The organism is Saccharopolyspora sp. NPDC003752 (genome assembly GCF_053605825.1).
The window spans coordinates 1-56,571 of the sequence record NZ_JBSGJZ010000003.1; the positions used below are offsets into that span (position 1 = coordinate 1).

The following is a 56,571-nucleotide window of genomic DNA, read 5'->3' on the forward strand; positions in this document are numbered from 1 at the left end:
TCCATCGGCGTGTCGGGGCCCGACACGCCGTCGGCTGTGGACAACTTCCGCAATTTCAATGGAAATCAGAGCTCTGATTTCCATTGAAATTGCGTGCCTGCTCTGGGAGGGGGGCGTGCTTACTCTGGGGGAGTGGGGCCGTTTCCGGTGGATCGCTTCGTTCCCTACGGGCCGTCGCACTGGGTGCTCATGGCGCTGATCGTCGTCGGCTCCGTGGCGGTCGCCGCCTTCGGGCACCGGCAGCGCGGTTCGCGATCCGCCGCGGTCTTCACGCGCGGCTTCGCCCTGGTGGTCCTGGCGTTCGGCGCGGTGACGCTGACCTATCGCTTGTTGCCGGCGCAGTGGGACATCGGCGAATCGCTGCCGCTGCAGCTTTGCGATCTCGCATGGATCGTCGCGGTCTTCGCGTTGTGGACGCACCGGCCGCAGGCCTGCGCGCTGCTCTACTACTGGGGGCTGACGCTGACCCCGCAGGCGATGATCACTCCCGCGCTGGACGCGCCGGACTTCCCGTCCATCGACTTCGTCGAGTTCTGGGGCCAGCACCTGCTGGTCATCTGGGCGGCCGCCTACCTGACCTGGGGCGCCGGGGTGCGGCCGACCTGGCGGGGCTACTGGTTCGCGGCTGCGGTGACCGTTTCTTGGGGCGCGGCGATGCTGGTGTTCAACGCGTGGGCGGGCACCAACTACGGCTTCGTCACCGCGAAGCCGGACAACCCCTCCCTGCTCGACGTGATGGGCGGCTGGCCGTGGTACTTGGGCGTCGAGCTGGTCGTAGGCCTGGCCGCCTGGGCGTTGCTGACCTGGCCGTGGACCCGCGCGCCGCGCCGTGCCGTGCTGGCCTGAGCGGGCTCACGAGGGCATCGCGAAGCCCTGCTGGCGCCACGCCTCGTAGACCGCGACGGCCGCCGAGTTGGCCAGGTTCATCGAGCGGATGCCGGGCAGCATCGGGATCCGGACCCGCAGCGTCACGTCGGCGAGCACGTCCTCGGGCAGCCCGGTGGACTCGGGCCCGAACAGCAGCACATCGCCCGGCCGGTAGGCCACCGCCTCGTAGGAGTGCTCGGCCTTCGAGGTGAACGCGATGACCCGCTGCGGGTTCAGCGCCCGCCAGGCCGATTCGAGGTCCGGGTGGACGTGCAGGGCGGCCCGGTCGTGGTAGTCCAGCCCGGCTCGGCGCAGCTTCGCGTCCTCCACGGAGAAGCCGAGGGGCTCGATCAGGTGCAGTGCGCAGCCGGAACCGGCCGCCATCCGGATCGCGTTGCCGGCGTTGCCCGGGATCTCGGGCTGGTAGAAGACCACGTGAAACACCCGAAATCGTTTCACACCGGGTTCCGGATCGGCAGCGCGGGGAGTCCCCCGACCGGGCGATCACACCAGCCCGCCGGTGGCGCGGAGGTTCTGCCCGGTGATCCAGCGCGCGTCCGGGCCGACCAGGAAAGCCACGACGTCGGCGACGTCCGCCGGCCGCCCCAGCCTGCCCAGCGGGATCATCTGCGCGGTGGCGGCCAGGGCGTCGCCGCCGACGGCGCCGCGCAGCAGGTCGGTGTCGGTAGGGCCGGGGGAGACGGCGTTGACGGTGATGCCGCGCGGCCCGAGTTCCTTCGCCGCGACGCGGGTGAGCTGCTCGACGGCCGCTTTGCTCGCCGCATAAGCGGATTCGCCGGGGCTGGCCCACACCGTGCTCATCGTCGAGATGCTGACGATCCGCCCGCCGTCGCCCATCCGCCGCGCCGCGTGCTGCATCGCGAGGAAGGTTCCCTTCGCGTTGACCGCCATGACGCGGTCGTAGTCGGCCTCGGACATGTCGAGAAGCGGCGTGGTGGAGGGGATTCCGGCGTTGTTGACCAAGATGTCCAGCTCACCGGCGGTGTCGAAGAGCCGCTGGAGGTCTTCGGCCGCACCCATGTCGGCCCGCACCGCGCGGGCGCCGGTTGCGGCGGCGACCGCCCTCGCCGCGTCCGCGTCCTTCGCGTAGCTGAACAGGACTTCCGCGCCGTCTGCCGTCAACCGCCGCACGATCGCCCGGCCGATGCCGCGCGAGCCACCGGTGACGACTGCCGTCTTGCCTCGGAGATTCATGGCCACACCATCCCGCCGATCGCGGAAGACTTCCTTCCGCGATCGCGGCGACACTGGACGAATGTTGGAGACCTCGGCTCGCCTGCTCCGCCTCCTGTCGCTGCTGCAGGCGCGGCGCGACTGGCCGGGCGGAGACCTCGCCGAACGCCTCGGTGTGACCACCCGGACGGTCCGCGCGGACGTGGACCGCCTGCGCAGCCTCGGCTATCCCGTGCATTCGACGCCGGGCGTGGCGGGCGGCTACCGGCTCGGCGCGGGAGCGGCGCTGCCGCCGCTGTTGCTGGACGACGACGAAGCCGTCGCGGTGGCGATCGGGCTGCGCACGGCTGCGAGCGGCACGGTGTCGGGAATGGCCGAGACGTCGGTTCGCGCGCTGGCCAAGCTGGAGCAGGTGCTACCGGCGCGGCTGCGGCAGCGCGTCAACGCGCTGCAGACCTACACCGTGCCGGTGCCCGGCGGCGGGCCGGTGGTCGACGCCGACGTGCTGACGGCGATCGCGCGGGCGTGCCGGGACCGCGAGCAGCTGCGGTTCGACTACCGCGCGCACGACGACGTCGCGAGCCTGCGCACCGTCGAGCCGCATCGGCTCGTCAGCACCGGTCGTCGCTGGTACCTGGTCGGCTGGGACCGCGACCGCGAGGACTGGCGGAGCTTCCGCGTCGATCGCCTGTCGCCCCGCATTCCGGCAGGCCCCCGCTTCACACCGCGCGAGCCGCCGGAGGGCGGCTTCGCCGCGTACGTCGCGCGCGGTGTCACGGCGGTGTTGTGGGCGTATCGCGCCCAGGTGCGCGTGCACGCGCCCGCGGAGGTCGTCGTGCAGCGGGTGCCGCCGACGACGTGGATCGTCGCGCCGATCGACGACCGGACCTGCCTGCTGGACGCGGGCGCGGACACGCCGCAACTGCTCGCGGTCTACCTCGGCGCCCTCGATCTCGACTTCGACGTGCTCGACGCCCCCGAACTCGCCGCGGCGACCAGCCGCCTCGCCGACCGCTACGCCCGCGCGCTCACGGAGCCGTGAGCGCTTTTCGTTGCTATGGCGGCAAGAAGTGCTCACGGGTGCTTGAGCAGCAGGAACACGTCTTGGCCCAGCGGTTGGTCTTGACAGCGCCGGAGGGTGTCGCAAATACTCTCCCGCATCGATTGGCCAAATCGGTTTGGCCCTGGTGGTGGGCGTGGCGTTCACAGCGCCTCAAGCCTCCGGGGCAGTCCCGCGCCGACCGCCGGAGCGGTCGGCGAGCGCCCGGACTCAGCGCGAGGAGGCTCCGCAGTGTCCACACCGCATCCCGTCGATCAACGCCTACCGCTGGCCAAGCTGCTCCCGTTCGGCCTGCAGCACGTGCTCGTGATGGCCGCGACCCCCATCTCCAGCGTGTTCCTCGTCAGCAAGACGCTCGGCATGACGCCCGAGCTGACGATCAAGCTGCTGTCCGCGACGTTCGTGCTCGCCGGGCTGGGCACGCTCCTGCAGTCGTTCGGCCCGTGGCGCTTCGGCGTCCGGCTGCCGTTCGTGATGCTGCCCGGCGGCGCACCGGTCGTGCTCTTCCTGGCGATCGCCCAGGAGCACGGCCTGCCCACGGCTTCCGGCGCCGTGATCCTCACCGGCGTCTTCTACTTCGTCGCGCTGCCGCTGTTCACCCGGCTGCTGCGGTTCTTCCCGACCGTCGTCATCGGCACCATGATCGTGATCGTCGGGGTGAACCTGGTGAAGGTCGGCGGCCTGCTGGTCACCGGCAAGCCCGGCAGCCCGGACTTCGGCAACCCCCGCGACCTGCTGCTCGGCTTCGCCACCGTGGCGTTCACGGTGCTGTTCCTGCGTTTCCTCACCGGGATGCTGCGGCAGCTGGCGGTCGTGCTCGGGCTCGCGGCCGGTACCGGCATGGCGGTGCTGCTCGGCGCCACCAGCTTCGGCGAGGTGGGCGCGGGCGGCGTGTTCAACCTGCCCGACCCCCTTCCGTTCGGTGCGCCGGAGTTCAGCCTGTTCGCCGCCCTGCCGCTGATGGTCTTCGCGCTGGTGTCGATGGCCGAGGCGACCGGTCAGACCGTGCTCAACGGCGAGATCGTCGGCAAGGAGATCGACCCCCGCCGCGACGTGCCCAGGACGATCCGCGGCGACGCGCTGATCTCGCTGCTGGGCGGCTTCTTCGGCACCTCGCTGATGGTGACCAGCGGCGAGAACATCGGCATCGTCCGGATGACCGGGGTGCGCAGCCGCTACGTGACGGCGGTCGCCGGGGTGGTGCTGGTGGTCATCGGCGTGATCACCCCGATCGCCGAGGTGATCAACGGGATTCCGGCCGCCGTGGTCGGCGGCACCGCGATCGTCGTGTTCGCGGTCATCACCGTGCTCGGGATCCAGCTGCTGCGCCAGGTCGACCTCGCCGACCACGCGAACTCGGTGATCTGCGCGGTGGCGCTCGCCTTCGGGCTGCTGCCGATCCTCGTGCCGGGCGTGTACGACCGGTTGCCGTCGAGCCTGAGCACCTTCCTCGACAGCGGCGTCGCCGTCGGCGCCTTCGTGGCGGTGGGGCTGAACATCGCGTTCCACTACCTCCGCCGCCCGACCACTTCCACCACAACGGAAAAGTGAGATCGTGAACCGAGAACTGCTCGATGCCGCCGAAGTCCTGCTGCTGCCGGAGTTCCTCTTGCTGCCCGACGGGCCGGTCCGCGACCACGCCGTGGTCGTCGCCGACGGCGTGTTCCGCGCGGTCGGCCCCGCGGCGGAAGTCGTTGCGGCGCACCGGGAACTCGACCCGGTCCGGCTGGACGGCCGGTTGCTGATGCCGGGTTTCGTCGACGCCCACCACCACCTGACGCAGAGCTTCGGCAAGTCGCTGGCCTTCGGCGAGCCGTCGGAGATCTTCCGCCGGATCTGGGTGCCGCTGGAGGGCGCGCTGACCGAGGAGAACGCCTACGTCGCGGCGAAACTCGCTGCGCTGGAAGCACTTCGCGGCGGGTTCACCACCGTTGCCGAGGCGGGCACCCGAGCGCCGGTCGACGTCGGGGTGGTCGCCGCGGCGACCCAGGACGCCGGGATCCGCTGCGTGCTAGGGCGGGTGTGCGACGGTCCGGACGAGGAGCACCTCGCGCGCTGGGCGGATTCGCCGCTGGTCCACCCGTCGCTGGCGATCCCGATCCCGGAGGCCGCGCCCGACGGCGTGCTGCGGGACGTGTCGCGGCTGTGCGCCGAGGCGGGGGCGGTGTTCCAGATCCACGTCAACGAGCACCTGGCCTCCGTCGAGCGGTCGCTCGAAGCGCACGGGCGCCGGCCGCTGGAGCACCTGCACGAGATCGGAGCGCTGGGGCCGCAGGTCCTCGCGGCGCACGCCACGCTGCTGACCCCGACCGAGGTGCGGCTGCTCGCCGACACAGGCTCGGCGATCAGCTACAACCCGGTTGCGAGCGGGTGGAAGGGGAATGCGGTCGCGCCCGCCGAGCTGCTGTCGGTGTTCGGGGTGCGCTTCGGGCTCGGCACCGACGGCACCCGCGGCGACGCCTTCCGCCTGGTGGACGCCGCCGAGCTGGCGCAGCGGCTGGGATTCGGCCTGGCCAGCGGTGATTCCTCGTGCGGTGGCGGCTGGACCTGGCTGGAGCACGCGACGTCGCTCGGTGCCGACGCGGTGGGGCTGGGCGGATTCACCGGCGAGATCGCCGCCGGCCGGGCCGCGGACTTCCTCGTGATGGACCTGCGGGTCCCGGAGCTGTGCCCGTCCTGGGACCTGGTCTGGGAGCTGGTCCGGCTGGCCAACCGCGATCAGATCGCCGCCGTGTTCGTCGGCGGCAGGCTGCGGTTGTGGCGCGGCTGGCCGATCGACTGGGACGGACCGGAACTCGTTGCGCAGGCTGCGAAGATGGCGCGCGAGGTGGTGGAGCGGGCGCCGCTGCGCCGGATCCACCCAGCGTCAGTCAAGCACCGCTCGCGCGTCGGAGGGCGGGCATGAGCAGCCCTGTGTCGGCCCAGGTTCTGCTCAACCGCACCTCAGGGGAACGTGACGCGAACCAGCCACGAGAAACTGCGGAACGCGGGATTGATCCCGGACGCAACCACCACTGTGAGTCGCGGAGAGGCGGAACTGCCATGAGCAGCCCTGTGTCAGCTCCGGTTCTGCTCAGCCGCACCTCAGGGGAACGTGACGTAATCCAGCCACAGGAAACTGCGGAACGCGGGATTGATCCCGGACGCAACCACCACTGTGAAACGCGGAGAGGCGGAACTGTGAAGCGCGGAGAGGCGGAACTGCCATGAGCGTCGCGGTGCTGGCGCTGATGGCGCTCGCCGTCGCCGTGGCGGCGTTCGTGCAAGGCGCCACCGGAGTCGGGTTCGCGCTCATCGTCGCGCCGGTGGTCGGGCTGGTGGAGCCGTCGCTGTTGCCGGTCTTCCTGCTGGTGCTGATGATCCCGCTCAACCTCTACATCGCCGGGCGCGAACGCGGCAGCCTGGACAAGGTCGGCGCCGGGTGGATCACCGCCGGGCGGTTCGCCGGGACCTTCGGCGGGCTGTGGGTGCTGGTGGCGGTCCCGGTGGGCCAGCTGAACCTGCTCATCGGCGGTTCGACCGTGCTGGCGGCGGTGGTGACCCTGATCGCGCCGAAGTTCACGCCCGGCCGGGGCGCGTTCCTCGCCGCCGGGGCGATCACCGGCATCACCGAGACGGCCACCGGCGTGGGCGGACCGCCGCTGGCGCTCGTGTACCAGCACCGGCCGGCCGCGGTGCTGCGTTCGACGGTCGCGGTCTGCTTCATCGCAGGCGAGGTCATTTCGCTGGTGGTGCTGCTGGCCACCGGCAAGGTCGCACCCGAACAGCTGTGGCCCGCGCTGCTGTTGCTGCCGGCGCTGGCGGTCGGCGCGGCGCTGAGCCGGTTCGTGCACCACCGCCTCGACGGCCCGTTGATGCGGCTACTGGTGCAGCTGTTCGCGATCGTCTCCGGCGCCGTGCTGCTGTTCGCCGGGTGAGCGCATCGTCGAACGGCGCGCGATCAGGACGGGCTCCGGGTTGGTGATCACCTGCGGAGTGGTCTCCTGCTTGAGATTGGCCAGCAGGAGTTCGACGGCACCGGCTGCGGCCTGCCCGAGGTGCAGGTCGATGGCGGTGAGCGCGGGCGTGCAGGTTCGGGCGCGCAGACCGTCGTAGCGGGTCGCCACCATGACGTCCGCCGGGACGCGAAGCCCGTGGTCGGTGAGAGCCCGCACCACGCCCACGGCGAAAGCGTCGACGGTCGCGCAGATCGCGTCGACCTCCGGATGCTCCGCCATGAGCGCCGAGGCGGAATTGCACCCGGCCTCCTCGCCGCCGGATTCGTCGGCCGTGACGATCAGCGGCGCCATCCCGTGGCGGTCGGCGAACTCCCGGTAGGCGTCGATCGCGTCCACGTACGAGTTGCGGTGGCTGCTGCCGACGAGCAGGGCGATGTGGCGGGCGCCCTGCTCGCGCAGGTGGTCCAGCAGCAGCCGCCCCACCAGCCGGGCCCGCAGGTCGACGTGGGGGAGATCGGTGCCCGGCTGCCTGGCCAGCGTCACGATCGGCACGCCGCGGGACTGCAGGCGCTTGGTCGCCGGGTCGTCCTCGTCGGGTTCGACGACGATCGCGCCGTCGATGTCCAGGGAGTCCAGCGGCGTGCCGGACTCCACCGGCGGGACCAGCACCAGCGCATACCCGTGCAGCAGCGAGGTCTCGGCGGCGGCCGCGGCGACCTCCATGAAGAAGCCCAGCCGGGACGGGCCACCGGCCACCGCGACCGGCATCGACGACACCAGGCCGATGGTCCGGGACTGGCCGTGGCGCAGCCGCTGCGCGCGCAGGCTCGGGTGGTAGCCGAGCTCGGCGGCGACCTTCGCCACCCGCTCCCGCGTCCGCGGATCGACCTTGCCGATCCCGTTGAGCGCGTGGGACACCGTCGTCCGGGACACCCCGGCCGCCCGTGCCACGTCGGCGATCGTCGGCCGCGCCGCTCCCGGCATCACCATCTCCTCACGCTCGGGCACCCCGGCGGATCTTGCCCGACCGGGTCTACGTCCGGCCAGGTCAGGACCCGTGAGTATTTTCGGTCGCTATCGCACCCAAAAGTACTCACGGGTCCTGACCAGGGGAAACCCCAGCTCCCGTCGTTCCGGGCGTCAGGGCACGTCGCGGCTCAGGAGGTCCGCTTCGGTCTCGCGGCGGACCCACGGTTCGGCCGCGCCGTCGTCCACCGCGACCACCGGGGGCCGGCCCACCATGTTGTAGGTCGAGGCCATCGAGTGGTGGTAAGCGCCAGTGCACGGCACGGCCAGCAGATCGCCGGCGCGGATGTCGACGGGCAGCACCGCGTCCGGGATCAGCACGTCACCGGCCTCGCAGTGGCGGCCGACGACGCTCATCGCGCGCTCCCGCGCTTCGCCGACCCGGCCGATCAGCCGCGCGGCGTAGCGCGAGCCGTAGAGCTCCGGGCGCGGGTTATCGCTGAACCCGCCGTCCACCGCGACGAAGGTCCGGTTGCTGCCGTGCTTCACCGTCACGACCCGGTACAGCGTGATCCCGGCGCGCGCCACGATCGCCCGGCCCGGCTCCAGCGTCAGCCGCGGCACGACGAGACCGTGCTTGCGGCACTCGTAGTGCAGCACCCGCGGGATGCGGGCGGCGAAGCCGGGCAGGTCGAACTCGGCATCGCCGGGCCGGTACGCCACCGCGTGCCCGCCGCCGATGTTGAGCTGCGGCAACGTGATCCCGTGGCGCACCGCGATCTCGGCCAGGAACGCCGTCAGCCGCCGCACCGCCTCCTCGTAGCCGGCCACCTCGGAGATCTGCGAGCCCAGGTGGCAGTGCAGGCCCACCAGCCGCAGCTCGGGCCGCTGCAGGACCTTCGCCACCGCCGCCGCGGCCTGGCCACCGGCCAGCGAGAGCCCGAACTTCTGGTCCTCCACTCCGGTGGCGACCGCGCGGTGCGTGTGCCCGTCGATGCCCGGCGTGACCCGGACCAGGACGTCCTGCGCGCCGACGACCCGGTCGATCTCCGGCAGCGAGTCCACCACCACGCGCCCGACCCCGGCGTTCGCCGCGGTCCGCAGCTCCCGGTCGGTCTTCGCGTTTCCGTGCAACAAGATCCGCTCCGCCGGGAAGGCCGCGGCGAGCGCGGTGGCGAGCTCGCCCGCGGAGCAGACGTCCAGCGACATGCCTTCCTCGGCGAGCAGCCGGGCCATCCGGCGGCACAGGAACGCCTTGCCCGCGAAGGCGATCTCGGCGTCCATCGAGCGGTACGCGCGGCACCGGGCGCGGACCGCCTGCACGTCCAGCACGTAGCCGGGGGTGCCGAACCGTTCGGCGAGCTCGGTGAGCGAGACGCCACCGACCGTCACGTCGCCGGAGGGCAGCGCCACGGCGCCCTCCGGCCAGATCGAACCGGGCAGCTTCTTGGGCAGGCTGTGGCGGAAGGTGGGCAGGAGTTCGGCAAGAGTCACGGCGACTTCCTCAGCGCTCGGCGGTGGATGTCATGGCAGTCCCGCCTCTCCGCGTTTCACAGTTGTGGTTGCGTCCAGCTCGATCCCGCGTTTCGCAGTTTCTCGTGGCTGGTTCGCGTCACGTTCCCCTGAGGTGCGGTTGAGGAGGACTCGGGTTGACACAGGGCTACTCATGCCTACGCCCGGTCGGCCGGGGTCGAGGTGGTTCCGGGCGCGGTCCTGACGCCCGGCTCGCCCGTTCTGACGCGCTGTTGACAGGCGCGTCCGGGTGCTCTGGTAGAGAAGAGGCATGGCAGGTGCACAACCCCGGAAGCGGAAGGGGGCGACGGCAGAGCGGACCGCGGCGGAGACCCGCCCGGTGGCCCGCGTGCTCGTCGACGTTCCGCTGCCGGTGCACCTGGACCGGCCGTTCGACTACCTGGTGCCCGACCGGCTGGACGCCGACGCGGTCCCGGGCTGCCGGGTGCGGGTGCGCTTCCGGGGCAAGTTGGTCGACGGCTACCTGCTGGAACGCAACGAGACCACCGACTTCCAGGGCACCCTGTCCTGGGTCGAGCGGGTCCCGTCGCCGGAACCGGTGCTGACCCCGGAGCTGCTGGAGGTGGCCCGCGCGGTGGCCACCCGCTACGGCGGCATGCTCGCGGACGTGGTGCGCCTGGCGATCCCGCCCCGGCACGCCGGTGCCGAGAAATCGGCGCCCCGCGAACCCGGCCCGCCGCCGCCGCGGCCCGAGGCCGGGGCGTGGGCCCGTTACCAGCACGGACCGTCCTTTTTGGACGCGGTGCACGCGGGGCGGTCGGCCCGCGCGGTCTGGCAGGCGCTGCCCGGCGAGGACTGGCCCGCCCGGCTGGCCGAAGCGGCCGCCACGGCAGCGGCGGCCGGGCGCGGCGCGCTGATCGTCGTCCCCGACCACCGGGACCTCCAGCGGCTGGAGGACGCCTGCACCGCGCTGCTCGGCGAGGACGGCGTCGTCGCCCTCGCCGCCGACCTCGCCCCGTCGAAGCGCTACCGCCGCTGGCTGGCGGTGCTGCGCGGCGCGGCGCGCGTCGTGATCGGCACCCGCGCGGCGATGTTCGCGCCCGTCCACGACCTGGGCTTCGCGGCGGTGTGGGACGACGGCGACGACCTGCACAGCTACCCGCAGGTGCCCTACCCGCACACCCGCGACGTGCTGAACCAGCGCGCGCACGCGGCGGGCGCGGCGCTGATTGTCGGAGCCTTCGCCCGCACCGCCGAAGCGGCGCTGCTGGCCGAATCGGGCTGGGCGCACGAACTCGTCGCGCACCGCACGGACGTGCGGGCAGCGGCGCCGCGGGTGACCGCGATCGGCGAAGACGACACCCAGCTGGCGCGGGACCCGGCGGCCCGCGCAGCGCGGCTGCCCTCGGTGGCGTTCGAAGCGGCGCGAGCCGCGCTCGGCGCGGGAGCGCCGGTGCTGGTGCAGGTGCCGCGGCGCGGCTACGTGCCGGCGCTCGCGTGCGGCGACTGCCGCGAGCGGGCGAGGTGCCGGCGGTGCGCGGGGCCGCTGGCGCTGCCGGGAGGCAGCGAAGGCGGAGCGCCGAAGCCGGCGGCGTGCAGCTGGTGCGGAGCCGCGGAAGCGGCGTTCAAGTGCGGCTCGTGCGGCTCGCGGCGGCTGCGTGCCGTAGCGGTCGGCGCCAGCCGCACCGCGGAGGAGCTCGGGCGGGCGTTCAGCAACGTGCCGGTGCGGACCTCCGGAGCCGGCGAGATCCTGGCCGCGGTGCCCGCGAAGCCCGCGCTGGTCGTGTGCACTCCCGGCGCCGAGCCGGTCGCCGAAGGCGGCTACGGCGCCGCGCTGCTGCTGGACGGCCGGACCCTGCTGGGCCGCCCCGAGCTCCGCTCCGCCGAGACGGCGCTTCGGTTGTGGTTCGCGGCCGCCGCGCTGGTCCGGCCCGCCCGCGACGGTGGGCGAGTGGTGGTCATGGCCGACTCGTCGCTGCAGCCGGTGCAGGCGCTGGTGCGCTGGGATCCGGCGTGGTACGCCTCGCTGGAACTCGCCGAGCGCGCCGAGCTCGGCTTCCCCCCGACACGCCGGGTCGCGGCCGTCGACGGCACCCCGGAGGCCATCGAGGCGCTGCTGGACTCGGCGGATCTGCCGATGTCGGCGGAGATCCTCGGCCCGGTGCCGCTCGGCGCGGTCGACGAGGACGGCAATTCCGAGCGGGAACGCCTGATCGTCCGCGTCGACCGGTCCGAAGGCCGCGCCCTGGCGAGCTCGCTGCACGCGGCCCAAGCGATCCGGGCGGCCCGCAAAGCGGCCGAGCTCCAGGTCCGCCTCGACCCGCTGGAAATGCTGTAGGGACCACCGTTTCCGCTGATCACGGGGCCGTGCGTGCTTTGTGTCGCAATAGCGCCCCAAAACGCTCACGGGCAGCCATCAGCCTGGACGCGGATTTCCAGCCCGATGGCCCACGAGCACTCGTTGCCGAAGAGCTGACGGCCGAGGCCGCGAGGTACTGCTGATCAGCCTCGGCCGACCGGCTTGCGGAAGAAGACCCGGCGGTAGCCGTCCTGCTCGGCGCGGCCCGTTTCCACGTAACCGTGCCTCGGGTAGTAGGCGAGGTTCTCCGTCATGACTTCGTTGGTGTACAGGCGGATCTCGGTCATCCGCTGCCGTGCGGCCTCCCGGTCGGCCAGCGCCAGCAGGTCCCGTCCGACGCCGCGGCCCTGGGCATCGGGATGCACCGCGACGTTCTCCAGCAGCATCACGTCGCCCTCCGGCACGAGCACCAGCATCCCCAAGATGCGATCGCCGTCCTCGGCGACCCACACCTGGTGCGTGCGAACGGCCTCGGAGTAATCGGCGATCATCGGGGCCGGAAGGCGATCCATCCGCTCGGTGTAAGGGGAATAAGCCCGCCGCGCCAAGTCCGCCAGCGCGGCAGCATCCGACAACCGCGCTTCCCGAAGATCGACCATGGCTTCATGGTCGACGAGCCCTCCGATGCGCACAACCCACCTGTTCCGCCGAATGGCCATGGTGCGCAGTTCGGCTGCCGACGTGGACGGCTACCTGGCCGAGGTTCCGGTGGCACGCCGGGAGGCATTGGCCGGGATCCGGGCCCTGTGCCGGGCCGAGCTGGCCGGGTTCGACGAGGTCATGGCCTACGGGATGCCCGCGTACCAGCGCGACGGCACCGCCGAGATCGCCTTTGCCAGCCAGAAGCAGTACATCTCCTTCTACCTCTTGCGCACCGATGTCCGGGACGCCTTCGCGCAGCGGCTCGCCGGGCACGACATGGGCAAGGGCTGCCTGCGCTTCCGCAAGGTCGATGCGATCGACTTCGACCTGATCCGCGAGCTGCTGCGCGCGACGGCGGCCACCCGGGGCCAGGCCTGCTGAACCGGTCGGATGGCGCGCGGACACCGCGTGCGGCGGGGTCAGTACCGGTAGAGCCGGTCGCCGACCGCCGCCGAAGGCTCGGCGCTCCCGCCCGCCGGGGCGGAGATCCGGTCCGGGTCGCCGTCCGAGGTGTAGCGGCGGCCCGGGTCCGCGGCGAGCTTGTCCAGCCACGCCGCCGAGCCGTACTGCGCGTCCTGCCCGGCCGGGCCCTGGGAACGGATTCGGGGCACGTTCGCCGGGTCGAAATCGGCCGACCACGGCGACGGCGCGGGATTCGAGCCGACCAGCATGACGCTGTCGTAGTGGTAGGCGACGCCGTCCGCCGAGCCGTCGCCCGCGAGGCGCTCGTCGTCCGGGTGCACGCCCAGCGGCAGCGCGATCGACCGGACCTGCGCGCCCGGCACGGCGTCCGCGATGAGCCGCTGCATCCCGGCGATCTGGTGCCGCACCTCGGCTTCGGAAGCCCGGCCCAGGTTCTCGTGGTCGAGCGTGTGGTTGCCGATCTCGAAGCCGTGCTCGTGCAACCAGCCGAGGCCGCGCCGGCCGCCGGGCTCCTCGAACGGCGGGTTGTTCACGTAGCAGGTCGCCACCGGGCGGAACCCGGGATGCGCTGCGGCGACGTCCAGCAGGATGCGGATCGCGGTGCCCGCCGCCGGTTCTCCCGCACCGTCCAATGTGAACTGGCTGATCGAGCCGTCGTCGAAGGTGAGCACCACCGGGTGCTTCCCGGCCGGGATGTCGAACCGCCCCGTGGCGTACTCGGTCGCCGTCACCGGCACGTAGTCCTCGGCGGCGAGCCGCTCCAGTTCCGCTCGGAAGTCCTCCGGGCTGCGGTCGTAGACGCTGCGCGGCGTCGGAGTGATCCGGTGGTACATGAGCACCGGGACGTCGCCGAGCTCGTTCGCCCGCACCGATTCCGGCGTCGGGCGGGGGACGGGGTCCGGCGGTCTGACGACCGCGTTGGGTTGGGGTGGGACGATCTCGCCGCCTTGCCCGGTGCCGCAGGCCGCGAGCAGGGCCGCCGCCGTCACCACGACGCCGGCGCGAATTTTCCGCACTGCTGATCGCATCTCCTCCAACGGTAGAGACCGGATTTCCCGCTGGGGATACTCCAAGTGGTCATTGATCTTCCGCTCCACGGCTGCGAAGGTGGAACGGCCGGTCGTCGGCCGGCTCCAACTTGATCACGCACGAATTTCGTGCAGCCGCGCGAGTTCGCCTGAAAGTCGGGGAGGCGAAAGCGATGTCGGATGCTGATTCCGGTGCGGCCCGCGCCAAGAAGGTGCGGGCCGACAGATTCGCGTTGTTCGGGGCGGGCGCCATCGCGCTGCTGTTCCTGGGCTTCCTGCTGGTGAGATCGATGTCCACAGAGGACGTCGAGTTGTCCGGGCTGCCGGACCGCCCGATCGCGCCCGCCGAGGTGGGTTCGATCCAGATCCGCTCCGGTGCGGCCGATGGCGTGCAGGTGCTGCTGGACGGCCGCGAGGTCTCCACGGCGGACCGGCAGGGCGCCCGCGCGGTGCAGGCGGCGGACCTGCCGGACGGGCCGCACGAGCTGCGCGTCGTGGTGCCGCGCAGCCCGTCCTGGTTCGGTTCGGACACCACCACTCGTACGTTCACAGTGGACAGTTCGCCGCCGGCGCTGCAGGTCGAGGACTCGCTGCGGCCGGACGGGCCGAACCGCCCGGTGACGGTCGTCGGCGCGGTGCAGGGCGCCACGCAGGTCACCGTGGCCGGGCGGGTCGTGGCGCCGGATCCGCAGGGCGGGTTCAGCGCGGTCGTCGACCGGCCCGACCGCGAGGTCCAGGTGGTCGCGACCGACGCGGCGGGCAACCGCGCGGAGAAGACCCTGACCGTCCACATCAGACATCCAGGGATGCGAGCGGTGCACCTCACCGGACTGGCCTGGACCAGTGACTCGCTGCGCGAACCGATCCTCGCGATGGCCCGGCAGGGCAAGATCGACACCATCGAGCTGGACCTCAAGGACGAGAGCGGCGAGGTCGTCTACGACTCAGCGGTGCCGATGGCGCACCAGATCGGCGCCGTCAAGGGCTACTACCCGGCCCGGCAGGTGCTTGACCAGCTGCACGGCATGGGCGTGCGGGTGGTCGGCAGACTGGTCGCCTTCAAGGATCCCGTGCTGGGCGCGGCGTCCTGGAACGGCGGGCACCCGGAGCGGGTGGTGCAGACCGCCGACGGCCGGCCCTGGACCAGCGGCGCCTACGGCAGCTACGCGTTCACCAACTTCGCCGACCCCGTGGTCACCCGGTACAACATCGACATCGCCGCCGAGGCCGCCGCGCTGGGCTTCGACGACGTCCTCTACGACTACGTGCGGCGGCCCGACGGGCACATCGAGCAGATGCGCATCCCCGGCCTGACCACCACGCCGGAGGCCGCGATCGCCGACTTCCTGCGGCAGACCCAGCCGGAGGTCCGGTCGCGGGGCGCGCTGCTGGGCGCGTCGGTGTTCGGCATCTCGGTCGACCGGCCCACCGAGATCGCCCAGGACATCCGGCAGATCTCGCGGTACGTCGACTACATCTCGCCGATGGTCTACCCGTCGCACTGGGGCCCGGGGGAGTTCGGCGTCGGCAACCCCAACTCCCAGCCCTACGACATCGTGGCGCGCTCGCTGGCGGCGTTCGCAAAGGCGGTCGAGGGCACCGACGTGCAGATCATCCCGTGGCTGCAGGACTTCAGCCTCGGCGTCTCCTACGGCCCGGCGGAGGTGTCGGCGCAGATCGACGGGGCGCGGGCCAACGGCATGAACTCGTTCCTGCTGTGGGCCGCCAACTGCCGCTACCACGACGCGGCCCTGGGCCCGGCCGGCTAGCGGTGGTTTCGCGCGAAACCGGTGCCCTGCGCGAGGGCGATCGCCGGTTTCGCGCGAAAACGTCGTCCGGAACCGGCGTTGCGGCCGGGCTCGCGAACTTTTCGCGGAACCTCCCGCCAGCACGGCAGAAGCTTGCCGTGGGGCAGTTGTATCGGGGGCGCAGACTGGGCAGAGTATGCGGCATTGTCGATGTTGGAGGTGGCGATGTCCGTGAGGCCCGTTCGACTCACCCTGGCCGCGATCACGTCGTGCGCCCTGGTCGCGCCGGTGGCGCAGGCGGCGCCCGGCGGGCCGCCGGAACCGCCCAAGCAGGCCGAGGCGGTCGGTTACGGAGGCGCCGTGTCCAGCGTCGACCCGTACGCGACGCAGGCCGGGATCGAGGTGCTCCGGCGCGGCGGCACGGCCACCGACGCGGCGGTCGCGGTCGCGGCGGCGCTGGGCGTCACCGAGCCGTATTCGGCAGGCGTCGGCGGCGGTGGTTTCTTCGTGCACTACGACGCGAAGACCGGCGCGGTCGAGACCATCGACGGGCGCGAGACCGCGCCCGCCAGCGTCCGCGAGGACTCGTTCCTGGAGAACGGCAAGCCGATCCCGTTCGACGAGGCCGTCACCAGCGGGCTCGGCGTCGGCGTGCCGGGCACCCCGATGACCTGGCAGGCGGCGCTGGACCGATGGGGCACCAAGGACCTCTCCGAGGTGCTGCGCCCGGCCGAGCAGCTGGCGCGCAAGGGCTTCGTCGTCGACGAGACGTTCCGCCAGCAGACCGCCGAGAACCAGGAGCGCTTCAGCGCGTTCCCGGCGACTCGCGACCTGTTCCTGCCCGGCGGCAAGCCCCCCGAGGTCGGCAGCGTCCTGCGCAACCCCGACCTCGCCGACACCTACCGCACCCTGGGCACCAGGGGCATCAACGCGCTGTACCACGGCGAGATCGGCGCGGACGTCGTCAAGACGGTCAACCACCCGCCGGCCGACCCGGCAGCGAACCGCCAGGTGCGCCCCGGCGGCATGACCGCCGACGACCTGGGCGACTACGGCGTCAACGAGCAGGCGCCGACCCACCTGAACTACCGCGGCCTCGACGTCTACGGCATGGCGCCGGTCAGTTCGGGCGGCACGACCGTCGGCGAGGCGCTGAAGATCCTGGAGCGCACCGACCTCTCCGACGGCGACAAGACCGCGTACCTGCACCGGTTCCTGGAAGCGAGCAAGATCGGCTTCGCCGACCGCAACCGCTGGGTGGGTGACCCGGAGTTCAACGACGTGCCCACCGAAGAACTGCTCAGCGCGGAGTTCGCAGCCTCCCGGGCCTGCCTGATCAGCGACGACGCCGTGCTGCAGACCCCGGTCGCGGCCGGCGACCCGCGCAACCCGCAGGGCTGCCAGGCGGGCACCGCCGAAGGCGCCGAGCCCTACGAGGGCCCGAACACCACGCACCTGACCGTGGCCGACGCCTGGGGCAACGTGGTGGCCTACACGCTGACCATCGAGCAGACCGGCGGCAGCGGCATCGTGGTGCCCGGCCGCGGATTCCTGCTGAACAACGAGCTGACCGACTTCAACTTCACGCCGGTCACCCCGGGCCAGCCGGACCCGAACCTGCCGGGCCCGGGCAAGCGCCCGCGCAGCTCGATGAGCCCGACGATCGTGCTGCAGGACGGCAAGCCGCTGCTGGCGGCGGGCAGCCCGGGCGGCGCGACGATCATCACCACCGTCCTGCAGGTGCTCACCGGCCGCCTGGACCGCGGCCTGTCCCTGGTGGACGCCATCGCGGAGCCCCGGGCGTCGCAGCGCAACTCGGCGCAGACCGAGGCGGAGCCGGGCTTCCTGGCCCAGCCGGAGGCGGAGAAGCTGAAGGCCATCGGCCACCAGTTCAAGACGACCGGTGAGATCGGCTCGGCGACGGGCGTTGAGCGACTGCCCGACGGCCGCTGGATCGCGGCGGCCGAGCGCGAGCGCCGCGGCGGCGGCGCGGCAGCGGTGGTCGTCCCGGCGCGCTGAAGCACGGCAACCCTCCCCGGGGCGCTGACTCCGGGGAGGGTCAGCCGGGTTCGGCGGGGCACGCGGGCGGCACCTCGATGCCCGCGAGGAACTGGGTGCGTTCCGGTTCTTGGAGCTCGCCGGCGCCCGTGGCGCAGAGGGCCGCCAGCCAGCAGTCCGGGCGGACCGCCCACACCCGAGGTTCGCCGGTCGCCGCAACCACGAGGTCGCCGGTTCCGGTCAACACCGGCCGCACGCCGTCAGCGGGTCCGGTTGGCGTGCCACATGGTGTGCTCGCGGCTGATCACCGACTCGGCGTCGACCACCGCCGCCGACCACTGCTGCTCGTCCAGGTCCCGGTCGAGCAGGTTGCGGACCACCGCCAGCTCGTGGGAGGCCACCACGTACGCCGTGGCCGTCGCGCTGTGCTGGCGGGTGGCCGTCCACGCCGCGAACGCCGAGACCGTCGCGGCCACGATGCCCGCCAGGTCGAAGTCGACCACCCCGAACGCCTTGGCCAGCGCGCCCGCGACGCCCACCACCTCCATGATCAGCATCGTGGTCCGGAAGACCCGCGCGCTGCGCTGGTGGAAGCGCGCCTTGTTCGCGTACCAGTCCTGCTGATCGAGCACCCGGCCGACCAGGTAGGCCTCCTTGCGCTCGGCCAGCGGCGTCGCGCGCATCGCCCGCATCTTGGCGGTGATCGTCGACGCCGTGCTCGGCAGCAGCGGAACCTTCGGCATGTCGTGCTGCAGGATGCGGATGCGATCCGTGAACTCGTCGTCGGGCCGCTCGGAGTCCGCCGGGAACGGCGCGGCGCCCGAGACGTAGCGCCAGGTCAAGGTCTTGACCGACTCCGCGAGCGCGCGCCCCTCGTACCAGACCTTGTCCGGCCGGGTGCCCACGATGGCCAGCTCGATCACCATCGCGCCGACGAACGCCAGCGCGGTGCCCACCGCGAACAGATCGATCCGGGAGTCGCCGATGCGCAGCGCGAACGCGGCGAACGTCGCGGCCGAAACGGTCAGCACCAGCCGGGAGCGGACGGCCCGCAGGAAGGTGCGCTGCTGGTGCACCGAGGCCCCGTCGGCCGCCTGGAACAGGCCCGGGTAATCGTCCGGGGTCAGGGTTTGAAGCTGTTCGGTACTCGACATGCACGCTCCGTGACTCGGGTCTCCCAGTGAATCGTGGCGGAGGACCGCTCCGAAAGCGGCCATTCCAGCGGAACTCCCGCGCGGCCGGTCCGGGCCGGGTGACGACTAGACTCGTCGGGTCCGTCAGTCGTCGACGTGCCAGGGAGCCCATGTGACCGTCCAGCCGATCAGACTCTTCGGCGACCCCGTGTTGCGCACCAAAGCCGACGAGGTGGTCGACTTCGACAAGGAGCTGCGCACCCTCGTCCAGGACCTGTGGGACACCATGGAGGACCAGGGCGGTGCCGGGCTGGCCGCGCCGCAGCTGGGCGTCGGCCTGCGGGTCTTCACCTACCACTGCGACGGGTTCGCCGGGCACCTGATCAACCCCACCTGGACCGCGATCGACGACGAGGATCAGTTCGGCCAGGAGGGCTGCCTGTCCATCCCCGGCATGTACTGGGACTGCCTGCGCGCCCGCAACGTGGTGGCCCGCGGCTGGAACATGCACGGCGAACCGGTCGAGGTCGAGGGCACCGACCTGCTCGCCCGGTGCATCCAGCACGAAACCGATCACCTGGACGGCGTGCTGTTCATCGACCGGCTCGACGAGCAGACCCGCAAGGCCGCGATGCGCGAGATCCGCAAGGCCGAGTGGTTCGACGGCAACGCGCCGGTGATCAAGGAAAGCCCGCACCCGCTGTTCGGGGGTCGCTGACATGCGCGTGGTCTTCGCCGGAACCCCCGCTCCCGCCGTGCCCGCGCTGCAGGCGCTGCTGGACTCCGGCCGCCACGAGGTCGCCGCGGTGATCACCAGGCCGGACGCTCCCGCCGGCCGCGGTCGAAAGCTGCTGCGTTCGCCGGTCGGCGCGCTCGCCGACGAGCACGGCATCGAGGTGCTCACGCCCGCGCGCGCATCCGAACCGGACTTCCTGGAGCGGCTCGCGGAGCTGGCCCCCGACTGCTGCCCGGTGGTGGCCTACGGCGCGCTGCTGCGGGAGAAGGCGCTGGCCATCCCGAAGTTCGGCTGGGTGAACCTGCACTTCTCGCTGCTGCCCGCGTGGCGCGGCGCCGCCCCGGTGCAGGCGGCCATCCGGCACGGCGACGAGATCACCGGGGCCAGCACCTTCCGGCTGGTGCGCGAGCTGGACGCCGGCCCGGTCTACGGCGTGGTCACCGAGGAGGTGCGCGCCACCGACACCGCCGGTGAGCTGCTGGACCGGCTGGCGGTTTCCGGCGCCGGGCTGCTGGCGGCCACCCTGGACGGCATCGAGGACGGCACGCTCCGCGCCGAGGAACAGCCCGGCGACGGCATCAGCTACGCGCCGAAGGTGACCGTCGAGGACGCCAAGGTCGACTTCGCCGCACCGGCCACCGCCGTGGACCGGCTGATCCGGTCGGTCACCCCGGACCCGGGCGCCTGGGCGCTGCTGCGCGACGAGCGGTTCAAGCTCGGCCCGGTGTCCGTCGTCGAGGACGAGCTGCCGCCCGGGGAGATCCGGGTGGAGCGGCGGCGGGTGCTGGTCGGCACCGGGACGTCCGCGGTCGCGCTGGGCGAGGTGCAGGCGGCGGGCAAGAAGCGGATGGCCGCCACGGACTGGGCCCGCGGGACCCGCATCGAGCAAGGAGAACGGCTCAAGTGAACGATCGCCGCCGCCGGCCGTCGAGGCCGGCCAAGGCCCGCCCGCCGCAGCGCAAGTCCGGCCCGGCCCGGCCGGTGGACGTCGACCCGGCCCGCCTGGCCGCGGTGGAGACGCTCCGCGCGGTGCGGGAGCGCGACGCGTACGCGAACCTGGCGCTGCCGCCGCTGCTCAAGCAGCGCCGCATCAGCGGCCGGGACGCCGCGCTGGCCACCGAGCTGACCTACGGCGCCTGCCGCGCGCAGGGCCTGCTGGACGCCGTCATCGACGACTGCAGCAACCGGCCGCTGGCCGAGCTGGACCCGAAGATGCTCGACGCGCTGCGCCTCGGCGTCTACCAGCTGCTGCGCACCCGGATCCCGGCGCACGCCGCCGTCGCGTCCACTGTGGACATCGTGCGGTTCGAAGGCGGTTCCAAGCTGGCCGGTTTCGCCAACGCCGTGATGCGCCGCGCCGCCGAACTCGACGAGCAGGGCTGGGTCGACAAGGTCGCCCCGCCGCGCGAGGAGGACCCGGTCGGCCACCTCGCGATGCGCTACGCGCACCCGAGGTGGATCGCGCAGGCCTTCGCCGACGCGCTCGGCCCCGACGAGCTGGAGGCGGCGCTGGCCGCCGACGACGCCCGGCCCGCGGTGCACCTGACCGCGCGCCCGGGCGAGATCAGCGCCGACGAGCTCGCCGCGATCACCGGCGGCGACCCGGCGCCGTACTCGCCCTACGGCGTGCGGCTGGAGGCCGGCGCCGGCGACCCCGGCGACCTGGAACCGGTGCGGGAGGGCTTCGCCGCCGTGCAGGACGAGGGCAGCCAGCTGGTGGCGCTCGCGGTGACCCGGCCGGAGGTCGAGGGGCCGGACCTGCGCTGGCTGGACCTGTGCGCGGGCCCGGGCGGCAAGGCGAACCTGCTCGGGTCGCTGATCACCCTCGACGGCGGTTCGCTCGACGCCGTCGAGCAGGCGCCGCACCGCGCGGACCTGGTGCGCAAGGCCACCGAGGGGCTGTCGGTGTCGGTGCACGTCGCCGACGGCCGCGACCCGGGCCTGGAGCCGGGCTTCGACCGCGTGCTGGTGGACGCGCCGTGCACCGGGCTGGGCGCGCTGCGGCGCCGCCCGGAGGCGCGGTGGCGGCGGCAGCCGTCGGACGTCGGCGATCTGACGAAGCTCCAGCGCGAGCTGCTGCTGTCGGCGATCAAGCTGACCCGTCCGGGCGGCGTGGTGGCGTACGTCGTGTGCTCGCCGCACCTGCCGGAGACCGAGGGCGTGGTGTCCGACGTCGTGCGCCGCACCGGCGTCACGCAGCTGGACGCGCGCGAGTACTTCCCGGACGTGCCGGACCTGGGTGACGGGCCGGGCGTCCAGCTGTGGCCGCACCGCCACGGCACCGACGCGATGTTCTGCGCCCTGTTTCGGGTGTGACGATGTCGTGAGCGGAAGTGGTCGCTATCGCGGCCATTTCCGCTCACGAGCGGAGCCTGTAATAGCGACCATTGCCACTCGCGATGCATTGCGGAAGGGGTGCGTTGTGTCCGAAGAGGACTACCGGCGGTGGCTGGCCGTCGCGGTCGCGGAGGCGAAGGCCGGGCTCGCCGAGGGCGGGATCCCCATCGGCGCGGCGCTGATCGGTGCCGACGGGCAGGTGCTGGGCAGCGGGCACAACCGCCGGGTGCAGGACGACGATCCGTCGGTGCACGGCGAGACGGCGGCCTTCCGCAACGCGGGGCGGCAGCGCTCCTACGCCGGGACGACGATGGTGACCACGCTGTCGCCGTGCTGGTACTGCAGCGGACTGGTGCGCCAGTTCGGGATCGGCCGCGTCGTCGTCGGCGAGGCCCGGAACTTCCACGGCGGCCACGACTGGCTCGCCGAGAACGGCGTCGAGATCGTGCTCCTCGACGACCCGGAGTGCACCCGCCTGATGGCCGACTTCATCGAGGCCAACCCGCGCCTCTGGTACGAGGACATCGGCGAGGACGCGGACTGACTCCGTGTTCGCTCCGCTTTCGCTGGTGGCTGCCCGTGCGTGCTTTGTGTCGGTATAGCAGCACAAAACACGCACGGGGCCTGACCCGCGGAAACGGAGCGGCCTCGGCTACTCCGGGGCCGCTCCGGCGGTCCGGCGGCGGGCGAAGTAGGCGATCAGGCCGATCACCAGCCAGACCGCTCCCACCGTCAGCGCCAGCGGGCTCGCCGTGGCCAGCACGACCACCGCGATCAGGGCGCCGACGACCGGGACGACCACAGTGGACACCCGGCGTTCCCGCCCGGACACCGCGAAGTAGCCGATCACCGAGGCGTGCAGCAGGACGAACGCGGTCAACGCCCCGACCGTCACCATCGACGACAGGACCTCCAGCCCGTCCTCGGCCGACGCCGCCCACACCGACACGATCAGCGTCACCACCGCGGCCAGCAGCGTCGCGTTGCGCGGCACGTGCGCCCGCCGGTCCACCCGGCCGAGCGCCGCGGGCATCTGGCCGTCCCGCGCCATGCCGAACAGCAGCCGGCTCACCGCCGCCTGCGCCACCATCGCCGAGAACGCCGGCGCGACCGCCTTCACCGCCGTCACGGCCACCGCGAGCCAGCCGCCCAGCGAGGCCCGCAGCATGTCGTAGAACGCCGAGTCCTGCGCGTCCGCGTCCAGCGCCAGCTCCTGCGGCGTCAGCGGGTTCAGCAGCGAGGCGAGGTAGGTCTGCACGAAGAACAGCACGCCGCTGAGCGCCAGGCAGAACAGCAGCGCCCGGCCGACCTGGCGGGACGATCCGGTGTTCTCCTCGGCGAACGACGCGATCGCGTCGAAGCCGAGGAACGACAGCACCGCCACCGACACCGCGCCCAGCACGGCCAGCGGCGCGAACGCGCCCACCCCGGTCAGCGGAGACAGCCACGGCCGGGCCGGACCCTCGGTGGCCAGCACCACCAGCGCGGCGACCACGAACACCGCGAGCAGCACGATCTCCACCACCAGCACCACCGTGCCGACGATCGCCGCGACCTTGACGCCGGTCAGGTTCAGCGCCGTCACGACGACGATCGCCAGCCCGGTCGCCAGCCACACCGGGATCTGCGGCACCAGCGAGTTCGTCGCGATGCCGACGAACAGCGACGCCACGCTCGGGATGAACAGGTAGTCCAGCATGATCATCCACCCGGCCACGAAACCGGGCGCCCGCCCCAGGCCCGCCGAGGCGTAGGCGAACACCGAACCGGCCTTCGGCACCGCCGCCGACATCCGCGCGTAGGACCACGCGGTGAACGCCATGGCCACGGTCGCGACGACGTAGACCAGCGCCACCGCGCCGCCGCTGCGCGCGTCGAGCACGCCGAAGACGCCGACGGGCGCGAGCGGCCCGATGAACAGCAGGCCGGAAACGATCAGGTCGCGAAGCGACAGCCGCCGCTGCAACCCCTCCGCGGAAGTAGTGGTCATAGCAGAACACCTGTCTCCGAACTCGATGTGCGGGTTCCCCGGGGCAGGAAACGCCCGAGAACCCGCGGCGCTGCGGGTTGCGAGGATGGGATGCCCGATCAAAGCACGCCCCGGGCCCGGCCGGAACAACGCGGCGCCCGCGATGGTTGACCTTGCACGGTTCCGCACCGAGGCTGGACCGGCAACCGCAACTCACGTCAGGTGGTACGAATGTCTTCCACTCCGGTCGAAGTGACCCGCACCGGTCCGCACACCTTCACCGCGACCAACCCGCGCGGCGGCGAGGTGACGATCGGCCGCGAGGACGCGCCCGACGCGTTCACCCCCGGCGAGCTGCTGCTCGCCGCCATCGCCGCCTGCTCCGCGGTCACCAGCGAGAACCTGCTGGTCCGGCGGCTCGGGGAGGACGCGAAGGTGACGGTGCACGCCGACCGGACCAAGGTCCCGGAGGACAAGCACAAGTTCGCCTCGGTCCAGGTCGGTTTCGACGTGGACCTCAGCGGGATCGAGGACGACGGCGAGCGCGGCAAGGTCGTCGACGCGGTGCGGCGCGCGATCGAGAAGTACTGCACCGTCAGCCGCTCCGTCGAGGAGGGCACCCCGATCGAGCTGACCCTTCCGCGCTGACGCGGGCCGCACTACCGGTAAGATCGGCGTCGCTGTCGGTGACGACCAAGCCGGCAGCGATGCCGCCGGACGGGCGGTGTACAGCGCGGGCAGACCACGAAGGTCGAGTCCCCGACGAGAGTCGGGAGGCGGTTCCGCGAACCACCTGGACATCCGTGTCCGGGAATCTCCGCGCCTTCAGGCCGGAGAGGATGTCAAGACTGTGCAACTGACGCGTTCCACGCCGGTGCTGCGTCGTAAGGTGCTCGTCGCGCACCCGGCAGCTGGTGCGCGACGAGTGGGAGGCACAACACAGTGGCACAGGAGACCGCACCGGCGCAGAAGTCCGGGTTGCGCAGAGATCTCTCCGGGCGCCAAGTCGGCATGATCGCCATCGGCGGCGCCATCGGCACCGGGCTGTTCCTCGGGTCCGGCCTGGCGATCTCCATCGCCGGCCCGGCCGTGATCATCGCCTACGCGGTCGCCGCGTTCGCCGCGCTCGCCCTGGCCTACGCGCTGGCCGAGATGATCGTGGTGCACCCCGAGGCCGGCGGGTTCGGGGCGGTCATCAAGCGGTACCTCGGCGGGCTCGCCGGGTTCGTGTCCCGCTGGATCTACTGGGCCGCGCAGGTGGTCAACATCGGCAGCGAGGTCATCGCGGCCGGGCTGTACATGCAGTTCTGGTACCCGCAGCTGCCGCTGTGGATCCCGGTGGTGGTCTTCTCGGTGCTGATGCTGGCGATCAACGTCGCCGCGGTGCGCTTCTTCGGCGAGTTCGAGTACTGGTTCGCCATGATCAAGGTCGTCACGATCGTGGTGTTCGTGCTGCTCGGCGTGGTCTACATCGTCTTCGGCCTGCCGGGTCAGCAGCCGGCCGGCGTCGGCGCGCTGACCGAGCACGGCGGGTTCCTGCCCAACGGCATCGGCGCGGTGTGGCTGGCGCTGACCGTGGTCACGTTCTCCTACCTGGGCACCGAGGCCGTCTCGATGACCGCGGCCGAGTCCCGCAACCCCGGCCGGGACGTGCCGCGCGCGGCACGCAGCATGGTGCTGCGGCTGGGCCTGTTCTACGTGCTCGGCATGCTGGTGGTCGTCTCGATCCTGCCGTGGAACCAGGCCTCGTCGTCGGGCGACATCACGGAGAGCCCGTTCGTGCGGCTGTTCACCATCGTGGGCATTCCCGCCGCGGCCGGGATCATGAACTTCGTGGTGCTCACCGCCGCGCTGTCGGCGATGAACACGAACCTGTACCTGACCGCCCGCATGACCCACTCGCTCGCCCTGGACGGCTATGCGCCGAAGTGGTTCGCCGTGGTCAGCAAGAACGGCGTGCCGCGGCGCGCCCTGGTGCTGTCGGCGGCCGGGCTGGCGCTGGCCGCGTCGCTGTCGGTGTTCGCCGAGGACACCGCGTTCCCGATGCTGCTGGGCCTGGCGCTGTTCGGCGCGCTGGTGGTGTGGCTGATGATCTTCGCCAGCCAGCTTGTGTTCCGCCGCAGCCGGGCACTGGAGGGCCTGCCGCCGTCACCGGTGCGGCTGCCGGGAGCCCCGGTGACGACGGTGCTGGCGATGCTGTTCGTAGCGGCGGTGCTGCTGACCACGCCGTTCACCGAGCAGTTCAACACCGCCTGGAAGGCGGGCGTCCCGTTCGTGCTGATCCTCTGCGTGGCGTACTACGTCGTCCGGCGCCGCAGCGCCGCGCGATCGGAGTGAGCACCGCTGGAGGGCGCCGGCCGTGGGACGGGTGCCCTCCAGCGGCTCCGCCGATCGGGTGAGCGGCGGGAGCGCGAGGGCGCTTGCGCGACCCGCCGCACCAGGCATTTACACTCGCGCATGTGTCGAACCAGCCGATGATCGCGCCCTCCATCCTGTCCGCCGATTTCGCCCGCCTCGCCGACGAGATGGCCGCCGTGAACGGCGCGCCCGGCGTGCGCGCCGACTGGCTGCACGTGGACGTGATGGACGCGCACTTCGTGCCCAACCTGACCCTGGGCCTGCCGGTGGTCGAGTCGCTGCTGAAGGCGACCGACATCCCGATCGACTGCCACCTGATGATCGAGGACCCGGACCGCTGGGCCATCGGCTACGCCGAGGCCGGCGCCTACAACGTCACGGTGCACGTGGAGGCCGCCAAGGACCCGATCGCGATCGCCAAGGACCTGCGCGCCGCCGGTGCGAAGGCGGGCCTGTCGATCAAGCCGAACACCCCGCTGGACCCGTACGTCGAGGTCCTCAAGCACTACGACACGCTGCTGGTGATGTCCGTGGAGCCGGGCTTCGGCGGCCAGAGCTTCATCGCCGACGTGCTGGACAAGGCCCGCAAGGCCCGCGAGCTGGTCGACACGGGACACCTGAACCTGGTGGTGGAGATCGACGGCGGCATCAACGCCGACACCATCGAGCAGGCCGCGGAGGCCGGTGTCGACTGCTTCGTGGCGGGTTCGGCGGTCTACAACGCCGACGACCCGGCGAAGGCGATCGAGGCCCTGCGCGCCAAGGCCGCCCCGAACTTCGCCCACGCCCGGCAGTGATGTAGTTCCTCCGCAATTTCCATTGAAATCGAAGATTCGATTTCAATGGAAATTGCGGGATGGGGAGGGGAACCGATGGTCAGTCGCGCCGAGGAGCAGGCGATGCGCACCGCGATCGCCGCGAGCGAGCAGGTGCGCGGCACGACCAGCCCCAACCCGCCGGTGGGTTGCGTGGTGCTGGCCGCCGACGGCGAGGTCGTCGGCATCGGCGCGACGCAGCCGCCGGGCGGTCCGCACGCCGAGGTCGTCGCGCTCCGCGCGGCGGGGGAGCGGGCCAGGGGCGGCACCGCCGTGGTGACGTTGGAACCGTGCTCGCACACCGGCCGGACGCCGCCCTGCACGGATGCCCTGCGGTCGGCCGGGATCGCGCGCGTGGTGCACGCGGCCTCCGATCCCAACCCGCAGGCCGCCGGTGGCGCCGGCGTGCTGCGCGCCGCGGACATTGATGTCCACAGTGGATTCTTGGCCGACGAGGTGGCGAGGGGCCCGCTGAGGGCCTGGTTGCACTTCGCGCGGACCGGCCGGCCGCACGTCACCTGGAAGTACGCGGCCACATTGGACGGTCGCTCTGCCGCCGCCGACGGCACCAGCAAGTGGATCAGCTCCGCCGAATCCCGAGCCGAGGTGCATCGATTCCGCGCGCAGGTGGACGCGATCATCGCGGGCACCGGCACGGTCCTCGCCGATGACCCGCAGCTCACCGCCCGCACACCGGACGGCGCGCTGCAGGCCCGGCAGCCGCTGCGGGTCGTCGTCGGCGATCGCGAGATCCCGCGCGCCGCCAAGGTCTTCGACGACGCGGCCGAAACGATCCAGCTGCCCGGCGGCGACCCGGCCGCGGTGCTCGCCGCGCTCGCCGGCCGCGGCGTCGTCGACGTGCTGCTGGAGGGCGGGCCGCGGCTGGCCGGCGCGTTCATCGCCGCCGGCTGCGTGGACCGGGTGCTCGCCTACGTCGCGCCGCTGCTGCTGGGCGCCGGCCCGGCCGCGCTCGGGGAAGCGGGAGTGGGAAGCATCTCGGAAGCATGGCGGTTGACAGTCGAAGAGACGACTATGAGTGGCCCCGACGTCCGGATCAGCGCGGTCCCGTTGGACGGCCGGCCGGGCGCCCAAGGCGGGTAGTGCGAGGAGGCAGCAGGTGTTCACCGGGATCGTCGAGGAGCTCGGCACCATCGAGGCGGTCGAGCCGTTGGCCGACGGCAGCCGGTTGACCATCGCGGGGCCGGTGGTCACCGGGGACGCCAAGCACGGCGATTCGATCGCCGTCAACGGCGTGTGCCTGACCGTCGTGACGGTGGGCGACGGGCGGTTCACCACCGACGTCGTGGCCGAGACGCTGCGCCGCTCCTCGCTGAAGGGCATCGCGGCCGGCGACCGGGTCAACCTGGAGCGCGCGATGGCGCTCGGCGACCGGCTCGGCGGGCACATCGTGCAGGGCCACGTCGACGGCACCGCGGTGTTGCGCGGCACCGACGCCGACGGGCTCACCCGCTTCGAGCTGCCCCGGCGGCTGTCCCGCTACCTGGTCGAGAAGGGCTCCATCACCGTCGACGGGGTGTCGCTGACCGTGGTCGAGGCCGGTGACGGAGAGTTCAGCATCGCGCTGATCCCCACCACCAAGGAGCTGACCACGCTGGGCTTCCGCGAGCCGGGTGACGAAGTGAACATCGAGGTGGATGTGCTGGCCAAGCACCTGGAACGGCTCGCCGCCGCGCAACTGGACCACCAGGCCCATGGTGCGCAGGCCCGTTCGGGGGACAATGGCGGCGTCAGGGAGGCGCGGTGATGAACCCCGAGGACGAGGTCGCGAACACGGTGAGCACGAAAAGTTTCGACAGCATCGAGCGCGCACTGGCCGACATCGCGGCTGGGCGCCCGGTCGTCGTGGTGGACGACGAGGACCGCGAGAACGAAGGCGATCTGATCTTCGCCGCGGAGAAGGCGACGCCGGAACTCGTGGCGTTCATGGTCCGCTACACCTCCGGCTACATCTGCGTCGGGCTCCCCGGCGAGGACTGCGATCGCCTCGACCTGCCCCCGATGTACTACTGGAACCAGGACCGCAAGGGCACGGCCTACACCGTCACGGTCGACGCCGCCGAAGGCGTCAGCACCGGCATCTCCGCCGCTGACCGCGCCAAGACGCTGCGCGTGCTGGCCGGCGAGGAGTCGACCGCCAAGGACCTCACCCGGCCCGGCCACGTGGTGCCGCTGCGCGCCCGCGACGGCGGCGTCCTGCGCCGCCCCGGCCACACCGAAGCCGCCGTGGACCTCTCCCGCCTCGCCGGGCTGCGGCCGGCCGGCGCGCTGTGCGAGATCGTCAGCCAGAAGTCCGAGGGCGACATGGCGCGCCGCGACGAGCTGGAGGTCTTCGCCGAGGAGCACGACCTGGCGTTGATCACCATCGCCGACCTGATCTCCTACCGGCGCCGCTTCGAGAAGCAGGTGGTGCGCGTCGCCGAGGCCCGCATCCCCACGCCGCACGGCACGTTCCGCACCTTCGGCTACGACAGCACCATCGACGGCATCGAGCACCTGGCGATGGTCTACGGCGAGATCGGCGACGGCGAGGACATCCTGGTCCGGGTGCACTCCGAATGCCTGACCGGCGACGTGCTGGGCTCGCTGCGCTGCGACTGCGGCCCGCAGCTGGACGCGGCGATGGCCAAGGTCGCCGAGGCCGGTCGCGGCGTGGTGCTCTACATGCGCGGGCACGAGGGTCGCGGCATCGGGCTGATCCACAAGCTGCAGGCGTACCAGCTGCAGGACGACGGCGCGGACACCGTGGACGCCAACGTCGCGCTGGGCATGCCGGTCGACAGCCGCGACTACGGGCAGGGCGCGCAGATCCTGTGCGACCTGGGCATCAAGTCGATGCGGTTGCTCACCAACAACCCGGCCAAGCGGGTCGGGCTGGAGGGCTACGGGCTGCGGATCGTGGACCGCGTGCCGCTGCCGATCCGCCCGAACCCGGAGAACATCCGCTACCTCCGCACCAAGCGCGACCGGATGGGGCACGTGCTGGACAATCTCGACGACGGGGAAGATTCCTCGATCAACGGCGAGACTGGAGTTACGGCATGAGTGGCGAGGGTCGACCGCGGATCAGCGTGCCGAAGGCGGGTGACCTGCGGCTGGGCATCGCCGCGATCCGCTGGCACGAGCGGCTCGTCGAGCAGATGCTCTCCCGCGCGCTGGCGGCGGCGAAGGAAGCGGGCATCGCGGAGCCCACCGTGGTGCGGGTGCCCGGTTCGATCGAGCTGCCGGTGGTCTGCCAGCAGCTGGCGCACCAGCACGACGCGGTGGTCGCGCTGGGCGTGGTGATCCGCGGCGGCACGCCGCACTTCGAGTACGTCTGCGATTCGGTCACCCAGGGCCTGACCCGGGTGGCGCTGGACGAGTCCACGGCCGTCGGCAACGGCGTGCTGACCTGCGACACCATGCAGCAGGCGGAAGACCGGGCCGGGTTCGACGACTCGGTGGAGGACAAGGGCTTCGAGGCGACCGCGGCGGCGCTGGAGACGGCGCTGGTGCTGCGGGAGCTGCGCGGCTGGGACGGGGAACGGGGTTTCTTGTGAGTGCCGAGCGGGTGGAGGTCCGGCCGCGGAAGGTGCGGCGGATTGCGATCCCGATCGCTGTCGTGCTGGTGCTGACGTTCGCGGTGGTCGGGCTGCTGCTGCGCAACACCCCGACCGGCGTGATCTTCTCGGTGTCCGACCAGGTGGCGATGGTGGCGCTGGGCCTGCTGCTGGGCGGCGGCGTGATGCTGCTGACCCGGCCGCGGTTGCGCGCCGACGCCGACGGCGTGGAGGTCCGCAACATCATCGGCACGCAGCGCTTCTCGTGGCCGCTGGTGCAGGCCGTCACCTTCCCGGACGGCGCCTCGTGGGCCCGGCTGGAACTGCCGGAGGACGAGTACGTGCCGATCATGGCGATCCAGGCGTCCGACGGCGAGCGGGCGATCAAGGCGATGCGGGAGCTCCGCGAACTCCGCCGCGAGGTCGACGCCGCGAACTGAGCGGCGTGGTGGCGCCTTCGACCGGACGAACCCGGCGGAGGCGCCCTTTCATTTCCCGGTGCCGAGCCTGCGTCCAAGGCGTCGATTTCGCGCGAAATCGCCACTTCACATGAGGGCGGGATGGCGATTTCGCGCGAAATCGCCACCGATGTCAGGCACCGGGCACCCTCGGGACGAGCCCGGGCGGCGCCACTCTGGAGCGGCCTTCCGGGGGCGCCGTGAACGCTTGGTGCGGGCCGGTGGCTTCCCGATTTCAGGAAGAACGGGAAGCCACCGCGCTCTCGGTCGTCAGCCGGCCGAGACCAGGTCGCAGACGAAGACCAGCGTCTCGCCGGGCGCGATCACGCCGCCCGCGCCGCGGTCGCCGTAGGCGAGCTGCGGCGGGATGGTGAGCTTGCGGCGGCCGCCGACCTTCATGCCCTGCAGGCCCTTGTCCCAGCCCGCGATGACCTGGCCCGCGCCGAGCTGCAGCTCCAGCGGAGTGCCGCGGTTCCAGCTGGCGTCGAACTCCTTGCCGGTGCTGTGCGAAACGCCCACGTAGTGCACGGCGACCTGGTCGCCCGCCTTGGCCTCGGGGCCCTCGCCGACCTCGATGTCCTCGATCACCAGGTCCGCCGGCGGCGCGCCGGTCGGCTTGGCGACCTGCGGCTTTTCCTTGTTCACGTGCGTTCTCCTCGATCGGTGGTGCGCAGCGTCGTGCAACGGCTGCCGGTGAATTGTCCCGGACGGTCCCGTGTGGAGCACACTCGCCCGGGCATCGTTCCAGGGTGGACGGATGTTCCGAGGTGGATGCGCCCGTGAGTGTTTTGGGGCGTTATAGCGCCCCAAAACGCTCACGGGTGTTGTGCAGGCGGAACCTGGTTCACGGCTGTTCCCAGGTCCGGGCGAGCACGGCGACCGCCTGGTCGAGCAGCTCCGGGCCGAGGGCGAAGCTGAGGCGCAGGCGGTCGCGGTGGCCGCGGTCGGCCGCAAACAGCGAGCCGGGCGCCACCGCCACGCCGTTGTCCCTGGCGAGCTCGGCGAAGCGGTCGGTGTCGGTGCCGGGCAACCGGACCCACAGCGACAGGCCGCCCGCGGGCCGCTCCCAAGTCCACTGTGGAAGGTGGTTGCGCAGGATGCCGGCGAGGTGGTCGCGGCGGCGCGCCAGTTCCGCTCGCCAGGTCGCGAAGTCGTTGTGCCGCAGCAGTTCCGCCGCGAACCGCTGCCCGACCGTGCCGGTCGCCAGGTCGCTGGTCTGCTTGAGCTCGGTCAGCTGCGACAGCAGCGGTTCCGGCGCGGCGAGCCAGCCGACCCGCAGGCCGCCCCACAGCACCTTCGACAGCGAATGCACCTCGACCGCGCCGTGCGGGTGCTCGTCGGCGAACCGGCCGGGCCGCGGTCCTTCGTGCACCAGCTCGGCGAGCGTGCGGTCCTCGACGACGGGGAGGGCGGCGCCGCGCGCGATCCCGGCGAGTTCCCCGACGCGATCGGCGTCGGCCACCGTTCCGGCCGGGTTGTGCACCGCCTGCGCGTAGGCGAAGGCGGGCCGGTGCCGCTCGATCGCGTCGCGGAACGCGTCGGGCAGCATGCCGCGCCGGTCGGTGGCCACGGCGACGGCCCGCGCCCCGCAGCTCTGGATCGCGGCGAGCGCGCCGGTGTAGGTGGGGTCTTCGACCAGCACGGCGTCGCCGGGGCGGGCCAGGCAGCGGGTCGCGATGTCGATGCCCTGCTGCCCGCCGCCGGTGATCAGCGGCTCGCCGCCGATGAGTTCCCGCAGGCCCGGCTCGCCCGGCAGGTCGTAGCCGTGCCTGCTCGGCGTGCTCAGCAGCGCGGCCGGGTCGAGCTTGGGCACCCGCAGGTGCGACGGATCGGGAACGACCGAGGTGGACAGGTCGGCGAACACCGCACCGGGGCGCAGCAGCCGGCCCATCGCCGACTCCCGCCCGGCGGCGGCCAGGTAGGTGCCGCTGCCGTGCCTGCGCTCGCAGATCCCCTCCTCGAACAGCGCGTTGAACGCCGCGGCCACCGCGCCGCGGCTGCATTCCAGCACCCGGGCGAGGTCGCGCTCGGACGGCAGGCGGGTGCCCGGGCTGAGCGCGCCGGTGCGCGCGAGGTCGGTCAGCGCGGCCGCCAGCCGGCGGCTGAGCGGGCCGTTCCCGTGGCGGAGCCGGTCGCGGATCAGCGCGGCGAATTGGTCCACATCGGCACTCGGCATGCGGCCATTCTGCACCAGGGAGGATTAATCACTAGTGGATGAACTGGCCACTTGGTAGCGTGCCAAGTGGCCGCGAAGTGGCTTGTCCCACATCGCGAGATATGCCACTTTGGTGAAGGGGATGGCGATGGCGCTGACCGAGGCGGAATACATCTGGATGGACGGCGCGCTGGTGCCGTGGCGCGAGGCCCAGGTCCACGTGCTCAGCCACGGGCTGCACTACGGCACCGGCGTTTTCGAAGGGATCCGCGCCTACGCCACGGCGGACGGGCCGGCGCTGTTCCGGCTCGACGAGCACCTCGACCGGCTGTTCCGCAGCGCCAAGATGCTGCGCATGACGTTGCCGCACCGCAAGGAAGAGCTGCGCGAGGCGACGCTGGAACTGGTGCGGGCCAACGGGCACCGCTCCTGCTACGTCCGCCAGCTGGCCTACCTCGGCTACGGCGTGATGGGCGTCGACCCGACCGGCGCGCCGGTGCAGATGTCGATCGCCAGCTGGGAGTGGGGCGCCTACCTCGACGGCGGCGACAGCGGCGTGCGGCTCATGACGAGTTCCTGGCGGCGCAACGATCCCTCCGTGGTGCCGACCGCCGCCAAGGCCACCGGCCCGTACCTGAACTCCGCGCTGGCCAAGCTGGAGGCGCGCGAGGCCGGGTACGACGAAGCGGTGCTGCTGAGCACCGACGGCTACGTCAGCGAATGCTCCGGCGAGAACATCTTCGTCCGGCGCGGCGACGTGCTCTACACGCCGCCGTCGAGCGCGGGCGCGCTGGAAGGCATCACCCAGGACTCGGTCACGACGCTGGCCACCGACCTGGGCATCACCGTGCGCCGCGAGAACCTGCTGCGCTCGGACCTGTATTCGGCCGACGAGATGTTCCTCTGCGGCACCGCGGCGGAGGTCACCCCGGTCCGCGCGGTCGACAACCGCGAGATCGGCGAGCCGGGCCCGGTGACGCGCAAGATCCGCGACGCCTTCACCGCGGCGATGACCGGTGCGGACGAGCGCTACCGGCACTGGCTGACCTTCGTCGGTTGATCGACTTCCGCCGTGCGGCTGATAACCTCTGCCGCATGGACTCCTGACGGTGGACGCAGGACCCGCCGGGCGAACCGCGCCCGAGCGGGATTCGCCGCGCGACGGGCGGAAACGGCCCGTCGCGCGGATGCTGGTCGCATCGCCGAAGGAGTCTGATCAAGTGCTGGAAGATGCCGAGTTCGAAGCCCGCGTCGCGGACCGGCTGGCCGCGTTGCCCGGGGTCCGGGCGGTGAGCCTCGGCGGCTCGCGCGCCCAGGGGATCCACCACGCCGACAGCGACTGGGACTTCGCGATCTACTACCGCGGCAGCTTCGATCCGCAGGACCTCCGCGACGTCGGGTGGCCCGGGGAGGTCTCCGAACTGGGCGAGTGGGGCGGCGGCGTGTTCAACGGCGGCGCGTGGCTGCAGATCGAGGGCCGCCACGTGGACGTCCACTACCGCGACCTGGACGTCGTGGAGCACGAGCTCGCCGAGGCCCGGGCCGGCCGGTTCCAGTGGCAGCCGCTGATGTTCCACCTCGCGGGCATCCCCAGCTACCTGGTGGTCGCCGAGATGGCCATCAACCGGGTGCTGCACGGCGAGCTGCCGAGGCCGGAATACCCGGACGCCCTCCGCGAGGCCGCGCCCGCGGTCTGGTGGGGGCAGGCGTCGATGGGCCTGGCCTACGCGCGGGCGAACCACGCGCCGCACGGCCGGCTCGCGGAAACGGCGGGCCTGATCGCGCAGGCCGCCTGCCAGGCGGCGCACGGGGTGCTCGCGGCCCGCGGCGAGTGGGTCACCAACGAGAAGCGCCTGCTGACCAGGGCGGGCCTGCGGGACGTCGACCGGGTGGTGGCCGGGCTGACGGCGCAGACGCTGGTCGAGGCGGTGGACGAGGCCCACGCCCTGTGCGACGCGGCGGTATCCGAAGCCAGGTAGCCCGTGGCTCGTGAGCGTTTTGGAGTGCTGTGGCGCTCCAAAACGCTCACGAGAGGGTCCGGGCCTGTCGTTATAGGGCGGTCTTATCCGCGGGGGCGGAAACGCGTATTGGACCCGCAGGGGCTCCGCCGCAGAGGATGGCCGCGGCGGAAAGGAGCCGTGATGGCGAAGGATTTCCTGGCGTACTGCGACGAGGTCTGGCGCGGCGAGGCGACGACGGCCGACTATCAGAAGGGCCGCTGGCAGGACGGGCACGTCATCGAACTCGCCGAGGGCGTGGCCCTCTTCCCGGCCTTCGGCAACGTCGTGGCCGTCCGGGGCGAGGACGGGCTGCTGCTGTTCGACACCAGCCACGAGCGGTTCAGCGCCCGGCTGCACGCCGCCGTGCGCGCCTGGAGCGACCTGCCGCTGCGCTACGCGGTGTACTCGCACGGGCACATCGACCACGTCTTCGGCGTCGGGCCGTTCGACGCCGAGGCCGACGAGCTGGGGCGGCCCCGGCCGGTCGTCGTCGGGCACGAGGCGGTCGTCGCCCGGTTCGACCGCTACAAGCTCACCAGCGGCTACAACGAGGTGATCAACCAGCGGCAGTTCCAGCGCGCCGACTCCCGCTGGCCGCTCGACTACCGGTATCCCGACGTCACCTACCGGGACACCATGACGCTCACCGTCGGCGGCCGCGAAGTCCGGCTCCACCACGGCAAGGGCGAGACCGACGACGCGACCTACGCCTACCTGCCGGACCAGCGGGTGCTGATGACCGGCGACATGTTCATCTGGGTCACGCCGAACGCCGGGAACCCGCAGAAGGTGCAGCGCTACCCCCGCGAGTGGGCGCAGGCGCTGCGGCACATGGCCGGGTTCGGGGCCGAGATGTTGTTGCCCGGCCACGGGATTCCCATCGTCGGCGCGGACCGGGTGCGCACCGCGCTGCTGGACACCGCCGAATACCTGGAGAGCCTCGTCGAGCAGGCCTTGGAGCTGATGAACCGCGGAGCCCGGCTCGACGAGATCGTGCACGCCGTGCGACCGCCGGAGCACCTCGCGGACAAGCCGTACCTGCGGCCGGTGTACGACGAGCCGGAGTTCGTCGTGCGCAACGTGTGGCGGCTCTACGGCGGTTGGTACGACGGGAACCCGGCGCACCTCAAGCCCGCCCCGGACGCGCAGCTCGCGACGGCGCTCGCCGAACTCGCCGGCGGCGCGGCGGCGCTGACCGAACGCGCGAAAGCCGCTGCGGCGGCGGGGGAGTTGCGGCTGGCCTGCCACCTCGTCGAGTTCGCGGTCCAGGCGGAGCCGGACGACACCGCGGTGCACGAGGTCCGCGCCGACATCTACGCGCAGCGCGCCAAGCAGGAGCTGTCGACGATGTCGCGCGGCGTCTTCTCCTGGGCGGCGGCGGAGTCGAGGGGCCGGGTCAGCGGCACCGGCGTGCTCGACGAGGTGGCGGAGGCGTCGAAGGGCAAGACCCGCTGGGCGATCTGACGGCCCCCACCCCACCGGACGCGAGGAGTCCCGCAATTTCCATTGAAATTGGAGCTTCAATTTCAATGGAAATTGCGGACCTCGGAGGGGCGGGGTCCCGGAGGAGGGGGTGGGACTTCGGCGGGCGGGGGCTGGTTGGGGTTGGGTCGGTGGTCGGCGGCTTAACGTGATGGGTGTGGATGCGCGTCAACTCCGGTACTTCCTGGCCGTCGTCGAGCACGGCACCATGACCAAGGCCGCCGAGGCCATGCACGTCTCCCAGCCGTCGCTGTCGCAGGCGATCGTCGGGCTCGAACGGGAGTTGCGGACGCAGTTGTTCCACCGCACCGGGCGCGGCCTGGTGCTCTCCGCGGCGGGGCAGGCCGCGCTGGAACCCGCCCGGCGGGTGGTGCACGGGCTGGCCGAGGTCGCCTCCGCCGTGGAGCCGGTCCGGGAGCTCTCCGGCGGTCGGCTCGACCTCGTCGTCCAGCACCTGCTCAGCGGGTGGGGAGTGGCGGTGGTGGCCGCGTTCTGCCACCAGTACCCGCAGGTCGCGGTGCGGATGATCGAGCCGCCCAACTGGCATCGGATCGGCCGCACCGTGCGCACCGGGACCTGCGAGCTCGGCCTGTGCACGCTGCCGATCACCGGCGGCGAGGGCCTGCACACCAGGCAGCTGGCCAGCCGCGAGCTGCACATCGCGCTGCCCGCGAACCACCCGCTCGCCGACGACGAGGGCCCGCTGGAGCCCGCCGCGCTGGTCGACCAGCGGTTCGTGACCAGCCCGCCCCGGACGGTCTGGCGGACGCTGCTGGAGGAGGTGCTGGAGGAGACCGGCCGCAGCCCGGTCGCCGCCGTCGAGATCACCGCCAACAGCGGGGCCATCCCGCTGGTCGTCGCAGGGGTGGGCGTCGCGGTCGTCGCCGGGCAGACGGTCCACCAGGCCCGCGAGCAGGGCGCGGTGGTCCGTCCACTTCGGACCGATGTGCGGATGCGAGTCGGCGTCGTGCACCGCCCCGGTCCGCTGTCCCCGGCGGCCGAGGCCCTGATCGCGCTGCTGGAGCGCGACGAGTAGCCCGGCGATCGACTCGGGCGGCGGAACGTGATCAGCCAGGCCGGAAAGCGTTCGCGGCGAAGGACCGAACGCGGAACCAGATGCGGCTCAGCGGGGCCGGACCGCGGCGGCGGAGAGCGCGACGAAGGCGGCCAGCACCGCCGGGATCGCGAGGCCGGTGGTCAGGTCCGTCCAGCTGGTGACCAGGCCGATCACCACCGGGCCCGCGAGCAGGCCGCCGTAGCCGAGCGTGCTGACCTGCGCGAGATCCCGGCCGCTTCGGCTCGGATCGCGGTTGCCCGCCGCGTTGAACACCTGCGGGATGATGCACGACAGCCCGATGCCGAACAGGGCGAAGCCGATGATCGCCGCCACCGGGTGGTGCAGCACCAGCGCGCCACCGAGCCCCACGGCCGCGACGGTGCCGCAGCACCGCACCAGGACGACCGGTCCGAGCCGGGCGACCAGGAAGTCGCCGAGGAAGCGGAACACGGCCATCGTCGCGGAGAACACCGCGTAGCCGGTCGCCGCGACCGCCGGGCTGGTCTGCAGGACGTCGTGCAGGTACAGCGGCGACCAGTCCGCCATCGAGCCTTCGCCCAGCGAGCAGAAGAAGGCCAGCACGCCCAGGAACAAGATGCCCGGCGAGATCCCGCGCTGCCGCACCGGATTCCCGGCCGCGGGGGCCTCCGGGGGCAGCAGCGCGCGCCGCGCGATCACCGACACCACGCCGAGCGCGGCCGCGACGAGCGCGAAGTGCGCGCCGGCGCCGATCGCCGCATGAGCCGCGAGCGCGCCGGCTCCGGCGCCGAGCAGGCCGCCGACGCTGAACATCGCGTGGAACGTGCTCACGATCGGGCGCCCGTACCGCCGCTGCACCTGCATCGCGTGGGTGTTCATGGCCACGTCGACGGTTCCGTGCCCGGCGCCGAACAGCAGCAGTGCGGCCACCAGCGCCGGGAGGTTCCCGGCGATGCCGGGCAGCAGCAGGCTCGCCGACATCGCGATGCCCGCCGGGCCCAGCACCCGCGCGCTGCCGAGGCGGTCGGCGAGGTGCCCGACGATCTGCATGGCCAGCACCGAGCCGGCCGCGACCGCGAACAGCGCCAGCGTCACCTGCGCGTCGTCGAGGCCGAGGTCCTGCTTGATCGCCGGGATCCGCGCCGTCCAGGTGCCCAGCGCCGCGCCGGTGATCACGAAGTAAGCCGTCACAGCCCACCGGGCCCGCTGCGGGACGGCGACGATCGCCTCAGACAACGCGCACCTCCACGCCCGCCGCGACCAGCTCGGCGCGCGCGTCCGCAGGCGCGGCCCGGTCGGTGACGATCACGTCGATGTCGGTGATCGGGCAGACGAATCCCAGGCCGGTCCGGGCGAACTTGGCGCCGTGGCAGACGGCGACGACGCGCTGCGCGGCGGCCACCGCGGCCTGCTTCACCGGCACTTCCTCGAGGTCGTGCGCCGTCAGGCCGTGCGTCGCGGAAAGCCCGCACACGCCGAGGATCGTGGTGTCCACCCGCAACGCGCGCAGCGACATCTCGGTGAGGTGGCCGATGAACGACAGCTCGCCCGGCTTCGTCCGCCCGCCCGGCATCAGCAGGTCGACCTGCGGCGCGCCGCTCAGCGCGTTCGCCGCGTGCAGGTCGAGGGGGATCGCGGTGATCCGGCGGTGCGCGAGCCGCCTGGCCACCTCCAGCGTCGTCGTGCCGGAGTCGATGATCACGGACTCGCAGTCCGCGATCAGCTCCTCGACCGCCGCGGCCAGCTGCTTCTTGGTCCCGGTCTCGTCGCGCTCGCGGAGCGGGAACGGCGCGGAGTGGCCGCGCAGGAAGCTCACCGCGCCGCCCCGCACCCGCCGCAGGACGCCTTGCTCGGCGAGTTGGTCGAGGTCGCGGCGGATGGTCATCTCCGACGAACCGGTCGCCTCGGCCAGTTCGGCCACCGTGACCCGCTCCGCCCGCCGCAGCCGCTCGATGATCGCCGAAGTTCGTTCCGAACTCTCCACGGGTTCAATCGAACAAGAAAGATGTGCGAAAGGCAACCCTGCGTGCGGGTGCGATGTGCGAACCCGGGGCGGTGCACTGCTCCGGGTGAGGGACAATGGGAGTCGACGGCGTGGAGACGTCGGGTAGGAGGAGATCGTGAGCGTGGCCCAGGAGCGCAACCTTCGGTTGGTGCGAGACGTCCCGTCCGAGCTCGGCGTGCGGCTCGGCGACATCAGACTGCGCAACCGCCTGGTGACCTCGTCCAGCCTGCTCGGCTACGGCGTGGCCAACACCAAGCTGGTGCCCTACGGCATGAGCCCGATCTCGCAGTTCGTGCCGCTGTCCCGGTTCGGCGCGGTCACCACCCGCACGGTCACCGTCGAGCCCCGCGAGGGGCACTTCACCACCCGCGACGTGTGGCCGCTGCACGAGCTGCCCGCGCTGATCAAGCGGTACGGGCAGGCGCTGCGGCAGGTCGACGGCGGCTGGCTCAACGCCTTCGGCTGGTGCAACGTCGGCATCGACGCCTACCTGCGCGACTACTACCCGCGCACCCGCGAGCAGAACACCATCATCTCCGTCGGCGGCTTCTCCGCCGAGGAGTTCGTCACGCTGGTCGACAAGGTCAACGCCGCGGTGCCGGCCGGCGAGATCGCCGCGGTCGAGTTCAACGTCTCCTGCCACAACGTCAACTTCGACTTCAACCAGATCATCGAGTCGGTGCTGGCCGAGGCGGTGCCGCGCAGCAACCACCCGGTGATCCTGAAGCTCTCGCCGGACTACGACTACCTCGGCCACGCCCGGCTGGCGGCCCGCCACGGGGTGGCGGCGCTGACCGCGATCAACACCGTCAAGGGCCTGCGGCTGGACCCGAACACCGGGCAGCCGCTGCTGAAGAACGGTTTCGGCGGGCTCTCCGGCCGCGCGATCAAGCCGATCGGCCTGCGGGTGGTCAAGGAACTGCGCGACGCGGGCGTGACGCTGCCGATCATCGCCACCGGCGGCATCCGCAGCTTCGACGACTGCCGCGAGTACTTCTGGGCGGGCGCCGACGCGGTCAGCCTGGGCAGCGCCAGCTGGTTCGCCAGCTACCCGGGCTACGCGCTCTCGCCGCTGTACGCGGCCCGGATCCGGAACCTGGTGCGCCGCATCGAGAACTACACGCCGCCGCAGCGCTGATCCGCCGGCGTTGCTCGCATCGGGCGACTTTCGCCTTGCGGGCAGCGGTGATCGGGCGAATGCCGCCACTGGGCGCTCGCGCGCTCGGTACGCTCGGGATGTTGATCCTTGGGCGTAGCCGAGGAGGCGACGCTTGGTGGCGACGGAATCGGATGGATCCGGCGCCGCGACACCGCGGCGCAAGTGGTGGCAACGGCTGCTGCGCGGCCCGGCGTTCGTGGTCGTGGCGCTCGTCGGCGCGCTGGCCGGGATCGCCGCGCCGATGCTGTGGAACGCCGCCCGCGACGTGTCGCGCCCGCCGGTCCTGGTCTGGGCGAGCTCGGACGGCGGCCCGGTGGACGATCGCAGCTACGCGCTGCCCGACGTGGCCGAACCCGCGGAAATCGGGACGCCTGCGGAGTTCCTGGCCGATTCGCCGGCGCTGCACCGCGCGGTGAAAGTCGGCGTGCACGGCACTACGGTGACCATCGAGGGCGCTCGCTCCCGCGACGTCGTGATCACGAACATGCGCGCCCGGATCCTGAGCCGGGAGCCGAACGTCGCCGGCACGCTGCTCTGCAGCACGCCGCAGGGCGACCTGCCCGCGAAGCGGGTCGGCTTCGACCTCGACGAGTTCCGCCCGGTGGCGCGGGTGCTCGACGGCAGGCGGCTCGGCGAGCCGTACTTCGCCGGCCAGGCGCAGCAGCTCGCCGACGGCGAAACGGTGGTGTTCCAGGTCGAATCGCGCGCCGACGACGGCCACTACCGCTGGGTGATCGACGTCGACCTCGTCATCGACGGGAAACCGCAGACCTACACCGCGAAGCCCGACGCCGGCGAGTTCGAGATGACCGGCTTCAGCCCGCGGTACGGGGCGGTTTTCGCGGCTCGGGGCATGCAGTCCTGGAGCTTCCCGGAGCGGGCGGGCGGTTGCTGATGCGGTACGGGCTCCGGGTGCTGGCGCTCGTCGTGGTCGTGGCGGCCGGGATCGGGTTGGGGATCTGGTGGAATCGGCCGCCGGAAGTCCGTTCGCCGCAGGAGGTGGCCGCGCTGCTGCCGTCGGGAGGAGACGGATTCCGGGCGCAGGACGAAGACTCGTTCGACCGGGCCTTCTTCCTCGCGGCGGTGGAGGATTGCGCCCCGGTGCCGGCCGTCCAGCAGTTCCGCACCGCGAGTTCCGCCGTCTTCAAGGGCTACACGATCGGCGCGGAAACCCCTGCGCAGGTGGCGATCGTGCAGCTGGCGCAGGACGACGTGGCGCCGGTGCGGGACGCGCTGCGCTCGGCCGGCAACTGCCAGCGTCCGACCACCAGCGGTGGCATCGCGTGGACGAAGATCGCGAGCCCGTGGTTCGGCGACATGTCGGCGCTGTTCACCACCACCGACTTCAACCTGGATCCGGAGAGCCAGGCGGTCACCGACATCGGCGGCGGTCCGGTGTGGACGTTCACCATGTCGGACGAGTGGCTGGTGGCCATCGGCGCGTACACGTCCCCCTTGCGGACGGTCGCCGAGCTCTACCCGAGGATGCTGGCGGAATTCGACCGCGAGGTGGGCACGGACTTCCTGCAACCGGGCGAATCCCGCGGCGGCTGCCCGCCCGCGGACGTCGCCATCGCGGACCTGCCGCCGGAAGCGCTCAGCCGGCAGGCGATCGCGCAGCTGCAGAGCATGCACGACATGGCCTGCCAGGGCCGGATGGACGCGGCCCTGGCGGCGATGTCGGCGCCGCTGGTGGTGGACGACGGCGTCGCCGACGGGCTGGTGGACGTCGACGATCCCGCCGGGTTCGCGCGAATCCTGGAGACCCGCGGCGTTTACCGCAACGGTGCGGTGACCTACCGGCACGGCGATTCGGCACTGGTGTTCTCGACGTTCTACGACCCGTTGAACCCGCCGCTGGGCTGGGACGCCTACGTGCGCCATTGCTCCACCGCGGAAACCGGCGCGGCCCGGCTGTGCGAGCCGGATCCCTACGGTCCGCTCGGCGGTGCGGACTGGACGGCCGTGCTGGCGGAGCGGGGCTGCGACGAGGAATTCGGGGCTATCGTGCACGGCCGGTTCCAGGACCTGACCGGCGACGGCCGTCCCGAGGCCGTGCTGGCGGTGAGCTGCGACCTGGCCGACGGCACCAGCGTCCGGGAAGTGCAGGTCTACGACGGCGGTTCGCCACCGGATTCGCCGCGGCTGATCCAGGCGCTGCTGGGCGAGGACCCGGGACCGCAGGGCACCGGGCTCGCCCCGGCGACCGTGACGCTGTCCGGCGACGAGCTGACCGTCCAGTCGTGGAGCCGACCGCCGGACGACCCGCAGGGCGAACCGAACCTGCTGGTGACGGACGGATTCCGCTGGCAGGACGGCAACTTCGTGCCGGAATGGCGGGACGTCGAGGACGTGTCGTGACAGGAATCCGGGCGGCGACGCGGCTGCGAGGTCGGTTCCTCGTGCTCGGCGCGATCGCGTTGGCGGCCGGCGGAGCTGTGGACGGCGTTCCTGCGCCCGGCCGAGTCCGGCGGTGGGACCGGTTCCGCTGGCTGCCCAACGGCGCTTTCCAGCATGGCGTCCGGAAAAGTCGCGCCGGTGCGTTGAACGGGGCCGGGGGCCGGAAATTGCATCGTGCGCCGATCTTCGCGTGGTAAGAAGTGATCACGGACACACACGCTATTTCTGGGGAGGAATCTTGTCCGGATACGGGGATTTCGGCAGCAGCCTGCGGGATCTGCCCCGGCTGCGGCAGACCCGGCGCGGCCGGGTGTCCAGCTGGGACCGCACCGGCGGCAACACCGACAACATGCGCATCGAGCCGGGTGAGACCAGGGAACTGGCCGACATCGCCGGGCCGGGCGTGATCACCCACATCTGGTGCACCGTCGCCCTCGACCACGTCGGCAAGCCCGCCGAGCTGGAGGGCGACTACCTGCGGCGGCTCGTCCTGAAGATCACCTGGGACGACTCGGCGCACCCCGCGGTGCTGGTGCCGCTGGGCGACTTCTTCGGCATGGGGCACGGCCGCAGCGCCAACTTCTCCTCCGCGCCGCTGCAGATGAGCCCGCAGGACGGCAAGGGCTTCAACTGCTGGTTCGCGATGCCCTTCGCCGGGCGCGCCCGCTTCGAGCTGATCAGCGAGATGAGCGTCAAGCCGGTGACGTTCTACTACTACATCGACTACGAGACCTACGGCGAAGCCGACCCGGAACTGGGCTACTTCCACGCCCAGTGGCGGCGGCAGAACCCCACCGATGGCGTCGAGCAGGGCGATCAGACCAACGAGGAGTTCCTCTTCGGCGGCACCAACACCGACGGCGCGGGCAACTACGTGATGCTGGAGGCCGAGGGGCGCGGCCACTACGTCGGCACGGTGCTCAACGTGCACAACCTCCGCCGCACCAGCGACTGGAACTGGTACGGCGAGGGCGACGACATGTTCTTCATCGACGGCGAACCCTGGCCGCCGCGGCTGCACGGCACCGGAACCGAGGACTACTTCAACACCGCGTGGTGCCCGAACCAGTCGTACCAGGCGCCGTACCACGGGCTGACCATGCCGGGCGGGCCGAACTGGAGCGGGCAGGTGTCCTACTACCGCTTCCACGTCGAAGACCCGGTGGTGTTCGAGAAGTCCATCAAGGTGACCATCGAGCACGGGCACGCCAACAAGCGCTCCGACGACGTCTCGTCGGTGGCGTACTGGTACCAGACCCTCCCGGCGCTCCCGGTCACCCTCGCCCCGGTCGCAGACCGCATCCCACACCCCCTCTGACCCCAGGCCCGCAGTTTCAATGGAAATCGAACCTCTGATTTCCATTGAAATTGCGGACCGTCACACCAACCGGGGTCGCCCACCCGGGAAATCGCTAGACGGCGCAGCGGAGCGGGCCTCCGTTGTAGGCGATCGCGTCGGCGAACGCCGCCGCCCGGTCGAACTCGGTCTCGTCCGCTTCGGCGTAGGCGCGGTGCAGGTTCAGGACGATCCGTTCGCGGTCCGGCCAGCCCGCGAACTCGCCGAGGTCGCAGCGCCGGGCCGCCTCCAGCGGCGAGAGGCCGTCGGTGCGGGCCTGGCGGGCTGTGTCCAGCACGAACCGGTAGTAGCGGGCGTGGTCCTCCAGCACCCGCGGGAACGCCGAACCCGGCAGGACCGAGCCGTGGCCCGGCACCACCTTCGCCACGCCGAACCCCGCCAGCCAGTCCAGCGCCTTCAGCGCGCCCTCCACCGAACCCATGAACACCAGCGGCGTGACGCCGTGGAAGATCAGGTCGCCGGTGAACAGCACCCCGGCGTCCGGCACCCACGCCACCACGTCGCCGGGCGTGTGCGCGGTGTACCCGGGGTGGTGCAGCTCGACCCGCCGGTCGCCGCTCTGCAGGACCAGCGAATCCTGCAGCAGCACCGTCGGCGCGCGGGTCTCGGTGATGCCCCAGTCCGGCACGGGATCCCACACCGGCGGTGGCTCCGCGAGGATCGTCTCCGCCAGGATGCCCGTCCGGGTCGCCGGGTGTCCGATGAGGACGGTCGAGTCGGGCAGCAGCGCGTTGCCGTGCGTGTGGTCGCCGTGCAGGTGGGTGTTCACCGCGAACCGGATCGGCGCATCGCCGCTCGCGGCGCGCACCGCGTCCAGGAACCGGCGGGTGCGCTGCGCGGTCGCGCAGGTGTCGACCAGCACGACGCCGTCGTCGCCGAGCACCGCCCCGGCGTTGTTGATCCACCACGAACCATCCGGTTGGACCCACGCGTGAACCCCGGGGCCGACCTCGGACAGCGTCGCACGTTCGGGATGGGCGTTGTCGATGTTCACTGCTGACCTCCGCGGATCCGGGCTCTTCCGAGGTGCGCGATCACGGGCGTCACCCAGTGTGCCCCGCCGGGCCGCCCCGGGTGGTAGACCGAACGGTCGGCGCACCGAGATCCGGGCGGTCGGTCCCCGCACGTAGGGTGGAGGCGTGGCCGATCCGTCCACCTACCGACCAGCGCCAGGCACGATCCCGGACGCCCCCGGCGTCTACCGGTTCCACGATGCCGGCGGCCGAGTGATCTACGTCGGCAAGGCGAAAAGCCTGCGCAGCAGGCTCTCGTCGTACTTCGCCGACCTCGCCGGGCTGCATCCGCGGACCCGGCAGATGGTCACCACGGCCACCGGCGTGCAGTGGACCGTCGTCGGCACCGAGGTCGAGGCGCTGCAGCTGGAGTACTCCTGGATCAAGGAGTACGACCCGAAGTTCAACGTCCGCTACCGCGACGACAAGTCGTACCCGGTGCTGGCGGTGACCCTGCACGAGGAGTTCCCGCGCCTGCACGTCTACCGCGGCCCGCGCCGCAAGGGCGTGCGGTACTTCGGCCCGTACGCGCACGCGTGGGCGATCCGCGAGACCCTCGACCTGCTGCTGCGGGTGTTCCCCGCGCGCACCTGCTCCGGCGGGGTGTTCAAGCGGCACTCGCAGATCGGCCGCCCCTGCCTGCTCGGCTACATCGGCAAGTGCTCGGCGCCCTGCGTGGGCCGGGTCGACGCCGACGAGCACCGGGACATCGTCGAGGACTTCTGCGACTTCCTGGCCGGGCACACCGACCAGCTGATGCGCAAGCTCGACAAGGAGATGCAGGCCGCCTCCGCGGAGCTGGAGTTCGAGCGCGCCGCCCGGCTGCGCGACGACCTGGAGGCCCTGCGGCGGGCGATGGAGAAGCAGGCCGTGGTGCTCGGCGACGGCACCGACGCCGACGTGGTGGCCTTCGCCGAGGACGAGCTCGCCGCCGCCGTGCAGGTCTTCCACATCCGCGGCGGCCGGGTGCGCGGCCAGCGCGGTTGGGTCATCGACAAGGTCGAGCAAACCGAGACCGCCGCCCTCACCTCGCAGTTCCTCACCCAGTTCTACGGTGAGCAGGCATCGTTGGCCGACCAGGCAGACGCGGGCGGCAGCCCGGTGCCGCGCGAGGTGCTGGTGCCGCAGCTGCCCGACGACGCGGAGGCGATCGCCGGCTGGCTCGGCGAGCTGCGCGGCAGCCGGGTCAGCCTCCGGGTGCCGCAGCGCGGCGACAAGCGGGCGCTGATGGAAACCGTCGAGCGCAACGCCAAGGAGTCGTTCCAGCAGTACAAGCTGCGTCGCGCCGGCGACCTGACGGCCCGGTCGGCGGCGTTGCAGGAGCTCCAGGAAGCGCTGGCGCTGGACACCGCGCCGCTGCGCATCGAGTGCATCGACGTCAGCCACGTGCAGGGCACCGACGTGGTGGCGTCGCTGGTGGTGTTCGAGGACGGCGTGCCGCGCAAGTCCGAGTACCGCCGCTTCGAGGTCCGGGAGGGCGCCGAGGGCGGCGACGTCGGCTCCATCGACGAGGTCGTGCGCCGCCGCTTCCACCGCTACCTCAGCGAGACGGCGAAGTCCGACATCCCGCCGGAGCAGACCGGCTCGGGGCCCGTCGGCGCGGCGATCGACCCCGACACCGGCCGCCCGCGCAAGTTCGCCTACCCGCCGAACCTGCTGGTGATCGACGGCGGCGCGCCGCAGGCCAACGCGGCCGCGGACGCGCTGACCGAAATGGGCATCACCGACGTCGCGGTGATCGGGCTGGCCAAGCGGCTGGAGGAGGTCTGGCTGCCCGCCGACCCGGACCCGGTGATCCTGCCGCGCACCAGCGAGGCGCTCTACCTGCTGCAACGGGTCCGCGACGAGGCGCACCGCTTCGCCATCGGCTACCACCGGAAGAAGCGCGGCAAGCGCATGACAAGCTCCACATTGGACGCGATTCCGGGACTGGGCGAAACCCGCCGCGCGGCGTTGCTCAAGCACTTCGGCTCGGTGCGCAAGCTGCGCCAGGCCGGGGTGGACGAGATCGCCGCAGTGCCCGGGATCGGCCGCCGCACCGCCGAGACCGTGCACTCGGCCCTGGCGGCCGAAGGGGGAACCGGGCCGAGCCCGGTGCCGGACGACCGGGCGGGGCCCGGCGCCGACAACGCTGAAGGGGAGAGCAGTGACTGACGAGCAGTCGGGCATCGAGGTCGCCGTGGTCAGCGGCCTGTCCGGGGCGGGGCGCAGCACCGCGGCCAAGTGCCTGGAAGACCTGGGCTGGTTCGTGGTGGACAACCTGCCACCGGAACTGATCGCCACGATGGTGGAGCTGGGGGCTCGCTCCAGCGGCGCGGTCACCCGCGTCGCGGTGGTGATGGACGTGCGCAGCCGCGCGTTCACCGAGGACCTGGGCGCGGTCATCAAGGACCTCGACGCCCGCGGCTACAAGCCGAAGGTCCTGTTCCTGGAGGCCACCGACGAGGTGCTGATCCGCCGCTTCGAGCAGGTGCGGCGCGGCCACCCGCTGCAGGGGGAGGGGCGGCTGGCCGACGGGATCGCCGCGGAGCGGTCGCTGCTGTCGAAGCTGCGCTCCGAGGCGGACCTGGTGCTGGACACCACCAGCCTGTCGGTGCACCAGCTGCGGTCCAAGATCGAGGACGCGTTCGGCACCGAGGCGAGCACCCGCACGCGGCTGACCGTGCTGTCCTTCGGCTACAAGTACGGTCTGCCGATGGACGCCGACCTGGTGATGGACTGCCGCTTCCTGCCGAACCCGTTCTGGATCCCGGAGCTGCGCGAGTTCAACGGCCTCGACGAGGAGGTCCGCAACTACGTGCTCGGCCAGGAAGGCGCGGAGGAGTTCCTGCAGAGCTACCAGCAGCTGCTTCGGCTGGTCGGGGCCGGCTACCACCGCGAGGGCAAGCGGTACCTGACGCTGGCGCTGGGCTGCACCGGCGGCAAGCACCGCAGCGTCGCGCTCGCCGAGGAACTAGCGCGCCGACTCGCCGAGGACGACGGGATGATGGTCAAGACGGTGCACCGGGACCTGGGGCGCGAGTGAGCGCCCCGCTGCGCGCGGTCGCGCTCGGCGGCGGCCACGGCCTGCAGGCGACGCTGTCCGCGCTGCGCCAGATCACCACCGACGTGACGGCGGTGGTGACGGTGGCCGACGACGGCGGGTCGTCCGGGCGGCTGCGCCGCGAGCTGGGCATGCTGCCGCCGGGCGACCTCCGCAAGGCGCTCGCCGCGCTCGCCGACTCCGACACCGACGGCCAGCTGTGGGCGACGGTGTTCGAGCACCGCTTCGGCGGCAGCGGGGCCCTCGCCGGCCACGCCGTCGGCAACCTGCTGCTGGCCGGGCTGCTGGAGGTGCTGGGCGATCCGGTCGAGGTCCTCGACCACGCCTGCCGGCTGCTCGGCGTGCAGGGCCGGGTCCTGCCGATGTCGACGGTGCCGCTGGACATGGCCGCCGATGTCGTCGGGCTCGACTCCGATCCCGACGCGATTCGCACGATCCGGGGGCAGGTGGCCATCGCCAGTACGCCCGGACGAGTGAAACAAGTGCGTTTGCACGCGAATGGTGTCGAAGAACCGGCAGCCTGCCCGCAAGCGGTGGAGGCCGTGCTGGGCGCCGATCTGGTGCTGCTCGGACCCGGCTCGTGGTTCACCAGCGTGCTGCCGCACCTGCTGGTCCCGGAGTTGCACGAGGCATTGGTGAGCACAACCGCGCGCCGCGTGGTGGTGCTCAACCTCGTCCCGCAGCCGGGTGAGACGGCGGGCTTCTCACCCGAACAGCACCTGGACGTACTCTCGCAGCACGCACCGCGGCTGCGGGTCGACGCGGTGTTGGCCGACGCGGACTCGGTGCCCACCCCTGATCGGCTTCGAGCTGCGGCCGCCGGTCTGGGTGCGCAGACTTTGCTGGACAAGATCGCCGCGCCGGCCGTGCCGGGACGGCACGACCCGGAGGCGCTGGCGGCCAGCCTGCGGGCCGCATTGGAGAGGAGGACGGACCGGTGGCGATGACCGCGGCGGTCAAGGACGAGTTGAGCCGGTTGTCGGTGACGAAGACGTGCTGCCGACGGGCTGAGGTGTCCTCGTTGCTGCGCTTCGCCGGCGGGCTGCACATCGTCGCCGGCCGGGTGGTGATCGAGGCCGAGCTGGACAGCGGCTCCACGGCGCGCCGGCTCCGCAAGGAGATCCACGAACTGTTCGGGCACCAGTCCGACGTGCACATGATCACCTCCGGCGGGCTGCGCAAGGGCACCCGGTACGTGGTGCGGGTGGTCAAGGACGGCGAGGGCCTCGCCCGGCAGACCGGACTGCTCGATCCGCGCGGCCGCCCCGTGCGCGGCCTGCCCGCGCACGTCGTCTCCGGCGGCGCCTGCGATTCGGAAGCCGCGTGGCGCGGCGCCTTCCTGGCGCACGGCTCGCTGACCGAGCCGGGCCGGTCGTCGTCGATGGAGGTCACCTGCCCGGGGCCGGAGGCGGCGCTGGCGCTGGTCGGTGCCGCGCGGCGGATCGGCGTGGCGGCGAAGTCGCGCGAGGTGCGCGGCGCGGACCGGGTTGTGGTGCGCGACGGCGACGCCATCGGCGCGCTGCTGACCAGGCTCGGCGCGCACTCCAGCGTGCTCGCGTGGGAAGAGCGCCGGATGCGCCGCGAGGTGCGGGCGACCGCCAACCGGCTGGCGAACTTCGACGACGCCAACCTGCGCCGCTCGGCGCGCGCCGCGGTCGCCGCGGCCGCCCGGGTGGAGCGCGCGCTGGAGCTGCTGGGCCCGACGGCCCCGGATCACCTGACGGTGGCGGGCCGGCTTCGGCTGGCGCACCGGCAGGCATCGCTGGAGGAGCTCGGCCAGCTGGCGGACCCGCCGATGACGAAGGACGCGGTGGCCGGCCGGATCCGCCGCCTGCTGGCGATGGCCGACAAGCGAGCCCGCGAACTGGGCGTCCCGGACACCGAATCCGCGGTGACCGCCGAGATGCTGGAAGCCGACGCCTGACCGGTCGACCGCAGTTTCAATTGAAACTGCGGTCCCGGTAGTCGGTAAATCACCGTTTCAATTCGAACTGTGAAAATCCGGCACCGCGCCGAACCGGTGCAGAGATGCCGATCACGGGCGGCGATCGTCGCGACCGCCTCTATCGGTTCGCTCCGCAGCGCGTTGAACTGCGCTGATGCGGGTGTGGTCGCGGTTGGTCGCGGGCCGGGTGCGGCTGGTGGGAGACGTCGCGTTTCCGGAGCGTGAGCCCGCTCGCCCGCCCGCGTGCGAAGGCCCCGGTGGCAGATAGGGTGATGCCGAGACCATCAACCTCACCCGCCGCGTCGTCGGCCGGGTCAGTCACGAGGAGAGATCGGCGTGACCGTTCGCGTAGGTATCAACGGCTTCGGTCGGATCGGGCGGAACTTCTGGCGGGCCGCGACCGCCAGTGATCACGACATCGAGATCGTGGCCGCCAACGACCTGGGCGATGTCGCGACCATGGCCCACCTGCTCAAGTACGACAGCATCCTCGGCCGCCTCGACCAGGAGGTGAAGGTCACCGGTGAGGGCATCGAGGTGGGCGGCAAGCTCATCAAGATCCTCGCCGAGCGCGACCCGGGCAAGCTGCCGTGGGGCGACCTGGGCGTCGACGTCGTCGTGGAGTCCACCGGCTTCTTCACCAACGCCGCGGACGCCCGCAAGCACGTCGACGAGGGCGGTGCGAAGAAGGTCATCATCTCCGCCCCGGCCAAGGGCGAAGACCTGACCGTGGTGCTGGGCGTCAACGACGACAAGTACGACGGCTCGCAGACCATCATCTCCAACGCCTCCTGCACCACCAACTGCCTGGCCCCGATGGTCAAGGTGCTCGACGACGCCTTCGGCATCGAGCAGGGCCTGATGACCACCATCCACGCCTACACGCAGGACCAGAACCTGCAGGACGCCCCGCACAAGGACCTGCGCCGCGCCCGCGCCGCCGCGATCAACGTGGTGCCGACCAGCACCGGTGCGGCCAAGGCGATCGGCCTGGTGCTGCCGGAGCTCAACGGCAAGCTGGACGGCTACGCGCTGCGCGTGCCGGTGCCGACCGGCTCGGTCACCGACCTCACCGCCACCGTCCGCAAGGACGCCACGGTCGAGTCGGTCAACGAGGCGTTCAAGGCCGCGGCCGCCGAGGGCAAGCTCAAGGGCATCCTCAAGTACAACGAGGACCCGATCGTCTCCGCCGACATCGTCACCGACCCGCACTCGACGATCTACGACTCGCCGCTGACCAAGGTCATCGGCAACCAGGTCAAGATCGTCGGCTGGTACGACAACGAGTGGGGCTACTCCAACCGCCTCGCCGACCTCGTCGACCTGGTCGGCAAGAAGCTTTCCTGACCTGATTCCCGGAGACCCGCATGAGCCGCTGGAACACCTCGGCTCGTGCGGGTCTTCCCGTGGAGAGTGTGCGGGTTGGTTCCAGCTCTCACCCATCCGAGCGGTCGACTCGGTGCGGGCGTCCCGCGTTTTGATCAAAACTGGAAAGATCGAGTAGGGTGCCAGGCGTCGGGATGTTCCCGGTAACGGCCCGTTCAGGTCCCAGAGTTCACACGTATTGGCCCAGGTCGGTACGTCACCGTTCGTGCGGGGTGCTCTGTGGAAAAGAATGGGGCGTAGCCATCGCCGCAGGTTGCGGAACGATGGCCGATCGGCTGAGACTGCCCAGCCTGGACTCCAGTCGTACACAGGTGGTACGGCGGAGAGCGAAACGTCCTACTCGGGCAAGTACCAACAACGAGTAGGAAGCAGCAGACGTGAAGAACCTAGACGATCTGCTGTCCGAGGGCGTTCGGGGTCGGCGTGTCCTAGTGCGCGCCGACCTGAACGTGCCGCTGGACGGCGAGAAGATCACCGATGACGGCCGGGTGCGCGCCTCCCTGCCGACCATCCGGAAGCTGACCGGGGCCGGTGCCCAGGTGGTGCTCGCCGCGCACCTCGGCCGCCCCAAGGGCGAGCCGGACCCGAAGTTCTCCCTGGCCCCGGTCGCGCGGCGCCTCGGCGAGCTGCTCGGCGCCGACGTCGCGCTGGCCGATGACCTGGTCGGCGACTCGGCGAAGTCCGTGGTGGCGGGCCTGACCGACGGGTCGGTCGCGCTGCTGGAGAACGTCCGCTTCGACGCCCGCGAGACCAGCAAGGACGACGCCGAGCGCGGCGCGCTGGCCGACGAGCTGGCCGCGCTGGTCGGCCCGGACGCCGCCTTCGTCTCCGACGGTTTCGGCGTGGTGCACCGCAAGCAGGCGTCGGTCTACGACGTCGCCAAGCGGCTGCCCGCCTACGCCGGCGGCCTGGTGCTCGCCGAGGTCGAGGTGCTGCGCACCCTGACCGGCGACCCGAAGCACCCCTACGTCGTGGTGCTCGGCGGCTCGAAGGTCTCCGACAAGCTCGGCGTCATCAAGGCCCTGCTGCCCAAGGTCGACAAGCTGCTCATCGGCGGCGGCATGGCGTACACGTTCCTGGCCGCCCAGGGCCACAACGTCGGCAACTCGCTGCTGCAGGAGGACCAGATCTCCTCCACCGAGCAGCTGCTCGCCGAGCACGGCGACAAGCTGGTGCTGCCCGTGGACGTGGTGGCCGCCGATCGCTTCGCCGCGGACGCGGAGAAGCAGGTCGTGGCCGCCGACGCGATCCCGGCCGACTGGATGGGGCTGGACATCGGGCCGCGCAGCGTCGAGCAGTTCGCCGGGATCCTCCGCGAGGCCGGCACGGTGTTCTGGAACGGCCCGGCCGGCGTGTTCGAGTTCCCGGCATTCGCCGACGGCACCCGCGGCGTCGCGCAGGCCATCGTCGACTCCGACTCGTTCAGCGTGGTCGGCGGCGGCGACTCGGCCGCCGCGGTGCGCACCCTCGGGCTGCCCGAGGACGGCTTCTCGCACATCTCCACCGGCGGCGGCGCGTCGCTGGAATACCTCGAAGGCAAGGACCTGCCCGGTGTGGCCGTCCTGGAAGGTGAGCGCTGAACATGGCCAGGCAGCCACTGATCGCCGGCAACTGGAAGATGAACCTGAACCACCTGGAGGCGATCGCCCTGGTGCAGAAGGTCGCCTTCGCGTTGCCGGAGAAGTACTTCGCGAAGGTGGAGGTGGCGGTGCTGCCGCCGTTCACCGACATCCGCAGCGTGCAGACCCTGATCGACGGCGACAAGCTGCTGCTCAAGCACGGCGCGCAGGACATCTCCGAGCACGAGTCCGGGGCCTACACCGGTGACGTGTCCGGGCCGATGCTGGCCAAGCTCGGGTGCAGCTACGTGGTGGTCGGCCACTCGGAGCGCCGCGAGTACCACGCGGAGACCGACGAGCTGGTGAACAAGAAGGTCCGCGCCACCCTCAAGCACGGCATGTCGCCGATCCTGTGCGTCGGTGAGCAGCTCGACGTGCGCGAGTCCGGCGGCCACGTCGAGCACTGCACGACGCAGCTGATCAACGCGCTCAAGGGTCTCAAGGCCGAGCAGGTGCGCCAGGTCGTGGTGGCCTACGAGCCGGTGTGGGCGATCGGCACCGGCAAGGTCGCCACCGCCGCGGACGCGCAGGAGGTCTGCGGGGCGCTGCGGGCGGCGCTGGAGGAGAAGTACGGCAAGGAGATCGCCGACGAGGTGCGGGTGCTCTACGGCGGTTCGGTGAAGTCGAGCAACATCGGCGACCTGATCGGCCAGTCGGACGTGGACGGTGCCCTGGTCGGCGGCGCGAGCCTCAACGGCGACGAGTTCGCCAAGCTCTCCGCCATGGCTGCAGGCGGCCCCATCCCGTGATCTTCCCGCAATTTCAATGGAAATCGAACCTCTGATTTCCATTGAAATTGCGGTCCACGGGCCTCGGGGGCGAGGTCGGACGGGGTGGAGGGCGTGTTGACCGGGGTGCTCGGTCGACGGGTGCCCTTCGCTCATCACCTGTTCGGGATCGGCCCCTGTGGGGGCTGTCGGCCCGGGTTGTGAGACCGTCGTGGCGGCAAACGGGTGGACGGTGGTCAACTCGCTGTTGGTGGCCCGGTACGCTTGGTCGCGGACCGCTGTGCGAACGAGGACGTGATGACTCTTTTCCTGCAGATCGTGTTGATCGTGACGAGTGTGCTGCTGGTGCTGCTGGTGCTGCTGCACCGGGCCAAGGGCGGCGGTCTGTCCTCGCTGTTCGGCGGCGGTATGCAGTCCAACCTGGCCGGTTCCAGTGTGGCGGAGAAGAACCTCGACCGGATGACGTTGTTCGTCATGGCGCTGTGGGTCATCTCCATCATCGGTGTCGGCGTGTTGATCAAGATCGGTTGATCGACCGGGCACCCAGCCGGTCGACAACCCCGGGCCGCTTGGTGGGTGAAGACGGATGACTGGTGGCAACGCCATTCGCGGCACGCGTGTGGGCTCGGGCCCCACGGTAGGCGAGTCGGAGCGGGGGGAAGCCGCGCCGCGCAAGCGGGTCGACTACTGGTGCGCCAACGCGCACCACAGCCGGCCGTCGTTTGCGATGGACGCCGAGGTGCCGGAGGAATGGGACTGCCCGCGCTGCGGTTTGCCGGCGGGCTTGGACCAGGAGAACCCGCCCGAGGCGCGGCGGAACGAGCCGTACAAGAGCCACCTCGCGTACGTCAAGGAGCGGCGCAGCGATGCCGACGGGATGGCCATCCTGGAGGAAGCGCTGGCCAAGCTCCGCGAGCGCAAGGGCCGCTGAGATCAACGAACCGGGCCGGGTGGGCGACAGCTCACCCGGCCCGGTTCGTTTCTCGTGAGTGCTGACTCCGGTAAAAAACCGGCTTCAGCGCTCACGACGGCTCGACGTCGATCTCGTTGACCGCGGCGAGCATGTGCCGCAGCACCCGCATGGTCGTCGCGACATCGGCATCGGTCAGGTCGCCGCCGACGAGCCCCATCGTTCTGTGCTCCTCCGCCTGCACCCCGCGGATGGCGGTGCGCCCGGCCTCGGTGAGTGCCACCAGCGACGAGCGGCGGTGCGCGGGGTTCGGCTTCAGCGCGACGAATCCCGCCGCCTGCGCGTCGTTGACCATGCGTTGCACGAACTGCCTGCTGAGCTCCAGGGTCCGGGCGATCTGGGGGACGGTCTCGGCAGTGCCCGCCATTTCCAGCCGTTCGAGCACCGCGCGCACGCCGACGGACAGCCCGTTGCTGGGGCTTTGCTGTTCGACCAGGCGCGCGACGCGGCGGTAGAGCGGCCCGAGGACGGCGTAGACCTCGGCCAGTCGCGGTCCGAGCTCGGTGGGCGGCAGCGGGGAATCAGAGTTGTCAACCACGGTGTCATTATGACACCTTGGTTGTCATGAACACTATCGAATCAGTACGAGTTCCGGTCCCGGACGGCGAGCTGTACGCCGAGGTGGTGGGTTCCGGTCCGCCACTGGTGCTGCTGCACGCCGGCTACCTGGGCGTGGGGATGTGGGACGAGCAGCTCGAATTCGCCGCCGACCACCGGCTGATCCGCTACGACGCCCGCTCCCACGGGCGCTCCAGCACCGCGATGACCGACGTCCGGGCCGAGGAAGACCTGCTGGCGCTGCTGGACCACTTCGAGGTCGGCACCGCGTCCCTGATGGGCAACTCGATGGGCGGCGCCACCGCCCTGACCTTCGCGCTGCAGCACCCGGAGCGGGTGGACCGCATCGTGCTGTTCGGCCCGGGCATCCCGCCGGTCGACTTCCGCGACCCGTTCATCCAGGAAGGGCACCGTGAGCAGGAGGCCGCCAGGCAGGCGATGGACATCGACCGGTACGTCGAGGCTTTCCTGCGCATCGGGGTCGACGGCCCGCACCGCCGGCCGGACGAGGTGGACCAGCAGATCCGGTCGCGCTGCCGGGACATGGCGATGACGACCGTGGGCAACCACCACACCGCGACCGGGCGGCTGTTGGAGCGCGACGTCGCGAGCAGGCTGGCGGAGATCACCGCGCCGACGCTGCTGGTCGTCGGCGA

54 protein-coding genes (1 of these 54 only partly in view) are annotated in these 56,571 nt (G+C 71.6%); 39 read left to right on the plus strand and 15 right to left on the minus strand.

The window, feature by feature from the left end:
• Positions 1 to 147: 147 nt before the first annotated feature.
• Entirely contained in the window at positions 148 to 846 is a 699-nt protein-coding gene (locus tag ACWEV3_RS05155; protein WP_452612663.1) for a YwaF family protein, read from the plus strand.
• 6 nt (positions 847 to 852) lie between these two features.
• Here ACWEV3_RS05155 and ACWEV3_RS05160 read toward each other — a convergent pair whose 3' ends face one another.
• Positions 853 to 1,311 carry a tRNA (cytidine(34)-2'-O)-methyltransferase gene (locus ACWEV3_RS05160; RefSeq protein ID WP_452612664.1) on the minus strand — a complete coding sequence of 153 codons (459 nt, stop codon included), beginning with the start codon at positions 1,309 to 1,311 and terminating at the stop codon, positions 853 to 855.
• 60 nt (positions 1,312 to 1,371) lie between these two features.
• Complete coding sequence (locus ACWEV3_RS05165) at positions 1,372 to 2,082, minus strand: SDR family oxidoreductase (protein ID WP_452612665.1); 711 nt, start codon at positions 2,080 to 2,082, stop codon at positions 1,372 to 1,374.
• Between the two features lie 61 nt (positions 2,083 to 2,143).
• Between ACWEV3_RS05165 and ACWEV3_RS05170 the strand changes: the two genes are divergently transcribed.
• The 4 genes from ACWEV3_RS05170 (at position 2,144) to ACWEV3_RS05185 (ending at position 7,038) form a co-directional block, all read left to right on the plus strand.
• On the plus strand, positions 2,144 to 3,103 hold the full coding sequence (locus tag ACWEV3_RS05170; RefSeq protein WP_452612666.1) for a helix-turn-helix transcriptional regulator: 960 nt from the start codon (positions 2,144 to 2,146) through the stop codon (positions 3,101 to 3,103).
• A gap of 249 nt (positions 3,104 to 3,352) precedes the next feature.
• Complete coding sequence (locus tag ACWEV3_RS05175) at positions 3,353 to 4,672, plus strand: uracil-xanthine permease family protein (RefSeq protein WP_452612667.1); 1,320 nt, start codon at positions 3,353 to 3,355, stop codon at positions 4,670 to 4,672.
• Between the two features lie 4 nt (positions 4,673 to 4,676).
• Positions 4,677 to 6,026, plus strand: coding sequence for an amidohydrolase family protein (locus ACWEV3_RS05180; RefSeq protein ID WP_452612668.1), 1,350 nt, complete (start codon positions 4,677 to 4,679; stop codon positions 6,024 to 6,026).
• A 301-nt stretch (positions 6,027 to 6,327) separates the two neighbouring features.
• On the plus strand, positions 6,328 to 7,038 hold the full coding sequence (locus ACWEV3_RS05185) for a TSUP family transporter (protein ID WP_452612669.1): 711 nt from the start codon (positions 6,328 to 6,330) through the stop codon (positions 7,036 to 7,038).
• On the opposite strand, the gene ACWEV3_RS05190 is transcribed toward ACWEV3_RS05185, so the two are convergent.
• Both ACWEV3_RS05190 and lysA read right to left on the minus strand, forming a co-directional pair.
• Entirely contained in the window at positions 6,982 to 8,067 is a 1,086-nt protein-coding gene (locus ACWEV3_RS05190; RefSeq protein WP_452612670.1) for a LacI family DNA-binding transcriptional regulator, read from the minus strand. The two genes, ACWEV3_RS05185 and ACWEV3_RS05190, sit on opposite strands and share 57 nt — an antisense overlap.
• 132 nt (positions 8,068 to 8,199) lie before the next feature.
• Positions 8,200 to 9,519 (minus strand): diaminopimelate decarboxylase, encoded by a 1,320-nt coding sequence (gene lysA / locus ACWEV3_RS05195; RefSeq protein WP_452612671.1) that lies wholly within the window; start codon positions 9,517 to 9,519, stop codon positions 8,200 to 8,202.
• Between the two features lie 289 nt (positions 9,520 to 9,808).
• On the opposite strand from lysA, the gene ACWEV3_RS05200 reads away from it, so the two are divergent.
• On the plus strand, positions 9,809 to 11,836 hold the full coding sequence (locus ACWEV3_RS05200) for a primosomal protein N' (protein ID WP_452612672.1): 2,028 nt from the start codon (positions 9,809 to 9,811) through the stop codon (positions 11,834 to 11,836).
• 164 nt (positions 11,837 to 12,000) lie between these two features.
• On the opposite strand, the gene ACWEV3_RS05205 is transcribed toward ACWEV3_RS05200, so the two are convergent.
• Entirely contained in the window at positions 12,001 to 12,456 is a 456-nt protein-coding gene (locus tag ACWEV3_RS05205; RefSeq protein ID WP_452612673.1) for a GNAT family N-acetyltransferase, read from the minus strand.
• Positions 12,457 to 12,481: 25 nt separating this feature from the next.
• Between ACWEV3_RS05205 and ACWEV3_RS05210 the strand changes: the two genes are divergently transcribed.
• Positions 12,482 to 12,880: an iron chaperone gene (locus tag ACWEV3_RS05210; protein ID WP_452612674.1), complete on the plus strand. Its 399-nt coding sequence runs from the start codon at positions 12,482 to 12,484 to the stop codon at positions 12,878 to 12,880.
• Positions 12,881 to 12,918: 38 nt separating this feature from the next.
• On the opposite strand, the gene ACWEV3_RS05215 is transcribed toward ACWEV3_RS05210, so the two are convergent.
• Positions 12,919 to 13,938, minus strand: a complete 1,020-nt coding sequence (locus ACWEV3_RS05215) for a polysaccharide deacetylase family protein (protein ID WP_452612675.1) — start codon at positions 13,936 to 13,938, stop codon at positions 12,919 to 12,921.
• Between the two features lie 185 nt (positions 13,939 to 14,123).
• Here ACWEV3_RS05215 and ACWEV3_RS05220 point away from each other — a divergent pair, with 185 nt between their 5' ends.
• Positions 14,124 to 15,719, plus strand: coding sequence for a putative glycoside hydrolase (locus ACWEV3_RS05220; RefSeq protein WP_452612676.1), 1,596 nt, complete (start codon positions 14,124 to 14,126; stop codon positions 15,717 to 15,719).
• 204 nt (positions 15,720 to 15,923) lie between these two features.
• A complete protein-coding gene (gene ggt, locus ACWEV3_RS05225) occupies positions 15,924 to 17,717 on the plus strand; it encodes a gamma-glutamyltransferase (RefSeq protein ID WP_452612677.1) in 1,794 nt (597 codons plus the stop codon).
• Between the two features lie 40 nt (positions 17,718 to 17,757).
• Here ggt and ACWEV3_RS05230 read toward each other — a convergent pair whose 3' ends face one another.
• Positions 17,758 to 17,943 carry a hypothetical protein gene (locus ACWEV3_RS05230; protein WP_452612678.1) on the minus strand — a complete coding sequence of 62 codons (186 nt, stop codon included), beginning with the start codon at positions 17,941 to 17,943 and terminating at the stop codon, positions 17,758 to 17,760.
• 13 nt (positions 17,944 to 17,956) lie between these two features.
• On the minus strand, positions 17,957 to 18,850 hold the full coding sequence (locus ACWEV3_RS05235) for a DUF4231 domain-containing protein (RefSeq protein ID WP_452612679.1): 894 nt from the start codon (positions 18,848 to 18,850) through the stop codon (positions 17,957 to 17,959).
• 151 nt (positions 18,851 to 19,001) lie between these two features.
• Here ACWEV3_RS05235 and def point away from each other — a divergent pair, with 151 nt between their 5' ends.
• The 4 genes from def (at position 19,002) to ACWEV3_RS05255 (ending at position 22,446) form a co-directional block, all read left to right on the plus strand.
• Positions 19,002 to 19,547, plus strand: coding sequence for a peptide deformylase (gene def, locus ACWEV3_RS05240; RefSeq protein WP_452612680.1), 546 nt, complete (start codon positions 19,002 to 19,004; stop codon positions 19,545 to 19,547).
• Between the two features lies 1 nt (position 19,548).
• Positions 19,549 to 20,472, plus strand: coding sequence for a methionyl-tRNA formyltransferase (gene fmt, locus ACWEV3_RS05245; RefSeq protein WP_358570635.1), 924 nt, complete (start codon positions 19,549 to 19,551; stop codon positions 20,470 to 20,472).
• Positions 20,469 to 21,881, plus strand: a complete 1,413-nt coding sequence (locus ACWEV3_RS05250; protein WP_452612681.1) for an RsmB/NOP family class I SAM-dependent RNA methyltransferase — start codon at positions 20,469 to 20,471, stop codon at positions 21,879 to 21,881. Before fmt ends, ACWEV3_RS05250 begins: the two co-directional genes overlap by 4 nt.
• Before the next feature lie 106 nt (positions 21,882 to 21,987).
• Positions 21,988 to 22,446 (plus strand): nucleoside deaminase, encoded by a 459-nt coding sequence (locus ACWEV3_RS05255; protein ID WP_093276771.1) that lies wholly within the window; start codon positions 21,988 to 21,990, stop codon positions 22,444 to 22,446.
• Between the two features lie 108 nt (positions 22,447 to 22,554).
• On the opposite strand, the gene ACWEV3_RS05260 is transcribed toward ACWEV3_RS05255, so the two are convergent.
• A complete protein-coding gene (locus ACWEV3_RS05260; RefSeq protein ID WP_452612682.1) occupies positions 22,555 to 23,892 on the minus strand; it encodes an APC family permease in 1,338 nt (445 codons plus the stop codon).
• 210 nt (positions 23,893 to 24,102) lie between these two features.
• Here ACWEV3_RS05260 and ACWEV3_RS05265 point away from each other — a divergent pair, with 210 nt between their 5' ends.
• The 8 genes from ACWEV3_RS05265 (at position 24,103) to ACWEV3_RS05300 (ending at position 31,041) form a co-directional block, all read left to right on the plus strand.
• The gene (locus ACWEV3_RS05265) at positions 24,103 to 24,519 is read left to right on the plus strand and encodes an OsmC family protein (RefSeq protein WP_452612683.1); all 417 of its coding nucleotides are present in this window, start codon (positions 24,103 to 24,105) and stop codon (positions 24,517 to 24,519) included.
• Between the two features lie 294 nt (positions 24,520 to 24,813).
• Positions 24,814 to 26,208, plus strand: a complete 1,395-nt coding sequence (locus tag ACWEV3_RS05270; protein ID WP_452612684.1) for an amino acid permease — start codon at positions 24,814 to 24,816, stop codon at positions 26,206 to 26,208.
• 137 nt (positions 26,209 to 26,345) lie between these two features.
• Complete coding sequence (gene rpe / locus ACWEV3_RS05275; RefSeq protein ID WP_132494221.1) at positions 26,346 to 27,026, plus strand: ribulose-phosphate 3-epimerase; 681 nt, start codon at positions 26,346 to 26,348, stop codon at positions 27,024 to 27,026.
• Between the two features lie 75 nt (positions 27,027 to 27,101).
• A complete protein-coding gene (ribD, locus tag ACWEV3_RS05280; RefSeq protein WP_452612685.1) occupies positions 27,102 to 28,145 on the plus strand; it encodes a bifunctional diaminohydroxyphosphoribosylaminopyrimidine deaminase/5-amino-6-(5-phosphoribosylamino)uracil reductase RibD in 1,044 nt (347 codons plus the stop codon).
• A 16-nt stretch (positions 28,146 to 28,161) separates the two neighbouring features.
• On the plus strand, positions 28,162 to 28,809 hold the full coding sequence (locus ACWEV3_RS05285; RefSeq protein WP_452612686.1) for a riboflavin synthase: 648 nt from the start codon (positions 28,162 to 28,164) through the stop codon (positions 28,807 to 28,809).
• Complete coding sequence (locus ACWEV3_RS05290; RefSeq protein WP_452612972.1) at positions 28,809 to 30,107, plus strand: bifunctional 3,4-dihydroxy-2-butanone-4-phosphate synthase/GTP cyclohydrolase II; 1,299 nt, start codon at positions 28,809 to 28,811, stop codon at positions 30,105 to 30,107. Before ACWEV3_RS05285 ends, ACWEV3_RS05290 begins: the two co-directional genes overlap by 1 nt.
• Positions 30,104 to 30,601, plus strand: coding sequence for a 6,7-dimethyl-8-ribityllumazine synthase (ribH, locus tag ACWEV3_RS05295; protein ID WP_452612687.1), 498 nt, complete (start codon positions 30,104 to 30,106; stop codon positions 30,599 to 30,601). The genes ACWEV3_RS05290 and ribH overlap by 4 nt, the downstream gene beginning before the upstream one ends.
• Complete coding sequence (locus ACWEV3_RS05300; protein WP_452612688.1) at positions 30,598 to 31,041, plus strand: PH domain-containing protein; 444 nt, start codon at positions 30,598 to 30,600, stop codon at positions 31,039 to 31,041. The genes ribH and ACWEV3_RS05300 overlap by 4 nt, the downstream gene beginning before the upstream one ends.
• A gap of 288 nt (positions 31,042 to 31,329) precedes the next feature.
• On the opposite strand, the gene ACWEV3_RS05305 is transcribed toward ACWEV3_RS05300, so the two are convergent.
• Positions 31,330 to 31,704 (minus strand): FKBP-type peptidyl-prolyl cis-trans isomerase, encoded by a 375-nt coding sequence (locus ACWEV3_RS05305; RefSeq protein ID WP_452612689.1) that lies wholly within the window; start codon positions 31,702 to 31,704, stop codon positions 31,330 to 31,332.
• Positions 31,705 to 31,903: 199 nt separating this feature from the next.
• The gene (locus ACWEV3_RS05310) at positions 31,904 to 33,235 is read right to left on the minus strand and encodes an aminotransferase-like domain-containing protein (RefSeq protein WP_452612690.1); all 1,332 of its coding nucleotides are present in this window, start codon (positions 33,233 to 33,235) and stop codon (positions 31,904 to 31,906) included.
• Between the two features lie 127 nt (positions 33,236 to 33,362).
• Here ACWEV3_RS05310 and ACWEV3_RS05315 point away from each other — a divergent pair, with 127 nt between their 5' ends.
• From ACWEV3_RS05315 to ACWEV3_RS05330, 4 genes are all read left to right on the plus strand, one after another.
• Positions 33,363 to 34,274 carry a branched-chain amino acid transaminase gene (locus ACWEV3_RS05315; RefSeq protein WP_452612691.1) on the plus strand — a complete coding sequence of 304 codons (912 nt, stop codon included), beginning with the start codon at positions 33,363 to 33,365 and terminating at the stop codon, positions 34,272 to 34,274.
• Positions 34,275 to 34,401: 127 nt separating this feature from the next.
• Complete coding sequence (locus ACWEV3_RS05320) at positions 34,402 to 35,193, plus strand: nucleotidyltransferase domain-containing protein (RefSeq protein WP_452612973.1); 792 nt, start codon at positions 34,402 to 34,404, stop codon at positions 35,191 to 35,193.
• Positions 35,194 to 35,355: 162 nt separating this feature from the next.
• A complete protein-coding gene (locus ACWEV3_RS05325; protein ID WP_452612692.1) occupies positions 35,356 to 36,678 on the plus strand; it encodes an alkyl sulfatase dimerization domain-containing protein in 1,323 nt (440 codons plus the stop codon).
• A gap of 175 nt (positions 36,679 to 36,853) precedes the next feature.
• A complete protein-coding gene (locus tag ACWEV3_RS05330; RefSeq protein WP_452612693.1) occupies positions 36,854 to 37,732 on the plus strand; it encodes a LysR family transcriptional regulator in 879 nt (292 codons plus the stop codon).
• An 87-nt stretch (positions 37,733 to 37,819) separates the two neighbouring features.
• On the opposite strand, the gene ACWEV3_RS05335 is transcribed toward ACWEV3_RS05330, so the two are convergent.
• Together ACWEV3_RS05335 and ACWEV3_RS05340 are read right to left on the minus strand one after the other, a co-directional pair.
• On the minus strand, positions 37,820 to 38,968 hold the full coding sequence (locus ACWEV3_RS05335; protein WP_452612694.1) for an MFS transporter: 1,149 nt from the start codon (positions 38,966 to 38,968) through the stop codon (positions 37,820 to 37,822).
• Positions 38,961 to 39,716 (minus strand): DeoR/GlpR family DNA-binding transcription regulator, encoded by a 756-nt coding sequence (locus ACWEV3_RS05340; protein WP_452612695.1) that lies wholly within the window; start codon positions 39,714 to 39,716, stop codon positions 38,961 to 38,963. Before ACWEV3_RS05340 ends, ACWEV3_RS05335 begins: the two co-directional genes overlap by 8 nt.
• Positions 39,717 to 39,852: 136 nt before the next feature.
• Between ACWEV3_RS05340 and ACWEV3_RS05345 the strand changes: the two genes are divergently transcribed.
• From ACWEV3_RS05345 to ACWEV3_RS05360, 4 genes are all read left to right on the plus strand, one after another.
• Positions 39,853 to 40,875, plus strand: coding sequence for a dihydroorotate dehydrogenase (locus ACWEV3_RS05345; protein ID WP_452612696.1), 1,023 nt, complete (start codon positions 39,853 to 39,855; stop codon positions 40,873 to 40,875).
• 136 nt (positions 40,876 to 41,011) lie between these two features.
• The gene (locus tag ACWEV3_RS05350) at positions 41,012 to 41,791 is read left to right on the plus strand and encodes a hypothetical protein (RefSeq protein WP_452612697.1); all 780 of its coding nucleotides are present in this window, start codon (positions 41,012 to 41,014) and stop codon (positions 41,789 to 41,791) included.
• Positions 41,791 to 43,257, plus strand: a complete 1,467-nt coding sequence (locus tag ACWEV3_RS05355; protein ID WP_452612698.1) for a hypothetical protein — start codon at positions 41,791 to 41,793, stop codon at positions 43,255 to 43,257. The genes ACWEV3_RS05350 and ACWEV3_RS05355 overlap by 1 nt, the downstream gene beginning before the upstream one ends.
• Before the next feature lie 277 nt (positions 43,258 to 43,534).
• Positions 43,535 to 44,614, plus strand: coding sequence for a glycoside hydrolase family 172 protein (locus tag ACWEV3_RS05360; RefSeq protein ID WP_452612699.1), 1,080 nt, complete (start codon positions 43,535 to 43,537; stop codon positions 44,612 to 44,614).
• A gap of 94 nt (positions 44,615 to 44,708) precedes the next feature.
• Here ACWEV3_RS05360 and ACWEV3_RS05365 read toward each other — a convergent pair whose 3' ends face one another.
• Positions 44,709 to 45,647: an MBL fold metallo-hydrolase gene (locus tag ACWEV3_RS05365; RefSeq protein WP_452612700.1), complete on the minus strand. Its 939-nt coding sequence runs from the start codon at positions 45,645 to 45,647 to the stop codon at positions 44,709 to 44,711.
• Positions 45,648 to 45,792: 145 nt separating this feature from the next.
• Between ACWEV3_RS05365 and uvrC the strand changes: the two genes are divergently transcribed.
• From uvrC to ACWEV3_RS05410, 9 genes are all read left to right on the plus strand, one after another.
• Positions 45,793 to 47,820 (plus strand): excinuclease ABC subunit UvrC, encoded by a 2,028-nt coding sequence (uvrC, locus tag ACWEV3_RS05370; protein ID WP_452612701.1) that lies wholly within the window; start codon positions 45,793 to 45,795, stop codon positions 47,818 to 47,820.
• The gene (gene rapZ, locus ACWEV3_RS05375) at positions 47,813 to 48,691 is read left to right on the plus strand and encodes an RNase adapter RapZ (RefSeq protein ID WP_093260432.1); all 879 of its coding nucleotides are present in this window, start codon (positions 47,813 to 47,815) and stop codon (positions 48,689 to 48,691) included. Before uvrC ends, rapZ begins: the two co-directional genes overlap by 8 nt.
• Complete coding sequence (locus ACWEV3_RS05380) at positions 48,688 to 49,656, plus strand: gluconeogenesis factor YvcK family protein (protein WP_452612702.1); 969 nt, start codon at positions 48,688 to 48,690, stop codon at positions 49,654 to 49,656. Before rapZ ends, ACWEV3_RS05380 begins: the two co-directional genes overlap by 4 nt.
• Positions 49,647 to 50,633, plus strand: a complete 987-nt coding sequence (gene whiA, locus ACWEV3_RS05385; protein WP_093260428.1) for a DNA-binding protein WhiA — start codon at positions 49,647 to 49,649, stop codon at positions 50,631 to 50,633. Before ACWEV3_RS05380 ends, whiA begins: the two co-directional genes overlap by 10 nt.
• Positions 50,634 to 50,990: 357 nt before the next feature.
• Entirely contained in the window at positions 50,991 to 52,001 is a 1,011-nt protein-coding gene (gene gap, locus ACWEV3_RS05390) for a type I glyceraldehyde-3-phosphate dehydrogenase (protein ID WP_452612703.1), read from the plus strand.
• Between the two features lie 416 nt (positions 52,002 to 52,417).
• Entirely contained in the window at positions 52,418 to 53,620 is a 1,203-nt protein-coding gene (locus ACWEV3_RS05395) for a phosphoglycerate kinase (RefSeq protein WP_452612704.1), read from the plus strand.
• Positions 53,621 to 53,622: 2 nt separating this feature from the next.
• A complete protein-coding gene (tpiA, locus tag ACWEV3_RS05400) occupies positions 53,623 to 54,408 on the plus strand; it encodes a triose-phosphate isomerase (protein WP_132491584.1) in 786 nt (261 codons plus the stop codon).
• Positions 54,409 to 54,684: 276 nt separating this feature from the next.
• The gene (secG, locus tag ACWEV3_RS05405; RefSeq protein ID WP_358570723.1) at positions 54,685 to 54,918 is read left to right on the plus strand and encodes a preprotein translocase subunit SecG; all 234 of its coding nucleotides are present in this window, start codon (positions 54,685 to 54,687) and stop codon (positions 54,916 to 54,918) included.
• Between the two features lie 55 nt (positions 54,919 to 54,973).
• Positions 54,974 to 55,318, plus strand: coding sequence for an RNA polymerase-binding protein RbpA (locus tag ACWEV3_RS05410; RefSeq protein ID WP_358570726.1), 345 nt, complete (start codon positions 54,974 to 54,976; stop codon positions 55,316 to 55,318).
• Between the two features lie 91 nt (positions 55,319 to 55,409).
• On the opposite strand, the gene ACWEV3_RS05415 is transcribed toward ACWEV3_RS05410, so the two are convergent.
• A complete protein-coding gene (locus ACWEV3_RS05415; protein WP_452612705.1) occupies positions 55,410 to 55,895 on the minus strand; it encodes a MarR family winged helix-turn-helix transcriptional regulator in 486 nt (161 codons plus the stop codon).
• A gap of 26 nt (positions 55,896 to 55,921) precedes the next feature.
• Between ACWEV3_RS05415 and ACWEV3_RS05420 the strand changes: the two genes are divergently transcribed.
• Positions 55,922 to 56,571: the 5' portion of an alpha/beta fold hydrolase gene (locus ACWEV3_RS05420; protein ID WP_452612706.1), read on the plus strand. 154 nt of this gene lie beyond the right edge of the window; 650 of the gene's 804 nt are visible here — the first part of the coding sequence; its start codon is at positions 55,922 to 55,924; the stop codon falls past the right edge of the window.

Bases quoted from the DNA above. Each gene is read 5' to 3' on its own strand.
- ACWEV3_RS05165 (WP_452612665.1), bottom strand. From the start codon at position 2,082: ATGAATCTCCGAGGCAAGACGGCAGTCGTCACCGGTGGCTCGCGCGGC.
- ACWEV3_RS05170 (WP_452612666.1), top strand. From the start codon at position 2,144: ATGTTGGAGACCTCGGCTCGCCTGCTCCGCCTCCTGTCGCTGCTGCAG.
- ACWEV3_RS05185 (WP_452612669.1), top strand. From the start codon at position 6,328: ATGAGCGTCGCGGTGCTGGCGCTGATGGCGCTCGCCGTCGCCGTGGCG.
- ACWEV3_RS05200 (WP_452612672.1), top strand. From the start codon at position 9,809: ATGGCAGGTGCACAACCCCGGAAGCGGAAGGGGGCGACGGCAGAGCGG.
- ACWEV3_RS05205 (WP_452612673.1), bottom strand. From the start codon at position 12,456: ATGGTCGATCTTCGGGAAGCGCGGTTGTCGGATGCTGCCGCGCTGGCG.
- ACWEV3_RS05210 (WP_452612674.1), top strand. From the start codon at position 12,482: ATGCGCACAACCCACCTGTTCCGCCGAATGGCCATGGTGCGCAGTTCG.
- ACWEV3_RS05220 (WP_452612676.1), top strand. From the start codon at position 14,124: ATGTCGGATGCTGATTCCGGTGCGGCCCGCGCCAAGAAGGTGCGGGCC.
- ggt (WP_452612677.1), top strand. From the start codon at position 15,924: ATGTCCGTGAGGCCCGTTCGACTCACCCTGGCCGCGATCACGTCGTGC.
- ACWEV3_RS05235 (WP_452612679.1), bottom strand. From the start codon at position 18,850: ATGTCGAGTACCGAACAGCTTCAAACCCTGACCCCGGACGATTACCCG.
- fmt (WP_358570635.1), top strand. From the start codon at position 19,549: ATGCGCGTGGTCTTCGCCGGAACCCCCGCTCCCGCCGTGCCCGCGCTG.
- ACWEV3_RS05260 (WP_452612682.1), bottom strand. From the start codon at position 23,892: ATGACCACTACTTCCGCGGAGGGGTTGCAGCGGCGGCTGTCGCTTCGC.
- ACWEV3_RS05265 (WP_452612683.1), top strand. From the start codon at position 24,103: ATGTCTTCCACTCCGGTCGAAGTGACCCGCACCGGTCCGCACACCTTC.
- rpe (WP_132494221.1), top strand. From the start codon at position 26,346: ATGATCGCGCCCTCCATCCTGTCCGCCGATTTCGCCCGCCTCGCCGAC.
- ribD (WP_452612685.1), top strand. From the start codon at position 27,102: ATGGTCAGTCGCGCCGAGGAGCAGGCGATGCGCACCGCGATCGCCGCG.
- ACWEV3_RS05290 (WP_452612972.1), top strand. From the start codon at position 28,809: ATGAACCCCGAGGACGAGGTCGCGAACACGGTGAGCACGAAAAGTTTC.
- ribH (WP_452612687.1), top strand. From the start codon at position 30,104: ATGAGTGGCGAGGGTCGACCGCGGATCAGCGTGCCGAAGGCGGGTGAC.
- ACWEV3_RS05310 (WP_452612690.1), bottom strand. From the start codon at position 33,235: ATGCCGAGTGCCGATGTGGACCAATTCGCCGCGCTGATCCGCGACCGG.
- ACWEV3_RS05315 (WP_452612691.1), top strand. From the start codon at position 33,363: ATGGCGCTGACCGAGGCGGAATACATCTGGATGGACGGCGCGCTGGTG.
- ACWEV3_RS05320 (WP_452612973.1), top strand. From the start codon at position 34,402: ATGCTGGTCGCATCGCCGAAGGAGTCTGATCAAGTGCTGGAAGATGCC.
- ACWEV3_RS05325 (WP_452612692.1), top strand. From the start codon at position 35,356: ATGGCGAAGGATTTCCTGGCGTACTGCGACGAGGTCTGGCGCGGCGAG.
- ACWEV3_RS05355 (WP_452612698.1), top strand. From the start codon at position 41,791: ATGCGGTACGGGCTCCGGGTGCTGGCGCTCGTCGTGGTCGTGGCGGCC.
- tpiA (WP_132491584.1), top strand. From the start codon at position 53,623: ATGGCCAGGCAGCCACTGATCGCCGGCAACTGGAAGATGAACCTGAAC.
- secG (WP_358570723.1), top strand. From the start codon at position 54,685: ATGACTCTTTTCCTGCAGATCGTGTTGATCGTGACGAGTGTGCTGCTG.
- ACWEV3_RS05410 (WP_358570726.1), top strand. From the start codon at position 54,974: ATGACTGGTGGCAACGCCATTCGCGGCACGCGTGTGGGCTCGGGCCCC.